A 57671-nucleotide genomic window follows, 5' to 3' on the forward strand; every position below is an offset into this window, starting at 1 on the left:
ATGTTTTTATTTATAAATATATTAATTTTATTATTTTTGAAACTTAGTTAAATCAACAAATCTATCGCATATTTTGTCTAATATTGATTTTTCGTGACTTATTACTACAAGTCCTATATTTTGCTTTCTAACAATATCAAGTACAACATTTAATATTTGAGCTTGAGTTATTGCATCAAGCATTGTTGTCATCTCATCAGCTATTAAAAACTTCGTCTGAGGTGATAATGCTCTTACAACACAAAATCTTTGTAACTCTCCACCAGATAATTCATTTGGCCATCTATTTAACCATTCATCTTCTATTCCTATAGAATTTAATAACTCTTTTGAAGGTGTATATGCTTCATTTAATATATCTTTCATTTTCCATTTAGGGTTTACTGCTTTTTCTGGATGTTGAAATATTAATTGAACTTGGTTATATCCATTATTTTTACCACCATCTAATACCACTTTACCTTTATTCGGATTTTGGTACCCTGCTAGTATTTTTGCAAGTGTAGTTTTACCATATCCACTAGGGGCAACTAATCCAACAATCTCACCTTCATTTACAGTAAAATCTACATCCTTTAATATAAAATCATCTTCATCATTATATTTAAAACTTACTTTTTCGGCTCTAAGTTGCATGTATACATCTCACCATCCCATCTCTTACGATTTTAGCTTTAGGTCTAACTTCAAAGCACTCATTAGTTGATTTCTCGCATCTATTATTAAATAAACATCCTTTAGGCAGTTCATTTGGAAGAGGTTGAGATCCTTTTATTGGCTTAAATTCATTTTGAGGAAGTGCATTCCATAAAGCTTTTGAATAAGGATGTCTTAAGTTTTCACCGTTTCCCTTAAAATCTTTTGCACTTGCTACTTCAAGTGTAGTTCCTGCATAAAATACTGCTATTTTATCTGCTACTTTTAAAGCTGCATTTATATCGTGAGTTATCATAAGCACTGCTGATCCACTATCTGCAATTTCTCTAAAATGAGAAAGTGCTTCATTTAATGATTTTTCATCAAGTCCTGGAGTTGGTTCATCAGCTATTATAACTTTACTATTTGAAACAAGAGCTGTTGATAGTAATACTTTTCTAGCCATACCACCTGACAGTTGAAACGGATATAGTTTATCAACTTTTTCATCTAGATTATACTTTTTAAATACATTTCTCTGTATTTTGTTTGCTTTTTCTTTTTCTTCTATTGAAATTTTTACTTGGTTAGATACTTTCATAAGAGGATCTAAATAGTTTACTGACTGAGGTATTAATACTATTTCTTTTCCTCTTAAATTCATCTTATCTTTTTTTTTAAAACTTTATCTTTATAAATTATTTTCCCTTGAGTACTGGAGTTATGAGGAAGTATTCCAAGTATAGCATGTGCTAGTAAGCTTTTACCCGAACCACTTGAGCCTACAACAGCAGTTATTTCACCTTCATAAAGTTCTAAATCAAGCCCTGTTATTACATTTAATTCACGTCTTCTAAGGCCTTTTGTATATTGAGAAAAAGAAACTCCTAAGTTTTTTACTTGTAATATTGGCTTTATACTTTCTTTCATGGAAATACTAACCTACTTTCATTTATATAAATTATTTAGGATTTATTATTAATTTAATTAGAATATGCTGGGTAGATATTATAGTTTTGATTTATCTTTATATCTAAAAATATTTAGAGTAAATACAATTATTACTCCAAAGGTCAACGCTAGAAATATAAATGTAAACCATGTTCCAATATTAATACCTTTTGCTGAACATATTGCAATATAAGTGAATGTACTTAACATTATTAGTTTAGTGTAACAGATAATACTTCTTGTACTTTGATATACCTTAATATAGTTATTTTCATTAACTTTAATAGGTATATTCCATGCATAAGGCATAAATGATAAAAGTGTAATTACTAAATATAAAAATCCACCAATCATAGGAAGGATTAACATAGATGCTTTACTACCCCATCCATCAGCTTCACCTAATGCATTATAGTGAGATGGTATTTCATCAGGTATTTCATTCCAGTTAAGAATTAAATATCCAAATAAAAATATCATAACTAGGATACACAAAACCTCTGAAAGTTTTTGTGGTTTAGTGAAATCTATTTTTTTATTAATTTTAAACGCCACCTTTAAAAAGTTCTATCCAACATATTCTATATAATTTTATTTTAATACATCTATTAACTTAATGGTGAATCTTTAGCAACGGATTTGATCGAAGCGATAGCGAGTATCACATCGTTGGCGCTATGAACGAAGTGAATCTTTAGCAACGGATTTTACCAAGTCGATAGCAAGTGCCACATCGTTGGCGCTATGAGCAGCGCGAATTTTTTATTTATAAGCTGTTTTAGGGTCTATAAGCTTTCTTAAGTTTTGACCTGTTGTATCTACCATCATAGATGCTATAAGCAGCACTAATCCTGGGAAAAATGCTAACCACCAATATCCAGTTGATAGATATTTCATAGATTCTGATAATATTATTCCTATTGCTGGTTCATGAGGTGATAATCCAAAACCTAAAAATGTTATAGATGCTTCATGAAGTACTGCATGAGGAAATATTAAAAGAGTTCCCACCAATAACTGAGGTAATATATGTGGTAATATATGTTTCTTTGCTATGTATATATTTGATTTTCCAAAGTTTTTTGATATCTTTACATACTCTGAAGATTTTATTTGCATTACTTCAGACCTTATTAGTCTTGCTAAAGATGGCCAGTGAGTAAGTGATACCCCTATTACTACTCCTTTAAGTCCCCCACCTACTGCAAAACATATTAATATTATTAATAATATATGAGGTACACTTAAAACTAAGTCTACAAACCAACTTATGATAGAGTCAACTACCTTACCACAAGTAGCAGACATAAGGCCAAGTATTAATGCCATTATTCCACTAAGCAAACTAGATAATAGTCCTATTTTTATACTTAAAGTTATTCCTTTTATAGTTCTTGCAAACATATCTCTTCCCATCCAATCAGTACCAAATAAATGGTTTATACTTGGCGCTAAGTTCTTTTGAGAAAAGTTTACTGCTAAATCCGTATCACTAATATTGCTACCCATTATAAGTGTTGTTAATATTACTAGAGCACAAAATGCTATTATAGATATAGTTCTTTCTCTAGCTCCAAATGTAATTTTTTTATTTTCTTGAATTATAGGAGGATTTTTAACTTTTGCTGCTTCTTCCATCATATTTTGTATCCCTCCTTAATCCTTGGATCTACTACTTTATATAATAAATCTGCTATTAAATTTCCGCTAAAAACAAATATTGCACTTATAATGACAATTCCCATAAGAAGTGGTAAATCTCCTTTTAACCCTGCGTCAACTGTAGCCTGACCAAGTCCTGGATATGAAAATACCTGTTCTGCAAATATAGTTCCAGCAAATAATTCACTAAAAGATAAAAATTGAAGAGTTATAGCTGGAAGCGCCACATTTCTTATAACATGATTGAATACTATTTTTTTAGTACTTTCTCCTCTTGCCTTTGCAAACAATATATATTCGCTTTGTAATATTTCGATAACTTTTTCTCTTGTATGTAGACAAATATTTGCGACACCTAGTATAGATAAAGTCATAGCTGGAAGTATCATATGTTTTATCATACTAAACATTGTAACTTCATCACTTAGAACTCCTATTGGAACGCCTAGACCTATAGGAAATAATTTTAAGTTTACTGCAAATACCATAAGTAAAAGCAATCCTAGCCAAAATGTTGGCGTTGATATTAATATATAACAATATCCTTTTATAAATTTATCTACGATTTTTCCTTCATTAACACCTGATATAATTCCTAAAATAAACCCTAATACCCCAGAAAGTATCCATGCTACAACCATTAGCCCAAGAGATGCAATAAATCTTTCTCCTATAACTTCTATAACAGGTCTTCTAAATATTAAAGAAGTACCAAAGTCTCCTTGAGCTAGTGAACTAAACCAATTAGTAAACCTTTCTAAAGGGGGGGCATTAAGCCCCCAATATTCTGCTATTTTTAATTTTTGCTCTGGAGTTACAGACAAGTCTGCTCCCACATACGCTCTTATAGGGTCAATTGGAGATGCCTCCATCAGGATAAATGTAAGAATGCATAGTGCAGTTAATAAAGTTATCAATCTAAATATTTTTTTGCCTGCAAATAAACCTATACTTTCTTTTTTAGCCATTTATTTTCCCCCTTAAATTTATTTCCATTTCCACTCTGTTATATTTTCAAGGATAGCCCCACCATGTGGTTGTGGTTTAGGAGTTCCTATATCTAAATCTTTATTCATTATAAATAAGTGGTTTACATTTGTTAACCACGCCCATGGTGCATCACCAGCTGGTGCTATACCAGTCTCACCATCCCATTGAGCTTTTTTCCAAAACTCTAAAGCTTCTTCTTCTGTTTTACTTGTCATTGCTTTATTTATATACTCATCAACTTTTTCATTTTTATAAAATCCTGTGTTATACCAATCTACACCTGAGTTTTTGCTGTGGAATAATTGGAATATTAAAGCTGGATCGTGTTCTCCCCAACCTAATATAACTGGTTGAGAGTGTAGTATTTCCATAGCGTTATCCCAAGTTCTAGCTTCTGGTATTGCATTTATTCCTATTTCTTTTAATTTTTCGCTAACTGCTAATGCCATTTCTTGTCTATGCTTTGTTTCCATTATATAACATAATTTGAATTCAGCTTTTAATCCATTCTTTTCAACTATTCCGTCATTATCACTATCTTTCCATCCACCATCAGCTAATATTTTCTTAGCTTTTTCTATATCACCATCTTTTATTTCAACCTCGCTGTTATACCAAGGCATAGATTCTAACCCTACATATGATGGTGTACCGTATCCTGATAATACCCCTTCAACTAATTCATTTCTGTCAATTCCATAGTTTATTGCTTGACGTATAGCTAAGTCACTAGTTACGTCATTTCCTATTGGATTTTTATCTTCAGTCTTTTTACCACTCTTTACAGTTGGGAAAGTAATACCTAAGTTTTCAATACTATCAACTTCTCTTAATACTTTTCCATCTATCTTTTGATCTGCAAAAGAAGCTGGTATTGAAGCCATATCTACTTCATCAGATTTTAAAGCTGCAAGTGCTGCATCACTATCTAAAAATAACATTGTAAGCTTTTTAATACTTGGCTTTTCTCCATAGTAATCTTCATTAGCTTCAACTATTATTTGTTGACCTTTATCCCATTGAACAAATTTGTATGGCCCTGAAGTTACAGGGTTTGTAGCATATTTATCATCATGTAAATCTTTTGGCACTATACCTATATTTATTAATTTATTAACAAATGTAGATTGTGGCTCTTTTAACTTAAACTCTACAGTATATTCATCAATTGCTTTTATACTTTCTACTGCTGTTAAATCTACAACAGATGCTGACTTACCTGCTGTTTCAAAAGTGTATACCACGTCTTCTGCTATTAATTTACTTCCATTTGTAAATTTTGCGTCATCTCTTATTTTTACAGTCCATGTTAATTTATCATCACTTACACTATATTCTGTTGCAAGGTCATTTTTTATTTTCATATCCTTGTCTCTAGTAAGTAAAGTACTAAAAAATACTCTAGTTACTGCATGGTGTCCCCCAGTTGTTGGATCTAACCCTTCAGGCTCTGAACCAACTGATACTACTAATTCATTATTTTCTTTTCTTGAATTTACCTTAGTGCTATTTTTCCCTTTACTTTCTTGTTTTGTACTAGAACATCCAACTAGTAAAGATGTCGTCATAACTACTGTCAAAGACATAGCTAAAAACTTTTTTAATTTCATCCCTTTATCCCCCTTGTTAATGTTGATTAAATTAAAAAATTATAATTTTTACACAAAAAAAGAAGATTTTAAGTCTAAAAATAAACCTAAAACCTTCATGGTTTCGCTGTTAAAAATTATTTTATTTGATTTCAAGTAAATTGTATTAGGTTAATGTGCATATGTCAACTAAATATTTGTTTTATTTACATTTTTCATATTATTTTAAAAATTTATTACTTAATACTCTATACTTAAATATTTTTGAAGAGCTTTACTCCTTTAGTTTTTATCAGATTATAAAGTATATAATCTAATACTAAAGTTATGATTGTTCCTATTAATAAATATATATTTAAATTATTTATATTTAAAATAAAATAAATTCCTACATATATACCTAAATAAATCATACCTCCAAATAGTACTATCATTATACCTATACTTCTTTTTACTACCGCTACTTCATTTTTCCAATCTAAATTTGGAAAATGTAAATTTGCAAATAGTCCTGATAATGAAACAAGTATAGACATAGCTATTATTGTAAGTGTCATTATGGCTATAAAACCTAAATCAAATTTTAACTTAAGTCCTAAAAGTAAAAAGCATATAACAGGTATTGGAATATTTAAAAGTAAATTCATATATATCTTTGCTTTAAATATATCAGTTTCTTTAATTGGAGATGATTTTAATATCCATAAATTCTTACCTTCAAATGATATAGAACAGTAAGTTGTACAAGACATAATTATTATAAATAAGATACCAACTATTATTTGAGGTTTTATCATATTCATATCTATATTAAGATTGAGTATCATATTTATTTTGTCAGCACCAAATACTAAAATACCAATTGTCATTAAAGTCAAAAGTATCATTCCAACAGATGTATTTAGTACATATATATAAGATGAAAAATATCTACTTATCTCTTTTTTCATAAGAGCCACTGTTGGTGAAGAGTGTTTAAGCTCTTTTACTTCATAAGCCTTATCTTTATAGCTTTCATTCATTTTAGCATTTATATCTTTAAATTTTTTAGAAAATATCTTAATAAATAATAAAAATGATACTAAAGATATTAATAAAAATATTACTAAAGATATTAAATTGCTATTTTTTAATGAATCTATAAAATAATAAGTAGGTGGATATATACTACTAATTCCATCTATTATTCCTTTGCTATTATTTAATATATTCATACCTATAGATTCTATTTGAGTGGCAACACCCATATATGCTATAAGTAATAATATACTTCCAATTATTAAAACTGCATTTTTATATTTAAACTTTGATGAAATACCACCTATAAAAAATGAAATAATAGAAGATATAACTATTGGTATTAAAGGCATCATTAACATTAATAATACTAAATATATAAAGTAAATTGCACTAATGTCAACCTTTATAAAATACACTATAGCTGGTATTAGCATAACTCCTAATGAGTATAAATAGTTTGTAAAAAGTAGCATAAGTACTTTACTACTTAATACAGTTGAGTCTTTTATAGGAAGGCTAGTTAACATATCAAAATCTTTCGCATTAAATAAATATGATGGTGCCTTATAAATTGATGTAAAAAGGGTAAATAATGTTGACCCTAAAAATCCAATTGCTAGTAATAGCTCCATTTGATTTATTTGTATTAAAATATCTGAAACTAAAAAACACATTTTAAATATATAATATGCAAGTATTCCTATTGAAAATAAAATCAACATTGTAGTCCCTAATATTTTATTCTTTTCTTTTTTATCAGCATTTTTTATATTATTTAATTTGAATTCATTGATTATATTTGTATTTAATAATAAAAGTAAATTACTCATGTTCAATCAACTCCATAAACATATTTTCAAGAGAATTATCTCCTTTTACCTCAGATGTAGTTCCAGATGATATTATTTTCCCACCTTTAATTATTGCTATTTTATCGCATATCTTTTCAGCTACTTCTAATACATGCGTTGAGAAGAATATACATCCTCCGTTTTTGCAAAAATCTTTCATTATTTCTTTTACTGTAAATGAAGCCTTAGGATCAAGTCCTACAAATGGTTCATCAAGTATTAATATTTTTGGACTGTGTATTAATGCTGATATTATTGCTAATTTTTGTTTCATACCATGTGAATATGATGATATTAAACTTCCTAAATCTTTTTCTATTTCAAATTCCCTAGAGTACTTTTGTATTAAGCTTTGTCTTTTAACTCTATCTACTTTAAATATATCTGCTATAAAATTAAGATATTGTATTCCTGTAAGAGATTCGTAAAGATCTGGGTTGTCTGGTATATATGCTATATCTTGTTTACATTCTATCGGATTTGTTTTTATAGAGTGTGAGTTTATTAATATATCCCCTTTTTCAAAGTCATGTATTCCAACTATTGCTTTAATTGTTGTTGTTTTACCTGCTCCATTGTGACCTATAAATCCAAATATTTCTCCTTTATTTATTTCTAGGGATATATTATCTATCGCTAACTTATTTTTGTACGACTTAGAAACATTTACTAACTTTAACATTTTATCTCCTCCAAAATATAGTTGTTATATATAATATATAACAACTATATATTTTGTGCAATAATTTTTATTATATTTGTTATACTTTTTGTATAACAAAATTCATGTCGCTCAAGTGGTTCGCCCACACGTGGCTCAAACGACCTACAAACCAGATAAAATATAATTTCCTTCAATATAAAAATCCCTCTAGTAATTTATTCACTAGAGGGATTTTTAAATTATTTAATAAATATTTTTAAACTACACTACTTACTAAATTTTTTACAAAGTCACTATTTGGATTTTTTATTATATCTTCTTCATTACCATATTGAACTATTTTTCCATTATCCATAATTACTACTTTGCTTCCTAATTTAAAAGCTTCTTTTATATCATGGGTAATAAAAAATATAGTTTTATTTAGCTTTGTTTGTATTTTTAGTAGTTCATCTTGTAGAGACTTTCTAGTTATCTCATCTACTGCACCAAAAGGTTCATCCATAAGTATTATTTCAGGGTCTGAAGCTAGTGCTCTTGCAATACCTACACGCTGTTTTTGACCACCACTTAGCTCACTTGGATATCTATATAGTAAATCTTTATCAAGTTCTACTATGTCTATTAGTTCATTAACTTTAGTTGATATTTTATTTTTATCATTTTTCTCTAAATCAAGTACATAAGATATATTTTTTTCTACTGTCATATGTGGAAATAGACCTATATCTTGTATTACATATCCTATATTCCTTCTTAACTTTATAATATCTGTAGTATTTATATTTTCACCTTTTACTATGATTTCACCTTTATCTGCCTTTAACAGTCCATTTATTAACTTTAGTGTAGTTGTTTTACCACTTCCTGAACTACCTATTACTGTTACAAACTCTCCCTTGTGTATGTCTAAGTTAAAATCTGATAATACTTCTTTTTCATCATATCTTTTACATACATTTTTAAAAGTTATTATTGGTTTATTAGTCATATTTTCACCTACTTTACTAATCCTTTATTTACTAAAAATTCTCTTGCTACTGTGTTATCATCCTTTTTATCTACTTCTACTTCATAATTCATTTTAACTATATCTTCTTCTTTTATATTATTATCTAGTAATTTTATTATCTCTTTAATTTCCGGATAATCTTTAAGTGTTTCCTCCCTTATAACAGTACCTGCTAAATAACTTGGGAAAAATCCTTTATCATCTATTAAAACTTTATATTGATCATCTTTAAGTTTTGCATCTGTTGTTGAAGCATTTATAACATCAACTTTCTTTGATTCTAGACCTTGATATTTTAATCCAATATCTAAGTCTAATTTATTTTTAAATTTAAACCCATATTCTTTAGCTAGTGCATTATATCCATCTTCTCTCTCAAAGAAATCATACTCTGCACCAAATACTAACTTATCACTTACTTTAGCTAAATCTGAATAAGTATTTATATTATATTTATCTGCTATATCTTTATTTATTACTATGGCATATGTGCTGTTATAGCCATATAGCCCTAACCAATTAAGGTCATAATTTTCTTTATATCCTTTTTTCACTTCTTCATAAAGTTTAATTGGGTCTTCTATTCTTGATTTTTTCTTAAGAATATACTCCCATGATGTTCCAGTATATTCAGGATACATGTCTATTTCCCCTTTTATCATAGCTGGATGAATATTCGCTGTTCCTCCACCAATACCTTTCTTTATCTCAACATTTATATCTGTTTTTTCTTCAATTAATTGAGCCAATATTTCAGTTAAAATATATTGTTCTGTCATTGGCTTTGATGCAATAACTATCTTTTTATCTTTTTTAAATATCTTTGGTACAAATATTGATACTAAAACTATAAGAATAACAATTATTACTATAACTATAGGCTTTATATATTTTTTTATTGTATTGTTTATTTTTAATATTTTTGTTCTTTTTCCTGTAACTCTATAGTTTATATATTTTTCAAACTTTCTTAATATAGTATCAGTTACTAATGCAATAAGTGCAATTAATAAACTTCCTGCCATTGTCATTGCAGAGTTGTTAGTTGTTATACCTCTCCATATGGCAACACCTAAGCCTCCTGCACCTATAAATGATGCAATACCACCTAAAGCTATAGTCATTATTACCATATTTCTAAATCCTGAAAAAATTACAGGAAGTGCAAGAGGTAATTTTATCTTATATAAAATTTGAAATTTTGTACTTCCCATTCCAACTGCTGATTCTATAGTTCTTTCGTCTATGTTTTTTATCCCGGTATGCGTACTTGTTACCATTGGAAGTAACGCATATATTATAAGAGTTATAATGGCAGTTGTATTCCCCACCCCAGAGATAGAAACTAAAAATCCTAATATCGCAATCGATGGTATTGTATATAAAAAGTTAGTAATACCTATTATTGGTGATGCTAATTTTTCATTTTCAGATATTATAATCCCTAAACTAATTCCTATTATTGATGCTATTAATACTGCTATTAATGAAATAGCAAGATGTTGACCTATTAACTCTATAAAAAAATCTGATTTATCTACGTATAAATTAAGTATTTCTTTTATTAATGTCATATTCGCCTCCTTGTACATACTTTTATATATTTTAATATAGTTAAAATATATATTTACCCATAAAATAATATGCTAAAATTAATATCTTTAAAAGTATGCACTTTTAAGTAACTGGTTACTAAAAAGTGCATACTTTTAAATTTATATAAAAATACCCCTTAAAATAGTATTTTAAGGGGTATTGTTTAGTGCTTTACTAAAAGGCACTTGATTTTGAAGTTATTGTATAAGTATCAAAATTATTTTCTATACAAAGTATTTCTATTTTTCTTTTTTCTTTAGGTGCAACGTCTGTTTCATTAGTGAATGAACTTTCAATAACTGTGCCATCTTTATCCATTAACTTATAATCAAACTGAACATAATCTATTGTTTCATCACTAGTATTTTCAAATGTTCCTACTATCTTAGTGCTAAATGAGTCTTTTTTAACTTCCCATTTTATATCCTTTGTCATTTCTTCTAATTTAGAATCCACTTTGGCAGTTTGCTTTTCAACATCGTTAATAGCATTATCTACACTAGATACACCAGCTCCTAAAAATGCTACACATCCTCCTATAATAACTACAAATCCTATAACTATTCCTAATATTATTTTTTTCATACTCAACCTCCATAAATGATTTCTTATTATGATTTTATTATATATTCCATCATATAAAGGTTGGTATGCTGGTAGCATACAAGTAAAAATTTATTCAAATAGAGTCATTAATCCTCCACATAAAAGAAATATTACTATTGTATATAACCAATACCCAAATATTTTTGTAATTTTTTTATTACTTCTTATTATAGGTAATTTTTCTTTGATGTTTAAGAAATTTGTATATATTAAATATATAGATAAAAGAGTAATAACCACTAGTATATTTGTAATAAGTTCAGCAGTATTTTTGTGGATAAATAGACCAATTAATAAAAATAAATACCAAGCACTTGCTAATATCATAAATATAATATTTCCTCTTCTAAATCCAGGAATATATTTTAGTATTTTTTCTTCTTTATATTCTTTTTTACTTTTAATTTCAATTTCTTTTTTATAAATTTTCGTTTCTAAATCTTTTCTTAATTCTTCTACAGTTTGGTACCTTTTATCTGCTGATATATTAGTACATTTTTTTATTATATTTTTTAAAATCCCATTATTCTCTTCTTCTTTTATATGCTTACCTGTAGTTAGTACATTCATCATTATACCTATTGCATATATATCACTTCTACAATCAGTTTGATCAAATCCAAATTGTTCAGGCGAAGCATACCCCTTAGTTCCTAAAAGTGTAGTATCTAAATTTTCACCATCTTTATAAGTTCTTGCAATATCAAAATCTATAAGTTTTAATATGTTGTCATTATTTATAATAATATTTGATGGCTTTATATCTCTATGAATTATAGGAGGATTTAGGTTATGTATTTTGCTTAATATATCACATAATGAAATAATATATTTTATAACAACTTGTTCATCTAATTTATTATTTTTTTCTAAAATAGTTTGTAAATTATCCCCATTTATAAACTCTTCAATTAGTATTAATTTTTCATCTAATTCAAATATTTCATAAACTCTAGGCATATTTATACTTTCTATATTTTTTAGCCCTTCATATACTTCTTTTGTATATTCTTTTAATTCTTTTTTTATATATATTTTGTCATCTTGTAAATTTTGCACTAAAAATATTTCTACTTTTTTACTCTTATATATTGATTTTAATTCTTCATATAAAGACAACTTATACTCTATATCTAAATTCAATTATTTTACACCTCTTACTTATTGATTTTATAACCTTAAAATTATATCATATTAATAGAAGAGGTGAAATACTAGTATGAATGATATTAAAACTGTTGAGCTTATGAGCTTATTAAAAAATATAGATAGTGAGTCAAATTTAGATGACTATATTTCAAATAAGTTAACAGGCTCAAATGATTTAAGTCTACATAAGTACTTTGAGAATTTATTTAAAGCTAAAAGTCTTAGCAAAAGTACTGTTATTAAAAACGCTGACATAGATAGAACTTATGGATATGAGATTTTAAGAGGTGATAAAAAACCTAGCCGTGATAAAATTTTACAACTTTGCATTGGAGCTAATTTCAACTTAGAAGAAAGTAATAAAGCTTTAAAACTTGGTAATGTTGGTGAACTTTATGCTAAAGTTCCAAGAGACAGTGTTATTATATTTTGTATAAATAAAAAACTTGGTATTATAGAAATTAATGAATTGCTTTTTGGATATGGATTTAATATTCTTGGAGAAGAATAAAAATAGGGATAATACTATTATCCCTATTTTTATTATATATTTACCTGTTCTATACTCTCTTTAATAAAATCATTTTTATTATAAGTGATTTTATTATTGTCATATATATTATTTAGCTTATTACTTTTCCATTTTAGTAATAAAGCTGAATGTATAATGACAACTACTGAACCTATATTATGAACTAATGCTCCTAATATAGGGTCTAATACTCCAAACATAGCAAGTATTATTGATAAAAAGTTTAATACCATAGATATAACTATGTTAATATTTACAGTATTCATTGTTTTTTTAGCTAACTCTAATAAATGAGGTATATACTTTATATCCTCTCCTACAAGAGCTATATCTGCAGCTTCAACTGCAATATCACTCCCTATTCCTCCCATTGCAATTCCAACATATGATTTCTTTAGTGCTGGTGCATCATTAACACCATCACCTACCATACAAACTTGTTCATTATTATTTTGCAATTTATCAATTATGTCTAATTTATCTTTTGGTAAACACTCTGGATATACATCATCTATTTTAGATATATTAGCTATATTTTCAGCAGTTTGCTTGTTATCTCCTGTAAGTAATATACTCGTTTTGCCTAATTTCTTAATACTTTCTATCATATCTTTTGCATTATCTCTAATTATATCTTCAAGTACTATAAATCCTTTTATATCATTATTTTTTGCAGCAAATATAATTGTACTTCCTTTTTCTATGTAAGCCTTAATTACTTTTTCTTGTTCATTAGATAAAGTTAAGTTATGTTCTTCTAATAATTTTTTATTACCAGCTAATATTTTCTCATTATCTATATTTGCATAAACACCTTTACCTATTGCCATTTTAAAGTTAGTTGCTTCATATAAGCTGTCCTCGAGTATTGACTTATAGTGAGATAATATAGCTTTTCCAAGTGGATGTTCAGAGTATCTTTCAACACTAGATACTAATCTTAATAGTTCATTTTCATCTATGTTTTTATCAAAAGAATGTACTCTTGTAACTTTAGGCTTTCCATAAGTTAATGTACCTGTTTTATCAAAAGTAATTTTTTTAACTTTAGATAATCTTTCTAAAGCATCTCCTTCTTTAATTAATATACCAAACTTTGTAGCATTTCCTATACCAGCCATTATAGCTGTTGGAGTTGCTAATACTAAAGAACAAGGACAAAATACAACTAGTATTGTTACAGAACGTATTAACTCACCCGTTACAAACCACGTTAATACTGCTGAAACTAAAGCAATAATTACTATCCAAGTAGCCCATTTATCAGCCATTCCTACTATCTTAGCTTTACTAGCATCAGCTGATTTTACTAAACGTATCATCTTTTGAAGTGAACTATTTTCACCTATTTTAGTTGCTTTCATATCAAATGCACCAAATAAATTTACTGTTCCACTAAATACTTCATCATTTACTCTTTTATCAACAGGCATTGATTCCCCTGTCATAACAGATTGGTCTATAGACGTTTCCCCATTTATCAATACACCATCTACTGGAATAGTTTCTCCCGGCAAAACTTTTATAATATCATTTACAACTACATCTTTAGAATCAATAACACTTTCAATTCCTTTTTTTATAACTCTAGCTGTAGTTGGTGTTAAATTTATTAATTTCTCAATTCCTTTTTTAGCCTTTGAAAGAGTATATTCTTCTAACATCTCTCCAAGTGCCATTATAAATGCTACTTCTCCAGCTGCAAATACTTCTCCAATAAATATAGATGCAATTAATGCTATAGATACAAGTACTCCTGCTTTTATATTAAAATCAGTTAAAATACCAGTAACTGCACCCTTAAATATTGGAAAGCCACATAATATAACTGCAACCCATGAAAAATCAATTGGTGATGGAATTAAATCTAAGAAGCTAATAACTAGTGATATAGCAGAAACTACTAGTATTAAAATCTCTTTATTGATTTCATTTTTTATTAATAATTTCATATTCTACCTCCTTTTATACCCATAGGGGTATAGGTACATGGTAGTATTATCCATACTATTTGTCAATAAAAATTAATTTAACTAGTTAAATTAATCACACTCTTTAAAATTTATAACTTATATAAAATGTAAACTTTTACAATAAAAAAAGCAGTCAAATTTGACTGCCTAAAAATTACTTAAGTCTTGAGAAATGCTCTATTGCTTTTGAAAATTCTTTAATTGTTTTTTCATGGTCACCATGTTCTAATCCATCTTTTACACAATGGCTTATATGCCCCTCTAATACTATTTGTCCAACTTTATGAACCGCACTTTTTACTGCATTTATTTGCATTAAAATATCTTCACAAGGTATATCCTCATCAACCATATTGTCTATAGCATTTAATTGACCTATTACTTTTTTAATTCTTCTGTGTATATTATCTGAATCCATGCACTGACGCATATTGCTTCCTCCATCTAGCTTTAATTTCGCTTAATATTATATACAAAGAATATCATTCATCAATATCAAAGTCAATTAATCAGTTTTGCTATTATTTATTTTATAAATATCTCACTAGTATGTTTTAATCTATTGATTCTAAAAATTCATTTATCACTTTCATAAGACCTGTAAAGTCATCACATTTTATATCATGACCTGCTTTTTCAAAACTCTCTATTCTAATACTCTTACTATTTATATGCCCTATGTAAGTTAGTATATCTTCTCTAGATAATAAGGTTTCTTCCTGTTCACCTTTTAATAATAAAAATGGGCAGTTAATTTTATTTAATTCTTCTTTAAAATAAATTTGCTTTGAATCTTTTTCTATACTTTTTAAATTTTCATATTTAATAGATATTGATTCACAATGCGTATTATAAAACTTAATCGACTCTTTTGCCCATCCATTAGGCATTTTTTTATGCTCTGCTGGATATTCTCCAATTATTAGACCTTTTAATAAATTAGAATTTAAAATAGAATATCCTAATGCATATGATACACCTCTTGAGTATCCCATAATACAAAAGTTACTTAATCCTAATTCATTTACTACTGAATTTATATCATCAACATGATCTTTTAAAGTATATCCTTTATCTGTTGAGTCGCTTTTTCCTCTTCCTCTAAATGATAGTGCTACACATCTTCTATCATTCATATTTTCTATAATATTTATATAATCATCACAAGACTCTGATAATCCTGGACAAATTAATAACGGCGTTTTATTAGTATCCTTTAATTCATTGTCAATATAATGTATTTTTAAGCCTTTATTATCTACCCAATTCTCCTTAATCTTCATTTATATTTTTCCCCCTATAATAAACTATCTATATTTATACTACATACTGCACTGTATTACCTTTAAGTGATATTGTAGTATTTTCTACATTAGATTTATTCTGAAAATAAAAAAGATGACCAAGTTCAATATATAGGTCATCTTTTTTATAAAGTAATATTTTTAATTACATATTTTTATAATCAGCTAAAAACTTTTCTATCCCTATATCAGTTAAAGGATGCTTAGCCATTTGCTTTAATACGCCAAATGGTATAGTAGCAATATCCGAACCTGCTAATGCACAACGTGATGCATGTATTGGATTTCTAATACTTGCTGATATTATTTCTGTATTTATGTTATGAGTTTTAAACATAACTGAAACTTCAGTTATTAAATCAGTTCCAACCATACCTATATCATCTAATCTTCCAACAAATGGACTTACATAAGTAGCTCCTGATTTTGCCGCAAGTAATGCTTGCTGAGATGAGAATATTAAAGTTACATTAGTTTTTATTCCCTTTTGAGATAGTATGCTAACTGCCTTTAATCCTTCTATGCACATTGGTATCTTAATTACTATATTTTTATGTAACTTTACTAATTCTAAAGCTTCTTCTACCATTTTATCACACTCTAAGCTTATTACTTCAGCACTTATTGGTCCATCTACTATAGAACATATTTCATTTATTACCTCTTTTAAATCTCTTCCTTCTTTAGCTATTAGTGAAGGATTAGTTGTAACACCATCTAATATACCCCATGTTGCTGCTTCTTTTATTTCATCTACATTTGCTGTATCTATAAATATTTTCATATGTTTGACTCCTTATTTTTATTAAGCCGTTTTTTCTTGATCTGTATTTTCAATTGTTTTTTTAGGAATTTTACTTATAACTACTAATATTACTACAATACCAATTAGTATACCTGTAAGCCCTACTTGACCTACAAACTCTTGAATTCTACCTAAGAATACTCCCATAACTCCAAAGTCTGCATCTGAGAATGTAGAGTTTGCTATTCCTAATCCTCCAAGTACTGGTAATAATACTACTGGTAACAGTGATACTACTATACCGTTTAAGAATGAACCAACTATAGCCCCTCTTCTACCTCCTGTAGAGTTACCAAATACTGCTGCTGTTGCTCCTGTGAAGAAATGAGGTACAACGCCTGGTATTATTATTGTAAGACCCATTGCTCCTAGTGCAAGCATTGACACCACTCCACCTAAGAATGAACTTAAAAAGCCTATTAATACGGCATTTGGTGCATATGGAAATACTATTGGACAGTCTAGTGCTGGTTTTGAATTTGGTACTACTTTTGCAGCGATACCTTTAAATGCTGGTACTATTTCATTTAAAACTAATCTAACACCATTTTGAATTAATATAAATCCTGCTGCAAATGTTAATGCTTGTATCATTGAGTAAACTATAAAGTTCTTTCCACCTGATAATGTAGTTTCAACGAACTCTGCTCCTGCAACTAATGCAACTATTAAATATAAAACTAACATTGTTATAGATATAGATACTGCAGAATCTCTTAAGAAGCTTAAAGATTTAGGAACCTTCATTTCCTCTGTAGACTTAGAACCTTTACCTACTGCTTTACCTACTAACGCAGCTAATGCATATCCTGTAGATGAGAAATGTCCCAATGCTACTGCATCATTTTTCGTTATTGCTTTCATAAAAGGTTGACATATTGCTGGAGAAAGCACCATTATTAACCCTAATGCTAAAGAACCTGTGAATATTAAATTAAATCCACTCATTCCACCTGAAACTAATATTACCGCTATCATACAAGCCATAAATAATGTATGATGACCTGTTAAAAATATATATTTAAACTTTGTAAATCTCGCTATTAACATATTAGCTATCATACCAAATGTCATTATTAGAGCTGTTGCTGTACCATACTTATCTAGAGCCATTGCAACTACTGCTTCATTATTTGGTATTACACCTTGAACATTAAAACCATATTCAAACATTTTACCAAACGGCTCAAGAGAGCCAACTATAACACCAGCAGCTGCTGATATTACAACAAAACCAACCATTGCCTTTAAAGAACCTTTTATTATATCTTCTATAGGTTTCTTTTGAAGTACTAACCCTAGTACAACCATAACACCTATTAAAACTGCTGGCTCAGATACGAAATCAATTAATACTTTTAAAAATCCGTTCATTTTTGACCCTCCAAACTATTTATTAGTCTCTATTAAAAATAATATTATTCCTTTAATACTGGTTAAATTATTTAATTTAACCAGTATTAATTTATTAGCATCCTAATTTTTCTTGTAATTTAGCTTTTAATTCATCTTTATCAAATAAAGCATCTAATACTATTAAGTTTGGTAAGTGAGAAGCACTTGGCTCTAAATCTCTAGCTGTTATAAATATATCTGCTTGATCTGCAGTTGCATCTGCTAAAGAATTATGTGATACTTCAAATCCACTTACACCTAATTCATTTAAGATTTCGTTTACATTCATTTCTACCATAAAGCTTGATCCTAATCCTGATCCACATACTGCCATTATTCTGTTCATTTTACACTACCTCCATTATCTCTTCTTCATTATTTGAATTTAATATTTTATTTAATTTGTTTTCATCCATACATATACTAGCTACTGTTTGCATTAATTCTAAATGGGAATTGCTATCCTTAGCACTTAAAGTTAAAAATAACTCTATATCTTTACCTAAAAAATCAACAGGTTTATTTAACTTTAGTAGGCATAAATCATTTTCTAATGCTCCATCTTCTGGTCTAGCATGAGGCATTGCCAATTTAGGTGCCATGCAAAAATATGGCCCAAACTCATCTATCTTATTTATTATTGCATCAAAGTAATTATCATTTATTGAGTTTCTTTCCTTTAAGATGTCACAAGATATTTTTATAGCTTCATCATAGCTATTTACTTCATCTAATACCTTTACTATCATGACATTTCCCTCCAATCCTTAAGAATATTGTTTTACTATTTCTAAAACTTCACTTTCACAAGATGCATTTAATATTTTTTCTAAATTACTTTTGTTAGACAACATCTTATTAATAGATACTAACGCATTTAAGTGTGATTCTTTGTCCTTCGGTGCCAAAACTATAAATACTCTCGCTTTATGTCTCTCATTACCCGAAAAACATATTTCTTCCTTAAATGTAGTTAAACTAATTCCTAACCTATTTGCACCATTTTCTGGTTTAGAGTGAGGAAGAGCAACATTTTCTAAAATTATTATGTATGGCCCTAAATTTTCAATATTTCTAATCCTTGCCTTTACATAAGACTTTTCAATAACACCTAGTTCTATTAAACTTCTTGAGCTAACTTTAATTGCATCTTTCCAATCTTTTGCTTCTTGATTTAAGCTGATTGTATTTTTATTTAAAAGGTCTGCTAATGTAACCTTATAAATTTCATTTTTTTCTTCAGTTGATGAAATTATGTTTTCAATTTCTTCTCTTAATTTATCTTTGTTTGTAACTGTAGAATATCTCTCTACACTATTCATTATTCTTTTTACAATCTGTTGACCTAAGTTAAATTTTGATTGAGTGCTAGATATTTGAGATATTAGATTTTGTTTATCTAAATTATTTAGTACTGGATTTACTTTTATGACATTTCCATTATCCTTTGAAATATCAACAGTTGTTATAGCAAAGTCATAACTTTTTTCATAATTATTAAACTCATCTAGTGATAAAATATCTTTTATTTCTATTAAATCAAAGATATCTTTTATCTGACTTTTTAATAATTGTGACGTTGCCATTCCAGAGTTACATACAATTACTATTTTAGGAATTTTTATTTCAACTCCCATTTTAACTGCATAACCACCAAAATACATTGATATGAATGCTAATTCATCATCATTAAAAAAACATCCCAGTACTTCTTCCACATTCTTTACTATCTGTTTAGTAAACTGAAATATTGATTTGTACTTATTTTTTACTTCTTCCTTAATATGATTAGGATAATATACACCATATCTTAATCTAAAAAGGGATGGTACTAAATGATTAAATATATTATTTGTAAGCTCTTTATAATCATCTATATAGATACAAGATATCTTTTCAAATTCTCTAACCATCATATTTATTTCATATATATATTTATCTTTTATTGATTGCTTACTGAAAAACTCTTTTATTTCACTATCTCTAATAATAAAAATTTGTATATAGTAGATTTCACTATCTGCTATATCTTTATTTAACACTTTTCTTAATTCTACTAGGATATCGTTTGCTAAATTCTTACAATTTAATGATTCTAAAAAGTTTATTTCATCCTCTGAGAAACTTAAACTTTCAAAATCTTTATAATAATGTTTATACATATTTGTTAAATACTTTAACGAATAATTAATGTATGTTTCTTTTGCTACATTTGGATTAATACTTTCTAAAGTTTCTTTTAATACATTATATTCTTCTAAAAACTCACATTCTTTAAATAGATAGCTGTAGTTATTGTATAAGTTAATAAATAAATATCTTCTATCTTTTAGGTCTCCTTTTATTTCATAACCGTTATAAGATTCAATTTTTAGTTTATATTTACTTATATAACTTCTAGCATCTTTTAAGTCATTCAAAACTGTATTTCTACTTACTTGTAGTAGATTACAAAGTTTTTCTATTGTAAGCTTATCATTATATGTAAGAATGTAAATTACTATTTTTAAGTACCTTTCTTTTGGAGAAAGTATATAATCTTCACTTGCATACTTTAACAATTTACTTATTTTTTCTTTATCTTTGCTGCTTAAATAATATCCTAAAGTTCTTTTGTTTTTAAGCTCAACTGAATTTATTCGTAAATAGTGTTCTAGTTTTTCTATGTCATAGTAGGTTGTCCTCTTTGATATATTGAGCTTTTTGGAAATTTCTTGTGTTGTTGCATAATCTTTTTTTATTAGTATTTTAAGAATTTCTTCTAATCTTTTGTTAATGTACATTTTGTTTGCCTTTCTTTAATATCAATATACTACATATCCATTTTGCACAAAAGATTAAAAACAGTCAACTTTTTTGTGCAAAATTTTGTACCCCCACTAAAATTATATATTTTTATACAAAATAAAAGCTAATACCACTGAAAATAGTTCTAATGGTATTAGCTTTTTGAGAATCATATTATAATTTTAAAGTTTTATCTTGTATATTTATAAAATCACTTAATTCATCCAAAGATGTAGTTATAAATTCATATACTAAATACTTTGGACTTATTATATCTATTACAGTCTTTATCTTTTTATTTGTAAATGGTTTATGCTCATCTATCTTTAATATATGAAAAACTATATCGTTAATTATTTCATTATAATCCATTTGTAAATTTTCATATTTTGGAATCTGACTTTTAACATATTTTGAAGAAATTGACTTACTTAAATGAATTCCTTTTATATATTTTTTTAACTCACCTAAATTATTTATAATGTCTAATAAATAATCGATTCCTTCTTCTTCTGTACTTATATTTAAATTTGTATTAAGTAAATGTCCTGTATCTAACATGAATCCTTTATTTTCGTATTCTATATTTTCAATAAAATATTTTGCTAATTCTTTATCTGTCATTCTAAGCCCTGGCCACCATAAGTTTTCAAAAAGTATTGTTAAATCTGTATCTAAATCTTTAAATATTTCATTTACTAACTCAATAGTTGCATCAATTACATCTTTATCTGTATATGTAAAGTTATAATTATAGCAATGTTTTAGCTTTACATTAGCTACATGAAATACTACATATTCAGCATTTAGACTTTCTGCTATTTTTATCTCCTCTTTATACTGATTTATTATTGATTTTTTATTATCTCCACCAAAATTGCTTATTATATTTTCTACATTATCAAAATCTTCTAATGTCCCTTTTTTATTTCCATTCCAAAAATCTAACCAAGTAGGAAAGTGCTTTAAATGTATTCCTTTTATTTTATTTTTAGGTATTAACTCTTCACTATATCCTAATGGTGCAAATAGTTCTATTGCATCTATATTATAATTTTTTAAGAATTTATTTATATTTTCATAGTTATTGTTGTATCTTTCCATATCGTAATTATATGTAGATAAATTGATCATTTTTAACATTTCATATCACCCCATAAGCTTAATAATTAAATTGTCCTTTTATTTTAATTGTATTACATATTTTACCATACTTAAACATATTGTATAATTTATATAAAAATAACCCCGAGTCTGTTTTTAAGACCCAGGGTATTTTATATGATTAAGCTTCTCTTTTTTGTTCTTCTCTTTGATTTTTTTTCAATCTAATATTTGGCTCACTTGGTAGACCAAATTTAGGAATAAATCTATCAAGCCCAGTTAATGTTAATATAAGTATAGACCCAACTGTAATAAATGCCATAACGTTGTATTTTATTATATCAACTGCTACAAATTGATGTAGTGGATACACTGCTGATAATATTCCTAGATAGAACCCTATATAAACATGCCATGGTATTAATTGAGAACCAAACACTCCTAGAGAACTAGAGAAAGTAGCATTTCTTAAACGTAGTTGGTATAAATCTTCTTCACTACCCTCTACATTCTTTTCTACTAATTCTTTAGTTACAGGCCCTACCGTAACAATTTGAGCCATTTCATCTGCAAGTGCAGCATTTCCTACTAAACATAATAAACCATTCATAAACATTAATTGTTTTACACTTCTAGCAAGGTACATAACTAAATCTGATAATGGTTCAAAAGCCCTCATCTTAGACATTATTCCACCGAATGCTCCTACCCACATCATCATTACTATAACCCAAGAACCTGCATCTGCAAATCCACTCATCATTAAATCTAAAAATCCTTGTAAAGAGTCTACAGTTCCCGCAAAAGACCCAAATATTAATGATGATACTATACCAACACCTAAACATACTAGTGTAGGTAATCCTTTAATAGCTACTGCTAAAACTAATATTAGTGGTATTGCCATATAATATGGTACGCCTGTTTTCACCTGATTTAAAAGCTCTACTGCTGATGGTCTTGCAACTTCTAAGTCAGCCATTACTTGAGCAGGTATTTGCTGTATCGCTAGTGCAGCGTTTGCTGTTTCTGATGGCAATTTCAGTGATATACCTAATACATATATGATTATTATTGATATTACTAGACATACTATAGACCATGGACCTTGAGATTTAATTCTATCTATTACCTCAACACCCTGTATACCAGAACTTACAACTGTTGTATCTGATATAAGTCCTATATTGTCTCCAAAGCAAGCTCCTCCAGCTATTGATGCAGTTGTTAATAATATATCTCCTCCAACCATATGGTTTAGCCATAAAAATATTGGAGCACATGCTGCAAAAGTTCCCCATGAAGTTCCCGTAGCTACTGAAAGTACACCAGTAACTATAAATGCAACTACTGCAATAGTTTTACCTGTTACACCTAGGGAAAGTGCTATATTAACTATAGAAGCTCCAACCCCTGTAGCCATAAATGCTTCTGCCATAGCATAAGCAAGCATTAGTATAAAGAAAACTAAATTTAACTCTTTTACATTATCAACTGCACTATCTACTAAATCATTAAACTTCAACTTATCTGTTATTGAAGCTACAATAAATGCATATATTGTAGCTATTGGTGCTGCCATTAAACAATCCATACCTGACATCATTAAACCTGCTAACATAAATACGGGTGAAAACTTAAACAATCCTACTATAATATTCACGACGGAATAGGCCCCCTTAATATAATCCTTTTTTATTATACTAAATCTCTATTAACTAACTCTTCTACAAAGAAACTTCCTACATCTTGAGCAAATTTACCTGGTCCAAATCCTGCATCATAACCTAATTCTTTTGCAAGTTCATGACTTATTCTTGGTCCACCACATAAAAGTACTACTTTATCACGTAATCCTTCAGCTTCTAATAATTCTACTAAATTAGTTAGGTTTTCTATATGAATATTCTTTTGCGTTACAGTTTGAGAAACTAATAATACATCTGCTTTAAGTTCTACTGCTTTTTTTATAAATTCTTCGTTTGGAACCTGGCTTCCTAAATTGTAAGCTTCTATTCCTTCGTATCTTTCTAATCCATAGTTTCCTGCATAACCCTTCATATTCATTATTGCATCTATTCCAACTGTATGTGCATCAGTTCCTGTACTTGCACCTACTACTACTACATCTCTTTTTATATTTTCTTTTATATAGCTTTCAATTTCATACTTATCCATAGTATCTTCTTGTGCTACTTCTACATGTATATCTTCGTAGTTTACACCTTTTTCTAAACTTCCATATGCAACATAGAAAGTAAATTCGCTATCAAGTGCTTTGTGATGTGCTACATTTATATCACCAAGCCCCATATTTTTAGCTGTAAGTTTTGCAGCTTCTATACCTTTTTCATCATCTTTTACAGGTAATGTAAAACTTACTTGTACTTTAGAATCATTTAATGTGTCTCCATAAGGCTTTACGTTTTTTAAATCAAGATTTTGATCGTATTCCTTAGCTTCCATAGAATATAGTCCGCTCATTAACAGTTCCCCCCTAACACTAACTCTTTTTCTAGCATTAACTCTACAAATGGGTTAAAATACATAGCTTCTTTTATAACAACTCCATCAAGACCTTTTCCACCATCTATTGGTCTTTTTATACCTGCAAACTTACCTTGTTCTAATGTTTTGAATAATCCATCTTTTTCTATTTGAGAAATTAAATCATATGCATTATTTAAAACTTCATCAACCCTTTTACACATTATTCCATCTTTTTTAAACTCTATTTCACTTCCTAAATCTTTCATAGTATTAAATATATACTGTGCATTATCTATTGAAACTGCTCTATCTGATATAAATGGAGTATGTATTGCTTCTGTAAGCATTCCTAATAAGTGTAACTTTTGGCCTGTCATTATAGTTACCATATTAAATAGTGCATCTTGTACTTGACCTTTAAATATATCACCTGTCATAAACTTAGTTGGTGGCATATACTTAAGAGGTGCCTTTGGGAATATTTCTCTAGCCATTTGAGCTTGAGCTAATTCATATAAGAATCCATTTTCAAAATCAGGACTTATTTCAAAAGCATGGCCAAGCCCCATTTGCTCTTCAGGTAGCCCTGCAACTAATGCAAATTGTTCATTTATAAATTGAGATGCAAGTACAGTATGCGCTTCTTCTACTGCATCTGCTGTTGTTAAGTAGTTATCTTCACCAGTGTTTATTATAACTCCAGCAAATCCATTTATTATTCTTGAGAAGTATTGATCTATCATTGTTCTTTTCATATTTATATCTCTAAATAATATTCCATATAAAGCGTCATTTAGCATAACATCTAATCTATTTTGTGCTCCAAGTGCTGCTATTTCTGGCATACATAATCCTGAACAGTAGTTGCAAAGTCTTATGTATCTTCCAAGTTCTTTACCAACTTTATCAAGTGCTTCTCTCATTAATCTAAAGTTTTCACCTGTTGCATATGTTCCACCAAATCCATCAGTAGTAGCTCCATATGGAACAAAATCAAGTAAACTTTGTCCAGTTGTTCTTATAACTGCTATTATATCTGCACCTTGTTTAGCTGCAGCTACTGCTTGAGTTATATCTTCATGTATATTTCCTGTTGCAACTATTAAATATAAATAAGGTCCTTTTTTATCACCATATTCATTTAAGAATTCTTCTCTTTTGTTTCTATTTTCTTTTATTTGTTTTGTGCTCTCAATAGCTATTTCATTTATCTTAAGTTTAACATCAAATATATCATGTTCTTTAAGTGAACATAAATCTAATTCTCCTTGTGATACTTTTTGTGCTATTTCTTGTGGTGTAAGACCTGTATTTATCATAGCATTACCTATATAATAAGCAACACCCATACCTAAAGAGCCGTTATTTGAATTTTTTATACTATCTACAACTACGTTTGGAAGTGGTACACCAAACTCATCTACACCATCAACACCAAATAATCTAAGTATAGTTCTCTCAACTGCTACTGTAGTGTGCTTATCTATAAATTCTTGTGTGTCTAATGCTATATTTTTTGCTGATTCACGAGCTTTTTCAACTATACTAAAATCTAGATTTAACTTGCTCATATTAATCCCCCCTTAACCCTATTTACTCAATTTGTCAACTATATTTACTATTTCATTATCTAATCCTAATAATTTACATATATTAATGGCATCTTTTGGAACTTTAGTTTCTTTATTTACTTTTTCTAATCTGTAGTCCATATACTCTTGAAGTATTTGTACACCATTTGAGTTTTTGCCTATTTTAATTTTTAAATCTATTTGACGTTTTAAACCATCAAAATCTACATTTTTAAGACCTATTACTTGGTAATAGCTAACATCATCTATATTTATATCATCTAGATGTGTGGATATTAAACTTATAGAATTGTACTTTTTAAAATATTCACATATTCCTTTTAAAAGTAACCTTCCCTCTATCGGGTTAGTCCCCCTTGCAAATTCATCTAATGCTACAAATCCATCTTTTAATTTCATAAGTTTTGTTATTTCTTTTAATTTTATAATCTCTGCCCCAAATGTACTTAAGCCTTTATTTATATCTTGCATATCATCACTTATTATGTATATAAAGTCTAATACACATAAATTAGCTTCTTTAGCAAATACATAAAATCCACATTGAAATAAATATAAATTAAGTGCTATAGTTTTCATACTTACACTTTTTCCACCCATATTTGCACCACTTATTATGGTTATCTTTTTATCTATGTCTATGGTTATTGGAATATATTTTTTATTTTGTGAAGCTAAAAGTGTTTGAAGATTTGGATTTATAAGATCTTTAAAGAAAATCTTATTTTCATTATTTATACTAGGCTTTACAGCATTATATTTAAGTGCTAATTTTACTTTTGCAATAAGTAAATCTAACTTGCCTATAGATTTTATATTTTCTTTTATATCATTTAAATAGCTATACAACTTCTCACTTAGAGCTTTTCTTATCTTAAGTTCTTCTTGTTCTTCATCTACAACAATTTCTAGTCTTTCTTGTTTTAATTTCTCTACAGTATCTTTATTAGATTCACTAAATATCATCTTTTCAATATTTAGCTTATTTTGCCTAATATGTAATAGTTTTTTACTATATGCACTGTATATTTGAAATGTTGTTAAATTTAATTCATCTGGATCTAGTAGCTTTACAACTTTATCTAAAGCTTTGAAGTTTATATAGTCTATATCAATATTTAACTTTAAATAGTTTTCTATTATTTTATTAGAATTTATAGCAAAGTTTTTTATTTCAAACAGTTCTATTTCATCTAATGTATTTTTTTCTCTAGCCTTTTTATAGTGTTTACTATATTTTTAGTTTTACAAAATTCATATTGTATATTGTCATACACCATATCATTTTCTTTTAAGCTCTTAATCATATTTTCTATATAATTAAGTTCTTTTATTAATTTATCAATATTTTCTTTTTTATATATTTTTATATTAGCTTTTTCTTCTTCTCCATATGGTGTAATCGTATTTACTTCATTTATTATAAATGACTTAATATAATCACCTTCTTGCTTATAAAAGCTTAATCTTTAAAGAGTCATAACATTAAATACTTTTATATTAATTTTTCTTTGTATACTATCTATAAAGTATTTATCATCAAAGCTATATCCTTCTATTGATGTTGGATTTATACTTAACCCAATTAAATTAACTTTATTTATAACCTTAATACTTCCTTTAAGCTTTATAAACTTATCAAATATTTCCTTATCTAAAAATATTTTTGTACTGTCACTAACTAATATAGTAATCTTTTTATAGCTGCTACCACTTTTTATAAGACTATTTATAAAATCATTAGTAACTATTCCATTTACAACTATATACTTAGTATCTTCATCTACATTATCTATAATTTCTTTAGAAGAATTTAGAGTTGTATTTATATTTAGGCATTTGTATGAGTAATCTTTATTTACTAAGCTAACCTTATATTCTTTCATATTTTCATAGATTTCGTAAAACTTTTCATCACTTACTTTATCAAGATTTAATATGTTAGCTTCATATATTATTTTTTCTATTGCCTTATTTACATCTTTATTTATTACAGCTCCACTACAAAATATTGTAGACTCAGTTATAGATGGTGATCCTAATGTTTTTCTAGATAAGGCTCCATCAACTATACTTAAATCTGCACCATAGTGATTTAATCTTTCACAAATGTATTTTATTTGAGTATTTATAGATGGACCTGCAAGTTCTATATATCCATCGCTTAAGGATCTAAATATAACTATATTTCCTAGTGGTGTTGTTATATTGGTAAGTTCTAGTATCTCTTTTGTTATATCACTATTTAATGCCAACCTATTAGCCGTAGCTATTATAGTATTTTTATTTACATATATTCTAGGTTTTTGCGTTTTAGTGACAACATCTATACCTTCTCCATCTACACCTATTGATGTAAGTCCTAGTACTATATTTTTATTTGCACACTCTTTTAATATATAATTTAGAGTAGTTGTTTTACCTACATTTTTATAGTTTCCTATAATAGACATACTCTTATATTTTAATATTTCATTTAATATATCCATAATTATATCCTTAAAAATTTAAAATAATTTTTCTAAGCGATGTAGGTCTTAATGCTTTTTCTAAGAGATATTATATAACCTATAATATCTCTTAGTATTAGTTTTTATTAACCTAAATGAGCGCTTAGCTCTCTTTTCTTTCTATCTAATTCAGTTGGTTCAAGTGTCATTCTTTCATTATTTAAAAGACCTGCTACTCCTACCTTATGAACTTCTTTTTCACCTTTACAAACCTCACATTCACATATATGACTGTAGTTTGTTGGCTCTGTATAAGTAGTTATAACACCTTCAAAGTTTCTAAGTATTACTTTATCGTAACTTTGAGATATTACATAGTTTGGCATAACTGGAGTCTTACCTCCACCACCTGGTGCATCTACAACAAATGTTGGTACACAGTATCCTGATGTATGTCCTCTTAAACCTTCTATTATTTCTATACCTTTAGATACTGGAGTTCTAAAGTGCTCTATACCAGTAGATAGGTCACATTGATAAATGTAGTATGGTCTAACTCTTATTTTTACTAAATCATTAACTAATTTCTTCATTACATGCATGCAATCGTTTACCCCACGTAGTAAAACACTTTGGTTTCCTAAAGGTATACCTGCATTTGCCATTTTATTACAAGCTTCTATAGATTCTTTAGTTATTTCATTTGGATGATTAAAGTGAGTGTTTAGCCAAACTGGATGATATTTCTTAAGCATATTTACTAAATCATCAGTTATTCTTTGTGGCATAACAACTGGAACTCTACTTCCTATTCTTATTATTTCAACGTGTGGTATTTCTCTTAACTTGCTTATGATGTATTCTAATTTTTCATCACTCATTAAAAGTGCATCTCCACCTGATAATAATACGTCTCTTATAACTGGAGTATTTCTTATATATTCTATAGCTCTATCTATTCTATCAACTGGCTGAGCTCCATCATTTTGTCCAGCAAATCTTCTTCTAGTACAGTGTCTACAATACATTGCACATTGATCTGTTATTAAAAGTAATGCTCTATCTGGATATCTATGAGTAAGTCCTGGTACTGGTGAATCTCCATCTTCGTGAAGTGGATCATCTAAATCAGCATCTGATACTTTAAGTTCACTTGAAACTGGTATAGCTTGCTTTCTTATTGGGTCATTTGCATTAGTTGGATCTATTAATGATAAGTAGTAAGGTGTTATACTCATTCTTAAAGTTTTAAGACATTCCTTAACTCCTTCTTCTTCGCTTTCTGTAAGTGGTATATATTTCTTTAACTCTTCAACTGTTGTTATTCTATTTTTTACTTGCCATTTCCAGTCATTCCATAATTCATTGCTAACGTCTGTAAATATTTTTCTTTCCATAATCCCCTACCCCCTATATTTTATACGTATAATTTTTTGAATATATTTCTTATTGTTTCACTCTCTCTTAAAGCTGCTATTGTAACATCTGCATGACCTTTTGTATATCCATTTCCTATTATCATATCTACATCTTTACCTACACCTTCAGCACCAAGTGCAGCTTTTGTAAATGCTGTTGCCATTGAGAAGAAGTATACTATTCCACCATCTCTAACAGGTAGTATTGTACTCATTTCTGTATTTTGAACATTTACGCAGTTTATAGCTAAATCTACTTCTTTTCCTTCATTTACTTCTAATACCTTATTTAAAACTGCATTAGGATTTTGTGCATCTACAGTTATAACTTCATCTACAAGATTATTTTCTTTTAAGAATTGTTCTTGTTTTTCATCTCTAACAAGCCCTATTACTCTTCCATTTTTACCAGCTTTTTTCTTAGCTTCATAACAACAAAGCATTCCAGATTTACCAGCAGCTCCAAGTATTAAAACACTGTTTCCTTCTTTAACTAACTTTTGTGTCTGAGCAGGAGCACCAGCAACATCTAACGCTGCTAATGCTAAATTTTCTTCCATATCTGTTGGTAATTTTGCATATATACCACTTTCAAATAATATAGCTTTTCCTTTTATTTCAACTCTATCTATATCTGCTTTTATATCTATTATTTCTTCTATTTTTAATGGAGTTAATGATAATGATACAAGTGTTGCTATCTTATCTCCTATTTTTAAATCTGTCTTATCTGCTAAATCAGAACCTATCTTTTCTATTGTTCCTATTAACATCCCTCCAGAACCAGTAACTGGATTTTGCATTTTTCCTTTTTCTTCTACTATACTTAATATTTTTGATTTTATTTTTTCTACATCATGATTACACTCTTCTTCTATTTGAGTGAAACTTGCTGAATCTATGTTTAAAGCTTGAACATCTATTAATATCTCATTATCATAAATATTCATATCATTATTTATTTTTTTAGCTGGTTGTGGAAGTACATTTTCCCCTATAACTCTGTGTGTTCCGTATTTACATCCTTTCATGACTAATCCCCCTTATTATACTGTTTGTGCATTTCTATATACTAAATCATCAGCTATTATTAAATCAGCCTCTGTCATAGCCCTTAATTCTTCAATAGTTACATCCTCACTTATTTCTTTTACAACTAAACCTTCTTTTGTTACTTCCATAACAGCAAATTCAGTTATTATCATATCAACTACACCTTTTGCAGTTAATGGAAGAGTACACTCTTTAAGTATCTTAGATTTTCCTTTTACAGTGTGTAACATAGCAACTATAACTTTCTTTGCTCCAACTACTAAATCCATAGCTCCACCCATCCCAGGAACCGTTTTCCCAGGCACTATCCAGTTAGCTAGGTTTCCATATTGGTCTACTTCTAAAGCTCCAAGTACTGTTACATCTACATGTCCTCCTCTTATAAGACCAAAAGACATTGATGAATCAAAGAAAGCCCCATCTTCATTCATTGTTACAAATTGACCACCTGCATTAGTTATATCTAGATTTACTTCATCTTCATTTGCAAGTTTTCCCATACCAACCATTCCATTTTCTGATTGGAAAGTTACATTTATACCTTCTTCTAGATAATTTGTCGTTAATGTTGGAAGTCCTATTCCTAAGTTTACTAATTGATTATTTTTAAATTCTTTAGCTACCCTTTTAGCTATAATCTCTTTAGGATTCATTTATTTTGCCTCCTTTATTATGTAATCTACGACTACACCTGGAGTCATTATCATCTCTTTTTCTAAGTCTTTAGAGTCTACTAATTCTTCAGCTTCAACTATTACTAAATCACTTGCCATAGCTATCATTGGATTGAAGTTTTTAGTAGTTCCTTTGTAAACTGTATTTCCAAATGAATCAACGACACTACCTTTTACAAGTGCTATATCTGCTCTTAGTGGTAATTCTAATAGATATTCTTTACCCTTTACTGTTATCTTTTCTTTATTTTCTTCAACTAAAGTTCCTACTCCTGTTGGAGTTAATATTCCGCCTAGGCCAAATCCGCCTGCTCTTACTCTTTCTATAAGTGTTCCTTGTGGAGATAGTTCAACTTCTAATTTACCTTCATTCATTAGTCTTCCCGTCTGGGCATTTGTTCCTATATGAGAGGCTATAACCTTTTTAACTTGGTTATTTACTATAAGTCTTCCTATTCCTTTATCCACAAAAGAAGTATCATTTCCTATTATAGTTAGATTTTTAGCACCAGATTCTATAAGTGAATCTATAAGGATTTCTCCTGTACCACAGCCTAAAAATCCACCTACCATGATAGTCATATCATCTTTAAAAAGATTCTTTAGTGTTTCTACAGATATAACTTTGCTCATTTTATCCCCCCTAGATGTTTAAGCTTCTTGTGTGCTTAATACATTAACTTCTAAACCTAGTATTTCACGAGCTTCTTTAGGTGTTGCTACTTCTCTACCAAGCTCTCTTACTATATTTGCAGCTTTTTTAACTAATTCTCCATTTGAAGATGCCGGTACTCCTTTTTTCATGTATACATTATCTTCAAATCCTACTCGGATATGACCTCCCAATAATACACTTAAAGCTACCATATCAAATTGAGCTCTTCCTATTCCACTTACTGTAAATGTAGCATTTTGAGGTATACTTTCTCTCATAAACATTAAATCTCTATATGTTGCACTTATACCTCCATTAACTCCCATTACAAAGTTAAAGTGCATGTTATCATTTATAAATCCTTTTTTGTTAAGTCTAATAGCCATATCTACCATACCCTTATCAAATACTTCTATTTCTGGCTTAACATTTAATTCTATCATTTTCTTTCCAAACTCTTTTATTGTATTTTCAGTATTTACAAATATTTCGTCTCCACCGAAGTTACAAGTTCCACAGTCTAGAGTTGCCATTTCAGGAGATAAATTTACTGGTTGGATTCTTTCTTCATTGCTCATTCCAACTGCTCCTCCAGTTGAAGGCTGAACAATTGCATCAGGACACTCAACCTTTATAGCCTCTATACATTCTTTAAATCTATTTATATCTTGAGTTGGAGTTCCATCATCTTTTCTTACATGAAGGTGTATTATACTTGCTCCAGCATCATAAGCAGACTTTGCTTCTCTTACTATTTCTTCAACAGTATATGGAACATTTGGATTATGTTCTTTTGTTACTTCTGCACCAGATATAGCTGCAGTTATTATAACCTTTTGCATATTAAAGCCCCCTTAAATAACTATAATCTTTGTTTATCTTTAGGTACTACACAAGTTCCACTAGCTTTACATACTACTATTGGGTTCTCTAAAACTTCTGCTGCTGATTCATTTATATCAGTTCTTGGCACTATAACTTTTCTAGCTTCAAATACCATCTTTCTTGAACTATTTCCTACATTAACTATTTCACCAACAGCTTCTATATAATCACCAGCATATACTGGTGCTAAAAACTCTACGCTATCATAAGCTTTAAATAATCCTTCATCACCATCATTTTGTATTAGTAATTCAGTAGCTACATCTCCAAATAATTGAAGCATTTTAGCACCGTCTACTAAATTTCCACCATAATGAGCATCATTACTTCCCATTCTCATTCTTATCATTGCTTTCATGTTAAGTTCCCCCTTTGTGATTGTTTATATATTTATCAACTGGTATAGGTCTTTAAGACCTACACCAATTAGTAAGCTTTATTATGCTAATTCTTGTATTAAGTTTTTGATAACTTTATTAACGTCTCCTACTATAGAAACATCCGCAGCTTCAAATATAGGTGCTTCGCTATTTTTATTTATAGCTACTATAAATTCAGATTCTTCCATACCAGCTAAATGTTGTATAGCCCCTGATATACCACAAGCAAGGTAAAGATCTGGTCTTACAGTTTTACCAGTTTGACCTACTTGACGAGATTTATCAACCCATCCTGCATCAACTACAGCACGAGAAGCACTTACTTCAGCTCCTAATATGTCTGCTAATTCATATAAAGCATCCATATTTTCTTTAGAACCTACTCCTCTTCCTGCTGATATAAGTATATTAGCATCTTCTATATTAACTTTCTTTACAGTTTCTTTTATGTATTCTAATACTTCTACGTTTTTACCATTTTCACTAAAATCTACTACAAAGTTTTCTATATTTCCAGTTCTTGTAGCATCTTTTTCTAACTTTTTCATAACCCCTGGTCTTACAGTACTCATTTGTGGTCTATGATTTGGGCATATTATAGTAGCCATTATATTTCCACCAAATGCAGGTCTAGTCATTAAAAGTCCATTATTTTCATCATCTATTTCAAGTGATGTACAGTCTGCTGTAAGACCTGTTTCAATAGTAGCACTAACTCTTGGTGCTAAATCTCTACCTATTGTAGTTGCTCCTACTAAAACGATTTCTGGATCTTTTTTATTTATAACTTCACAAAGTGCTTTAGCATATGTATTAGTTACATATACATCTAAATTTTCATCATCAACACAAACTACTTCATCTGCACCATATTGTATAAGTTCTTCACTTAAATTTTTAACATTATGACCAAGAAGTACTGCACTTACTTTACTATTTAATTTATCTGCTAACTCTTTACCTCTTCCTATTAATTCCAAAGAAACATTTTGGATTTCACCACTTCTTTGTTCAACAAAAACCATTACACTCATTATTTTTCCTCCTATAATCACTACTCTTTGAGAAATATTTCGCCAAATTGTTTAGTTTTTAAGCCTTAGCTTCAGTTATTATAAACTTTTCTTTAAGAGCATTTACTATTATTGATGCTCCTTCTTTTTCATCTACATTATAAAGTGTTCCTTTAGCTTTAACTCCTTTAGTAAATGACTTTTTAACTTTAGTTGGAGAACCTTTTAATCCTATCTCTTCTAAACAAACATCTATATCTTTTAAAGTCCAAGTTTCTATGTTATCTTCTCTCATACAATCATATATTCTAGAAACTCTCATGTATCTTGGAGTATTCATTTCTTTTAAAGTAGTTATAAGAAGTGGCATTTTTGCCTTTATAACTTGATGTCCATCTTCAAAAGCTCTATTTACTATTACATGGCCATCTTCTACTTCTAATTTTTCAACGTAAGTTATAGATGGTATATCAAGGTGATTTGCTATTTGAGGACCAACTTGTGCTGTATCTCCATCTATTGCTTGTCTTCCTGCTATTATTAAATCATAATCTAACTTCTTTATAGCTCCTGCTATAGTTTTTGAAGTAGCTAATGTATCAGCTCCTGCAAAAGCTCTATCTGTAAGAAGTATTGCTCTATCAGCACCCATTGCTATTGCTTCTTTTAGTGCATTTTTAGCTTGAGGTGGTCCCATTGTTAATACTGTAACTGTTGCACCCATTTTTTCTTTTAAGATTACTGCTTCTTCTATTCCTGCTTTATCATCAGGATTTATTATACTTGGTACCCCGTCTCTTATTAATGTACCAGTTTTAGGGTCTAATTTTACTTCTGTTGTATCTGGTACTTGTTTTACGCAAACTAATATATTCATATTTTTCCCTCCTGAAAATTCGCTTCATCTAATTTATCTAAGTAAATCTGCACCTATAACCATTCTTTGTACTTCACTTGTTCCTTCGTATATCTCAGTTATTTTTGCATCTCTCATCATTCTTTCTATATCATATTCACGAGTATATCCGTATCCTCCGTGAAGTTGAACTGCTTTAGTTGTAACTTCCATTGCTACTTCTGATGCATAAAGTTTTGCCATAGCTGCATCTACACTGTAAGGTTTTCCTGCATCTTTTTTGCTAGCAGCTTTGTATACTAAAAGTCTTGCAGCTTCTATTTTAGTTTTCATATCAGCAAGTTCAAATTGAGTATTTTGGAAAGCTGCTAAACTTCTACCAAATTGCTTTCTTTCTTTTACATAATCAACTGTAACATCTAACGCACCTTGAGCAATTCCTAAGGCTTGTGCAGCTATACCTATACGTCCACCGTCTAGTGTCTTCATAGCTATTTTAAACCCTTGCCCAACTTTACCTAGTAAGTTTTCTTTAGGTATTACACAGTTTTCAAATATAAGTTCACAAGTTGCAGAAGCTCTTATACCAAGTTTTTTCTCTTTTTTACCTATGCTAAATCCTTCTGTTCCCTTTTCTACTATGAAAGCTGATATTCCACGAGTTCCTTTAGATTTATCAGTCATAGCCATAACTACATATGTATCAGCAGGACCTGCATTAGTTATAAATATCTTAGTTCCATTTAATATATAGTTATCTCCATCTAAAACTGCAGTAGTTTGTTGAGCTGATGCATCTGTACCTGCATTAGGTTCAGTTAAACCAAAAGCAGCTAATTTATCACCTTTTGCAAGTGGCGCTAAGAATTTTTGCTTTTGTTCTTCTGTACCAAATTCATATATAGGATTAGCTCCTAATGAAGTATGAGCAGATACTATTACCCCTGTAGTTCCACAAGCTTTAGAAAGTTCTTCAACAGCTAATGTATATCCTAAGTAATCTCCCCCTTCTCCACCATATTCCTTTGGAAAAGGTATTCCTAGTATGCCGCATTCAGCCATTTTATCAACTGTTGCATACGGAAACTCTTCTGCCTCATCTATTTCATGAGCTATAGGAGCTACCTCATTTACCGTAAACTCTCTATACATCTGTTTTAATAATTCATATTTTTCCATAAATATCTCCCCTCTTTTGAATATACTCTATTAGCATTTTTTTATTATTAAACTAGTACCTTGTCCTCCACCTATACAAAGTGTAGCAAGTCCTAGATCAACATCTTCTCTTTTTTGCATTTCATGTATTAAAGAAACTAATATTCTACATCCACTAGCACCTACTGGATGACCAAGTGCTATTGCACCACCATTTACATTTACTTTTTCCATATCAAAGTTTAATCCTTTTGATACTGATAAAGCTTGAACTGCAAAAGCTTCATTTGCTTCTATTAAATCTATATCTTCTAAACTTAAGTTTGCTTTTTGAAGGGCTTTTTCTGTTGCTGGAACTGGTCCATATCCCATTATAGCTGGGTCAACACCTGCTGAAGCATATGAAACTATACTTGCTAATGGCTTTAATCCTAATTCATTACACTTTTCTCTACTCATAAGCATGACCATTGCACTACCATCATTTATCCCAGACGCATTACCTGCACTAACAGTTCCATCCTTTTTAAATGCTGGTCTTAATTTAGATAATTTTTCTATAGTAGTATTGTGTTTTGGATGTTCATCAGTATTAAATACTATAGGATCACCTTTTCTTTGAGGTATTAAAACTTCAACTATCTCATCTTTAAATCTATTATTTAATTGAGCTTTTTTTGCTTTTTCTTGGCTTAAAAGAGCAAACTTATCTTGTTCTTCTTTAGTTATCCCAAATTTTTCTGCTAAGTTTTCTGCAGTTATTCCCATATGATAGTTATTAAATGCATCTGTAAGACCATCATGTACTAAAGAGTCAACTATTTTGCTATCCCCTAATCCATATCCATATCTAGCCTTGTTTATTAAATATGGAGCATTACTCATACTTTCACAGCCACCAGCTAATACTACATCACAATCTCCAAGAGCTATAAATTGTGCTGCCATACTTACTGCTCTGAGACCAGAACCACAAACTTTATTTATAGCAAGTGCTGGAACTTGTGCTGGAATACCAGATTTTATAGCAACTTGTCTCGCTACATTTTGACCAAGACCTGCGCTTAATACATTCCCTACTAATACTTCATCTATTATTTCAGGGTCTATATTAGCTCTTTTAATTGCTTCTTTCGCTGCTATACTTCCTAACTCCACAGAACTTACATCTTTAAGTGCACCACCTAATGATCCTATTGGAGTTCTAACTGCTGATACTATAACAACTTCTCTCATTTTGTCCTCCCTAACAGGTTAATTTATATAATAAATTTTACAATTAACTAATTATAATCATAAAATCCTTTTTTAGCTTTTCTTCCTAAGATACCGCCTCTAACCATTTTTCTAAGAAGTGGATGAGGTCTGTATTTTGAATCTCCAAATTCACTATATAATACTTCCATTATATTTAGGCATACATCTAAACCTATAAGATCACCTAAAGCTAGTGGTCCTATTGGATGGTTTGCTCCTAATTTCATTGCATTATCTATATCTTCTACACTTGCAATACCTTCTGCAAATATGCCTACTGCTTCATTTATCATAGGTACTAGTATTCTATTAACTACAAATCCTGGTGCTTCTGCTACACTTACAGGAGTTTTATCTAATTGTTTACATAATTCAAATATCGTGTCATGAGTTTCTTTAGATGTCAGCATACCGTCTATTACTTCTACTAATTTCATAACTGGTGCTGGGTTGAAAAAGTGCATTCCTATTACCTTTTCGGCTCTAGTCGTGCTTACTGATAAGTCTGTTATCGACAATGATGATGTGTTTGTTGCAAATATTGTTTCTTCTTTACATATTTTGTCTAGTTCTTTGAATAATTCTTTTTTGATTTGCATATTTTCAACTATAGCTTCTATTACTAAATCGCAATCTTTAGCGTTTTCTAAGTCTATAGTTTTTGAAAGTCTATTTAAATTTTCATTCTTTTCCTCTTCTGTTATCTTTTCTTTTAATACTTTTCTTTCTAAGCTTTTTGTTATTGATTTTATTCCTTTTTCTAAGCTGTCATTGTTTAAATCCCTAAGTACTACTTGATGTCCATTAGCTATAAATACTTGTGCAATACCACTTCCCATAGTACCGCTTCCTATTACCATTATTTTCATAATTTTCCCCCTATAATGAACTATAATGACCTATAATGAACTACTTAATTTTTTTTCACAATGTATATTAAATTTTGGTTCTCTTTTTTCTAAGAAAGCACTCATACCTTCTTCTTGATCATAACTTGCAAAGCATAGCCCAAATAGATTGTTTTCTAAGTTTATAGCACTATCTATATCTATTTCATAACCTCTATTTATGGCATTTTTAGCATATCTTATAGCTAACTGTCCTTTAGATGAAATAAGTTTAGCCATATCTACACATTCTTTCATTAAATCTTCTTGTTCTACAACTTTGTTAACTAAATTTATATTTAGTGCTTCTTCTGATTTTATTATCTGTGCACTGTATACAAGTTCTTTCGCCTTACCTACCCCAACAATTCTAGGCAATCGTTGAGTTCCACCAAATCCTGGTAATATTCCAAGGTTAGCTTCTACTTGCCCAAATTTCGCTTTTGTACTTGCTATTCTAATATCACAACTCATAGCAAGTTCTAATCCACCACCTAAGCAAAATCCATTTATTCCTGCTATTATAGGTTTTTCACAGTTTTCTATTTTTCTGAATAAACGATTTCCCGTTTTCGAAAAAATTCTTGCTTCCTCAAAGTTCATATCCTTCATAGCTTCTATATCTGCTCCTGCTACAAAAGCCTTTCCTTCTCCTGTTATTATACCTACATAAATTTCTTCATCATTATTGATGATATCAATAGCCATATCTAATTCTTTTAATACATCTTCATTTAATGCATTTAGATATTTTTCTCTGGCTATTTTTATTGTGTATACGTTTTCCACTTTGGCACATATTAAATTTTCAAACATATATCCCCATCCCTTTAATAATAGTAATATGTATGTTTTTATATACTATAATTTTAATAATCTTAATAAAAAATTTTATGTATTTAATATAAAATCTCTTATATATATAATATTCTATATGTATTTACGTATTCCTTCTTTATTTTAAATTATTTTTTTATTTAAATTAATCATTTTATTTTATTTTAAATTAAAATTTTCTACACGTAATTACATACTAATTTATTTTTTTATATTTTATATTTATATTATACATTATACTACACCACTTTACAAGAAATTTCACATCCTAAACTATCTTTATTTTAAATTGATATAGATACAATAATTGAGATAATTTTCTAATAATTCACACATATCCCTTATGATTTTTAAATACATACTCTGACATCAATTCATCAGATAAATATTTATATGTCTCTTTGTATTATATATTATACATTATACATTTATTATAACATAAATAAATATCTAAGCCAAAACTTATAGTCAATCTACACTTATCTAGTGTTAACTATGTTTCTAAATAGCCTTATAATATTCATTAAAATCTTTCGATTTATTCTTAAAATAAAAAAGATGACCAAGTTAAGTATATAGATCATCTTTTTTATAAAATAATATTTTTGATTATATATATTATATAAATAAATTTAATCCTGAATCTTCTGCAGCTCCTAAATATGAAGCAACTCCACCTAGGTCAACACCATCTATGAATTCTTCTTTTTTTATACCCATTAAATCCATACTCATAGAACACGCTACTATTTTAACACCCATATCCATTGCATTTTTTATTAATGTATCTAAATCATCTACATTATGCTTTTTCATTATTTGATCTATCATTTTAGGTCCCATACCAGCCATATTCATCTTAGATAGTGGAAGTTTTCCTGTATGAGATGGCAGCATTACATCAAACATTTTTTCCATAACATCTTTTGATACTTTTGGTCTATCTTTTCTCTTAAGAATATTAAGTCCCCAGAATGTGAAAAACATAGTTACTTCTTTACCCATAGATGCAGCTCCTGTAGCTATTATAAATGATGCTATAGCTTTATCTAAATCTCCACTAAACACTACCATTGTTGCTCCATCTTTATCTTTTTGAGTTATTGAACAGCTAGGATTAGCTAATATGTTATTAGTTCCTTTTCTTATAGCTACAACAAATGCCTTTTGACTTTTATCAAACTCGGCTTTTACTAAAGTATTTCTTGTTTTTTCACACCAAGCACTAATATCTTTACTAAATCCTGGATCACTAGCTTTAACTACTAGTACTTGTCCCTCTTCCATCTTATTCATCTCTTCAAATACTCTTTTTATCGGACCTGGACATTGAAGACCACAAGCATCTAAAGTAACATGTGCATTTATTTCAGTTATATCTAAATCTTCTAATTTCATATTAGATTCCTCACTCTTGATATTTAAATTATTATTTTGATTAGCTATGCTTTCTTTCGCTCTTTTTACAAATTGATAAGTTTTTACTCCACCATCTATATTTGAGCATTTAAGTCCATTTTGTTCTAATAGCCTACATGCAACATATCCTCTTAATCCGACTTGACAAGTAGCGTATAATTTCTTATTTTTTGGTATTTCATTTAATCTATCTCTTAATTGTCCAAGAGGTATGTGTATAGCACCAGGAATTTGACCTGTAGCTAATTCAAATTCTTCTCTAACATCTATTATTACTCCACCTTTCTTTACAATATCATCAACTTCATACCATTGAACAGTATCTACCATATCTTCTATAATATTAGAAGCATAGTATCCTAGCATATTAACAGGGTCTTTAGCTGAATTATATGGTGGTGCATAACAAGGCTCTATATCTTGCAAATCAAATACTGTAAAGCCAGCCTTTATAGCTGTAGCCATAATATCTATACGTTTTTCAACTCCATCAATTCCTACGCCTTGAGCTCCAAATATTTTACCAGTATGTGGATCAAATGTCATCTTCATAGCTATTGGAAATGAACCTGGATAATATCCGGCATTAGATCCTGGATGTATGTGTACAACTTCATAATCTATACCAAGTCTTTTCAATGCTTTTTCATTATTTCCTGTTGTAGCTACTGTATAATCAAATACTTTTGCAACTGAAGAACCTAATGTTCCTTTGTATTTTTCTTTTTTCCCACATATATTATTAGCTACTATTCTACCTTGTCTGTTTGCTGGCCAAGCTAATGGTATCATTGTTGGCTTTTTATTAACAAAATCTATTATCTCAACAGCATCACCTAATGCGTATATGTTTTCATCTGAAGTTTTCATATACTCATCAACTATAATGCCACCTCTTTCGTTTAACTTAAGTCCTGCTTCTTTTGCAATAGTAGTTTCTGGTTTAACACCAATAGATAATATTATCATATCAGTATTGATTTCCTTACCACTAGATAGTATTACTTTTCTTCCATTGTTTGTAAATGAGCTTACACCATCTTTTAATACTAATTCAACACCTTTATCAATTAAGTGATTATGAACTATACTTACCATTTCTATATCAAGAGGTGCCATAACTTGGTCACTTGCTTCTACTAACGTAAGTTCTATTCCCCTATCATGAAGATTTTCTGCCATTTCAAGACCTATAAATCCTCCACCTATTACTACTGCATGTTTTGGTTTATTATTATCTACATATTCTTTAATCTTATCTGTATCTGGAATATTTCTTAATGTGAATAGATTATCACAATCATTTATACCTGGTATACCCGGCTTTAATGGGCTAGCTCCTGGAGATAATACTAACTTATCATAAGTTTCATCGTATGTTTCACCCGTTTTATGATTCTTTACAGTTACTTTTTTTCCTTCTTTATCTATTTTAATAACTTCACTTAAGTTTCTTATATCTAAATTAAATTTTGAACTCATAGCTTCAACAGTTTGAACTATTAATTTTTCTCTTTCACTTATCGTTTCTCCTATATAATAAGGAAGTCCACAGTTTGCAAAAGATATATATTCACCTTTTTCAAACATTATTATATTAGCATCTTCATCTAATCTTCTAAGTCTAGCTGCAGCTGATGCTCCACCTGCCACTCCACCTACAATAACTATTTTTTTAGACATAACTCTTCTCCTATTCTAAATACTAACTATATTTTTACAGATAACATTTTTCTATATTATTAATTGATATATTTCTAACAAATCAATTGTCATTTATTGATATAGTTTTATTATATACATTGGTAATAATCACTTCTGTGACTTTGTCACATAATAAAAAATTCGCTTCGCTTATATAGCTCAAACGATTCTGTTCACTGCTTAAAAGTCATTTTTATTTTTTATTTATAAATAGTTTATGCTCCTATATCTTTACTTATCTGGTGTGTTTTCTTGCTGATGCCTTACTGTAGAAAAACTAATAATTTAAATACAAAAATAACCCCTTAAAGTTGACAGATTTTATAGTTTAATCTATCAACCCTAAGGGGTTTATAACTTATTATTGTAAAGAATACACGATTTAAAGTAACTTAATCAGCTCTTCTAGCTCTTTAGATAAAGTTTTTGCAAGTTCAAAATCAGTATCTATTAAAGCTCTTGCTATCTTTGTTTCAACAGCCTTTTTCTTTAGTTCTATTTCTAAATAGTCTTTATCAAAATGGTTAGCATGAATCATTCTTCTAAACTTTTTCATACTCATTTTTCTAATAGTCTTATCTTCAATCATTAAAACATAATCCATACAATTATTTATAAATTGATAATCATGAGAAATCATTAAAATCGCACCATTATAGTTTTCTATAGCATTTTCAAGTGCCATTTGAGAATAAGTATCTAAATGACTTGTTGGTTCATCAAGAAGTAACATATTTGCTTTACTAGATGATACTTTAGCCAATTGTAAAATATTTTTTTCTCCACCAGATAAAGATCCTATCTTTTGTTTAATCATATCCGATCCAAAGCCATAGTTTGAAATATATCTTCTAATTTCTCCATAAGTTTCAAACCCTGCATCGTAAAACTCTTGAAGTATAGTATTAGACTCATCTAGTAATTCCCCTTGCATCTGTGATAAATAAGCCACTTCAATATCATCATTTATTTCAATTGAGTCATGATTATTTTTAAAGATTGATCTAAGTAAAGTAGTTTTTCCAACACCATTTGTACCAACAATAGCTACTTTATCATTAGACTTAATCTCAAAGTTAACATTTTCTAAAAGCATTTCATCAAAAGCAATACTAAAATCATTAACTTTTAAAGCAGTAGTTTCTTCTATTTCATTATTAGTGGCTAAATTGATATTAGGTTGTTTAATCTCTACAAACGGAGCTTTTATTCTACGTGCTTCTAATCTTTCTTGTATTTTAACTCTAGCTTTTAATGCTCTCCCATTAGAAGCTTCAGCATTATAAGTTGCTCTCTCTCTTAACTTTTCTATTCGTATCTCATTTTTTGCTATTTCTTCATCATCAGCAATAGATAATTCTTGTAACTCAATTTTAGTTTGAAGTAATGATAAATTATAATCAATATATCTTCCATCAAATTCTTGAAGTTCCGTATTTTCAAGGTGTATAATTTTGTTAAAACAATGATTAAGTAAATATCTGTTATGCGTGATAATTAACATTGTTTTTTTGTGAGAATTAATTAGATTTTTAAGAGCATTTAGATTTTCAAAATCTAAAAACACATCTGGTTCATCCATAATCATTAAGTCTTTATTATTAAGCATTTCCTTAATAACTTGAATAAGTTTGAATTCCCCACCACTAAGTTCAGATATCATTTTATCTTTATGCTTGCTTAGATTTGCAAGATTTAGTTTTCTATTAATATTACTTTCAAAATCATCACCATCAATTGCGTCAAATGCGTCTAAGGCTTCTTGATACTGTTCTAATAAAGTCTCAATGTCTGAAGATGTTTCCATTTGTGTACAAATAGATGCAATTTTTTCTTGTAGCTTAATAAATTCTTCGCCTATATATTCAAACACTGTAGTTTCTTTTGTTTTATCTCGTTGTGAAAACTGGCTTACATAACCAATTTTGCAGTTTGGGTCCATTTCTAAATTACCATCAAACATATATTTTTCTGGATCCATAATTATATCTATTAGTGTACTTTTTCCGCTACCACTTGCTCCTATAAAAGCACAGTGTTGACCATCTTCTATTGTAAATGAAATATTATTATATAGATCTTTTCGCGGGAATGAGTAGGACAAGTTGTCAATTTTTATCATATTATTACCTCTCTTTATCATTTAAAAAGAGCTTATAAAAATAAGCTCTTAAATATATAATCTTCAAAGTCTAAGTTTTGCAATTTATTATATATAGTAATGACATTCTTTTTTAATTTACTGTTGATAGAATAACATTTTTTTAGACTAATTTCAATATTTCATATTAAAACTTTTCATGACTTTCTATACTAAATAATGTTAGCTAGGAATACTAAACATTCTCTTTATTTCATCTGTAATATATACTTCACCTTTACTATGTAAAGTCATATGCCAATTATGACATACTGACATTAAATCAATTATAGTAAAGCTATTTTCATAAGGTTTCTATATTGACAGTTTTTCAATAAAGTTATAATATCAATAGGATTATAGTTTTTTATAGTACATAGAAAATTATGTTTATTTTAAAACTATTAATAAATATAATTTTTTATATTTGGATAATCGTAAAATTAAAAATTCGCTTCGCTCATGTCGCCAACGTCTGCTTGAGCCACGTGTGGGCGAACCACTTCGGCAAGCTCGCATCCCGTTGCTCAAGTTGAAGCGGTTAGGATTATATCTTATCCACAAACCAGATAAGTTATAATCCCTTAATATATTAAATAAAGGATGATAAAAAATGACAGAACAAAATTTAAGCTTGATTGATGAAGTTAAAAGAAGAAGAACTTTTGCAATCATTTCCCATCCCGATGCAGGAAAAACTACATTAACTGAAAAGTTTCTATTATATGGTGGTGCCATTCGTGAAGCAGGATCGGTTAAATCAAGAAGATCTCAAAAACATGCAGTATCTGACTGGATGGAAATTGAAAAACAAAGAGGTATATCTGTTGCATCAAGTGTTCTTCAATTTGAATATAATAACTTTTGCATAAATATTCTTGATACTCCAGGGCATCAAGATTTCAGTGAGGACACTTATAGAACTCTTATGGCTGCAGACTGTGCAGTAATGGTTATTGACTCTGCTAAAGGCGTTGAGGATCAGACAAAGAAATTATTCCAAGTTTGTAAAATGAGAGGAATTCCAATTTTCACTTTCATCAATAAAATGGACCGTCAAGGAAGAGATCCATTTGAGCTACTTGAAGATATTGAAAATGTTTTAGGAATTCGTTCTTGCCCAGTAAACTGGCCAGTTGGTTCTGGTAAAGAGTTTAAAGGTGTGTTTAATCGTCATAAAAATCAAGTTGAATTATTTGATGATGGTAACCATGGACAATCTATTGCTAAGTCTACAACTGGAAATATATCTGATGAAAAATTTAATACTTTATTAGGCGATGCTCTTCATGGAAAATTGCTAGAAGATATTGAACTTTTAGATATTGCTGGAGATAATTTTGATTTAGATAAAATATTAAATGGTGAATTAACGCCTGTGTTCTTCGGAAGTGCACTTACTAACTTTGGTGTAGAACCATTTTTAGAGTCATTCCTAGAAATAACACCACCACCAACTCCTCGTAGTAGTAATTTAGGTGAGATTGACCCTAGTTCTGATAACTTCTCAGGATTTATATTTAAAATTCAAGCTAATATGGATAAAAATCATAGAGATAGAATTGCATTCCTTAGAATTTGCTCTGGTAAATTTGAAAAAGGTATGGCAGTAACTCATGTACAAAGAAAGAAAAAGGTCAAACTTTCTCAACCTCAACAGTTTGTAGCACAAGACCGTGTTATAATAGATTCAGCATATCCTGGTGACATTATCGGTATACATGACCCAGGAATATTTAATATCGGTGATACATTAAGTGAAAAGCAATCAAATTTACAATACACTGGTATACCACAATTTGCGCCTGAACATTTTGCAAGAGTTTCTACAAAGAATGCTCTTAAAAGAAAACAGTTCGTAAAAGGTCTTACACAGTTAGCAGAAGAAGGCGCTATTCAGATATTCAAGCAACCTCATTCTGGTATGGAAGAGCTTATTATAGGGGTAGTTGGAGTTTTACAATTTGAAGTTTTAGAATATCGTCTAAAGCAAGAATATGGTGTTGATATGTTAATGCATACACTACCTTATCGTAATATACGTTGGATTGAACCTGGTACTTTTAAATCAGATAAACTTTCAATGCCAATGGATACAATACTAGTTGAAGATAAAAATAGCAATCCAGTAGTGTTACTTCAAAATGAATGGTCTATTAGACATTTAATTGAAAGAAACGAAAATATAGTTTTAAAAGAAACTTCTTTATAAAAATTCGCTTTGCTTAAAATAAATGTTAATCCCCCTACGTCTATTTTTAAATGTAGGGGGATTAACATTTTCATAACTACTTATCGGTTAACCATCATTGTCTATATAAGTAAAATACCTACTTAAAGTTGACAATATTTCTAACCTGAACCTCACTAATCCCAAACTTTCTAGAAATAGCCTTATAGTCCCCATCAAAATCTTCTCTAATCTTCTTATTCCTAAAAGACTTAATAAGACTACTCTCATTAGGAATATACAAACTACTCCCACCTAAAAGCTTTACCAAATCCTTAAACGCATCAATACCTATAGTATCAACAATGTCTAAAACTGACTCAGGTAGATCCTCTTTACTCAAATACTTAAGCATAAAATCCCTCCCATCTTAATTAAATTATATCACCTACATATCTTTTATAAAATTCTTTAACATACTTCTTAATAGTAAATTTAGTAACATTATCTTAAAAATAATAAGGGGATGAAACTATGAAATGGTATCTAGATTTTGGACAATGAAGCTATACCTAAAGGATTTAAAGACACCTATATAACAACAAACTAAGTCTGTAAATCTTAAATTTTTTATTTAAACTTTTTTCTAAAATACTTTAATATAACCTAAAAAACAAATCTCCTATACTAATATCAAGAAAGTAATCAAAAATTCGCTTCACTTAAGCCACTGCGTGGGCGCTACATTTCATGTCGCCAACGACTGCGTCCGTTGCTTGAGCAACGTGTTGGCGAAACCTTTCAAGTTTAGCTGTTACTTTTCTTAAATAAAATTTAAAAGGAGGTAAACATAATGGCTATTGTTGAAATAAAGAACCCTTCAAGCTTAAAAGTAAGATTAGATTTAGGCATGGTAGATGGCAAATCTAAAACTAGAACTAAATCTTATACTTCTTTAAAACATAATGCTTCTTTACAAGATGTATATGATGTTGCTGAAGCTATAATGGGACTGCAAGAACATGGTGTTTTAGACATAATCAAAGTTGATAATACAATACTTGGTGCCTAAACCATTGTATTAAGTTTTAATGAAAGGAGGAATTTGATATGGAACTTAATAAAAAGTTAATTATGACTTTTAAAAATAATGATGATAAAAAAATCTCTTTATCTGTAGAAGATCCTAGAGATGATATAACTGAAGAAGAAATAAAATCAGTTATGGAGTTGATACTTGCTAAAAATATATTCGCTCCAAATGGAATGGATTTAGTAGCAGTTGTTGAAGCTAAAGTTGTTGTTACAGATACTACTCCTTATGACTTAGTTATAGGGTAAAATTCGCTTTGCTCAAAATTATAAGCTATGCCTGGGGTTTATATCCCTTGCATAGCTTTTATACTATAAATTTATCGAAAGGTTGTGTATATGATGAATTCAGAAATTCAAACATTGATAGCTTCTGTAGGTTTCCCTATAGCTCTTAGCATGTATTTACTTGTTAGGATAGAAGGTAAGCTACAAACTCTATCTGATAGTATTAATGAATTATCTAAAAATATAATAAGTATGAAATAAGGGAGTCGTAAAATAAGACTCCTTTTTATTGATATTTGGCAAATCTATGATTTGATATTTCTCCATATTTATAAAACTTTACAAATAAATACATTTTTTCGCGATATTTTTTTACTCCAATATATTAAAAAGAATAGTATTTAGATAATACTTCGAAATAAGAAGAAATGTAATATATTTAGTATGAATTTGCAAATGTAAAATTGTTCATTTTCTAACTTTATTATGCTACTATTGAAATACAATTAGTTTGAAAATTCAATAAATAAGAGGGGGAAATTTAATGAAAAACAAAAAACTGTTATCTACTATAACAGCAGGGGCATTATCATTTTCTATGTTGGCTTCATTGTCTGCAAGGCCCTTAGAAGTAGAAGCACAAACTACACCACAGTGGAATGTGGAAAAATACGGAGATCGTATTGATGTAGACAGTAAACTAGAACAATTATCTAAAGATTCATCATTTCTAAGGCAAGCTGATAAGGATATCAAGGCAAACGCAGCACAAATTAATTTTAATGAAAACCAGTCATCAACAGATTCAACTAATAATAATTCCTTTACATACGACGGAGGAACAAAGTTATTTTTAAATAGAAAATTAAAGTTCAAAGAATTTACTCTTCGTAGCGTTGGAGAAAATGTTGAAATTTGGGTAGCAAATGATTTATCTTTCCCAGAAGGTGATCCTCGTCCAGCTCATGTAGTTACACAAGGACAGGTAGATAAACTTCGTGATGAGTTTGATAAAAACATTTATCCAAAGGATACTGAGTTTTTTGGAACTCCAGATGTACATGATGGTTCAAAGTCTACTATAGCTGGAAAGGTTGAAGGGATTCCTAAAGGTTACTATGAGGGTAGTGAAAAAGTTATAATGCTAGTAGATAATATTATAGATGATAACTACAATGATCCAAATTATCCATTCTTTGTAGCAGGTTTTTACTGGCAAACACTTGAAAATTATATTGATAGAAACATTATAACAATAGATACAAGAGATTGGGATACTCGTTTAGAATCTACATTCTTTGGAACAACTATGCATGAGCTTCAACATTTGATTCATGCAGATAATGATAGTGCAGAAGAAACATGGATTAATGAAGGTATGTCTACTTTTTCTGAATACCTTGGTGGATATGGACATAATGAAGGCTCTGTTAACTTCTATTTAGATCATCCAGAAAATTCACTTGTTAATTGGGATGAACATAAAGTGACATCAACAGGTCCTGAAACTATTGCTGATTATGGTCAGGTATATTTATTTACTTTATACATGAATGATAAATTTGGAAAAGACTTTATTAAAGACTTAGCATTAAATAAAAATCAAGGGATAAATAGTATTAATGAGGTATTAAAGGCTCATGGATCTAAACTTACTTTCACTCAGCTTTATCAAAACTTTATTACTGCATTATCTTTAGATAGTGATAGAGCTGGAAATGGAGTTTATAAATTTGACAGTATCAATCTTAGAGATATTGCTGTAGATAAACAAGGTACAAAACGTGGTATGACAGTAAACTATGAAAAAGCTTTGCAGTTTGAAAAAACAGGGGTTCCAGCTTGGGGTGGAGACTTTAAAATGTTAGATTTTAAAGATAAAATTAGAAGTATATCTTTTGATGGTGTAGATTTCTTATCAAGTCCATGGAAATCAGTAGCTGACCCTAAAGATCCAAACAATAAAGTATTGTGGGGTAATACAGGTGATGAAGCAGATAATAGTTTAATTTTTGAAGCAGATCTTACTAATAAAGATAAAGCAACTTTGAAATTTGATAACCTTGTTAATATAGAAGAGCAATGGGATTTTGGAGTTGTTCAAGTTTCAACAGATAACGGAAAGACTTGGGTAAGTTTAGCTAATGAAAATACACGTAGTGACGTTGTAGATAACGGATATCCAAAGATAAAAGAAAATCTTCCTGGATTTACAGGGACTTATGACGGATGGAAGAAGGAAACTTTTGATTTAAGTAAATATGCTGGTCAAAAAATATTAGTTTCTTTCCGTTATTTAACAGACTGGGGAAACAATGAAGCTGGCTGGTATATAGATAATATTGAAATTCCTGAAATTGGATATATTAAAGATGGAAGTTCTATAGATGATTTTAAATCTTTTAAAGAATTATCAGGCGAATATGTAAATTACACAGTAACATTTATTAATGAAAGAGAAGTTGGAAACAAAAAAGGAAAGAAAACAAATTATAAGGTTATTACAGTTAATCCATTTAATGTAACTCAAAAAGATGCATTGACATTAAGACAGTTATTCCATGATGGAAACAACTATATGATTACATCCTATGCAGCTCCTACAGATGATAAAAATCCAGTAGATTTTACGTATGAAATTAACTTTAAAACAAACAATTCAAATAAGAAATAACATATAAAATAAATGCTTAATACTTGAAAAAGTGTTAAGCATTTTTTATATGTAAATATTTTAGATACTTCCTTTCTATAAATTTATCACAAAGAAAGCTAACAAAGCCAATTTTTAAAACATAATGCAATATATAGTTTACTTTTTGTTAGGTTTATCATATCATATGTAATATAAGGAGGTTTATATGAAGAATAAAAGAATGAAAATAGCTCGTATCGAATGTGATATGAGACAAGATGATTTAGCCAAAGCAGTAGGAGTAACAAGGCAGACTATTGGATTAATAGAGTCTGGAAACTATAATCCTACTCTAAATCTTTGTATTGCAATATGTAAGGCTTTAGGGAAAAGCTTAGATGATTTATTTTGGGAGGAATAATAATGAAAAATGTTAAAAATCAAGATGAAAGAGTTTTAACTCAAAGAAGAAAAATTCAAAGTGATGGATTTCAATTATTAATTTACGCATTGCTTATATTAGTAGTAGTCCAACAGTTCTTTTTACAAGCTCCACCTAGCCAATATATGGCTGAATTTTTATGTTTAGTAGGTGCTGGATTTTATAATCTTATTCGTAATTTAAATATAGGTAATAATCTTTTTGGCGATGATAAAGGTTCAGGTAAGCGCCTTTTTAAAAATATCCTATTTTCTGGTGTAGGATCTGTTATTCTTTTTGCTTTGTTAACAGGTGAAAAAGATATAGGTGATCTTTTAAGTTACTTTTTAACCTTTATAGTAGCATTTAGTGGTATGAATTATCTTATTTACTATATTAGTAAAAAAAAGCAAGATAAAATTGAGAGAGAACTAGATATGGATGAAGATGATATTGAGTAATATTTATGCTAATAAAAGACAATAATTTTGGCTCCATCTTAGTAAATAGTAAAGTATTAGTGTAAATTTTTTCAATCTACTCTAATACTTTACTATTTACTCTATCCTTTTTTAGATTTCTTATTTTATATTTTAAATTAACACATTATTAAAAGATATCGCAGATAGTATCTAATAGTATTAATGAATTATCTAAAACTATAATAATTATGAAATAAGGGTGTTGTTAAGTACAACACCCTTATTATTTATATCAATACCTAGTAAATTAAATTTTATTCCACATAATCTATTTCTAAACAACTATCTACTATATTTTCTACTATAACCATATACTTCTCAATTAGCTCTATAAACTCTTTAATAGTAATATTTTCATCTATCGATATATTAATAGATGCTATTTGATTAGTACCATTATAAGCTTTTATATTGCTATCTCCAACCTCATAAATTTTATTATGTATTAAATTTTTTACGTATTCCCTTTTAATCATATATTCTTTATAATCTTCTTCGTTAGTCTTTTCTATCAGTCTTTTTTAGGTATATATGGTCTAGATTCATAATGTAGAGGTAGTATTATCTTTTTATTGAAAATATCAAAAGATGGCTCTAAATGTATGTCATAGCTATCTTTTGTTATTTTATACGTATTATTTATTAATTTTGCTTCATCTTTTCCTATCCAACTATCTTTGGATATTTTTGCATAATAACTTACTCTTCCAACACCACCTGCTTTGCCAATTTCTCTAACGCTTAGTCCACCGTTACAATTTATGCATTTAGCTATCTTTTTAAACTTTATAAATGCCCTATCTTTATCTTCTTCGTTACTTAAACTATCTATAAGTTTATCATCTTCATTAATATCTAAATCTTTATAGAAGTCCTTTAGTATAAATATAAAGTCATAATATATTCTTTCTAGTACTTTATCTTCAATCTCTACTTTTACATCTTCGATTATATCTTTATATGTAATATTTTTAAATTCATTACCTATAGGACTTTGCTCTGGCATCAATGTCAAGAATATAAACTCTATTTTTACATCTTTATTTTTTAGCCCTAGTAATTTATTATTTACTAAATCAGCTACACACTTTTCATCTGAGTATCTTAAAGTTTGATTAATTCCTTCATCAGCTTTTAATTTATTTTCTATTATTAATAGTCTTGAGCAGTTGTCATTTTCTAATGTTATAACTATATCTGGAACTCCAACCGATGTTGCAATTCTTGTATATGCTTTAATATCAAAATTTGATGGATTCTCTATATTGAAAATACTTCTAATAAATGAGTTTCTAAATGATTTAGATTCATTTATTAACCCAACTATTAAGTTACTTATTATGTCTTCTTTGTATGTTATTCCTAGCAATTTTACTATATTCATTTTATCTCCCTGTTTTATAGTTTACTTACATCAAAATTTAGTATAATTACATCCTCTAAGTTAAATAAATCTATACCCATATAACTTGATATTTTTTTGTAATGTTCAATCCATTGTTCTATAGAAGTTTCTATATATCCTGAATCTCCTGCTATATTTAAAAATACTAATTTCACTTTTTTACCTTGTTCTTTAAGTTTTACTAAAAAAGATAGTCTATTTGCAATCTGATAATATTTATTATGCCAAACATCAAACTTACTATCTAACCAATCTGTATCACATAATTTATTATTTGATAAGTTTTCATAAACTTCTTTTAATGTTTTATTTATTAATTCTTTACTACTCTTACTTGTAGCACTACATTTTGTATGTGTTTCATTTATATGTGCTTTTGCTTCAACTAATATAATTGTTTCATCTTCACATATTCCAATTGCATCCCACCAAGGACCATTTTTAGGCCAAAAGCTTAAATCTTCTTTTGTTATAATACTTTCATTTCCTTTTTTTATATTCCTAAGATCTTTTATTTCATTATAATTATCTTCTTTTATTGGAGATAACCAAGTAATATCATTAATCCTACTATCTATACACGTAATATGATTTGATAGAACTTTCCCCTTATTTAAATTTACAAGTTTTTGAATCCAAAGTTTACTTCCCTTATCTCCAATTCCTGCTAACGTATTGCTACTCATAACATATTCCCCCTTGTTTTATGTATATAATACTATTATTTTATCATATTTAGGCATAAAAAAGAAATTATCTACCTCATCTTTAGCTTCCCTAATTTCTTTTGTCGTCATTTCTAACTTTACAAAAACAAAACACCTATATTTATACAATATAAGTGTTTTATACTCAATCAATTTAAGTTAATATCCACTGATTTTTGACATAGTTGAATGTTTTTGTACTATTAATCTTCCTTAGATTCTAAACTTTTAGCATCTACAGTAGTACAGTTATTTTTATTTGCAACCAATGTAGAACCTAGTGCACCTGATATTAGTGCTTTAATATCTAAACCAACTGCACCTTCTAATCCCTTTATTACCTTATCTGTAGTAGTCATGATATCGCCTACCATCTTGGCACCATTACCTTCACCATACATTGTTATACTATCTACGTTTGCTAATGGAGATGCTGCATTTTTAACTATCTCAGGTAATTTTTCGACTACCATTTCTATTACTGCTGCCTGTTGCATCTTATTCATAGCATCTGCCTTTTTATCTAGACCTTCTGCCTCTGCTAATAGTTTAGCTTTTATAGCTTCCGCATCTGCTTTACCTACTGCACTTATACCTTCAGCCTTTTTTTGCTCTGCTACTAACTCTGCTTCTGCTTTGTCTTTTAATATTTCATATTCTTTTTTAGCTTTATATTGTTCTACATCGGCTTCTTTTTGCTTTTCATAAGCCTCTGCATCTGCCTCTTGCATTCTTTTATACTTATCTGCTTCTGCTTGTTTTTTGATTTCGGCTTCAAGTACTCTTTCTTTTACTAATGCTTCTTTTTCCCTTATAGCTATTGCCTTTTCTTGTTTTTCTATATCTGCATCAGCTCTAGTAGTCTCTAATCTCTTTCTTTGTACCTCTTCCGTTATCTTATATACAGCATCTGCTTCAGCTTTTTTCTCATCTTCTTTTATCTTTAATTCTGACTGTTTTAGAGCTAGTTCATTATTTTTTATTGCTATATCTTGTTCTGCAGTTACCCTGGCATCATTGGCTTCTTTATCTGCTTTTGACTTAGCCCTAGCTATTTCTTTTTCAGAATTTGCTTTAGCTATTTCAGCATTTTTTTGTATAGTCACTATGTTGTCTATACCTAAATTTTCTATTACTTTATTATCATCTATAAAGTTTTGAACATTAAAACTTATTAATTCTAACCCCATTGCATTTAAGTCTGGCTCTGCATTTTCTTTTACTGCCTCAGCAAACTTTTTTCTATCCTTTACCATATCCTCTAACTTCATTGTGCCTACTATCTCTCTAACATTTCCTTCTAGCACTTCCCTAGCTATACTAGCTATGTAGTTAGTATCTTTGCCTAAGAAGTTTTGAGATGATAATTTTATTAAATCATCGCTACTTCCTACCTTTACGTTGACATTTGAATCTACCCTTACATTGATATAATCTGCAGTTGGCACTGTACTAGCGGTTTTAACGTCTATTTGTATTAATTGTAGTGCTAGTTCATCTTTTCTTTCTAAGAATGGTACTTTTATAGTGGCTCTTCCTATCACTACTCTAGGCTGTTTTCTAAGTCCAGAGATTATAAAGGCTTTATCTGTTGGTGCTTTGACATAGCCTCTAGATACTAAAGCTAAAACTAAAACTAAAGCTACTGCACCTACTACCACTGGTATTAAAATGGAACTATCAAAAAACATCAAAATCCCCCCATTATTTTATTGTTTTAAGAGCTTACCCTTGTTTAAGTCTATGTATAATTAACATAATTTATTTTATATTTTATAATAAAGTGATCTGTTGACTTTGTATCTATTATTATCTTACATTATTTTCATAAATTTAGCTTTTTATGACTTAGAGCTAATAGTATAAATATATAGTCTATTACATTTATTTGAGCAAAATTAAAAGCATAGGATTCAACCTATGCTTAAATACTATTTTTTATATTTTTATTTCTTTAACCCTTCCAACAATGCCACTTTCAAGCATTACCTTAATTCCATGATGATGATTTGGTGAATTAGTAAGAATTCTTTTAACTATTCCTTCTGTTAACTTTCCGCTTCTTTGATCTTGCTTTTGTACTACAAAAACATTTGATCCTATTTTTATATCACTTCTTTTAGTTCCGTCCATAATTTATACCTCTTGCTTTCTTGTAAGATATTTCTACATTTTATTGTATTTATCTTCTAGTAATTAATAATTAGTATTTTATCTGACTCCGTAGAATTAATTTCTAAAGAAAAATTATCTTCATCAATAATCATCTCATTAAAATTAGGATCATACCTTTCAAAGAGCTGCTTGCTTCTATAATTTTTTATCCCAGCCTCTTGCCATACTATAGTTATAGATTGTCTGTCTTTATTAAATACAACACGTACCGGAACATGTTTATCAAATATAACTTTTTTATCTGACTTTGAAATAGCCTTTATTCCTACGTCAAACTCACTACACTCAAAATCATGAAATCTATGAAATGATTTTAACGAATTTAAACTATCTGATAATGTCTTTCCTTCTAATTTTGCCACGGTGATTCCTCCTAATATAGTTTATTCTCTTATTATATTTCCATCTTTTATAGGCATATACTTTTACCATTATAGTACACTTTGAATACATTTTATACACTATCTTTAAAGATAACAAATGCACAGGTATTTATCTAGTGCATTTGTTATAATTTATTAACTTATTTTCATTGCACATAATTATCTTGAATTAAGAATATTGCTTAGGTGAAGAATCCTCAGCTATAGCTATTTACTGTGCATTAAAGTATAGTGATAATTTTATGAATGGATTAGTAGCTTCAGTAAACCATGATGGTGATAGCGATAGTACTGGTGCAATTACTCGAAATATTTTAGGGGCTTATCTAGGAGTCGATAAAATTCCATCTGATTGGATTTGTAACATAGAGCTGAATGAGTTCTATCAAATGACTTATACAATGGATATGTAGTAATCTTTATATTTATTTTCCATAAATCCTATAATTCAACCTCTTCCCCCTAATCTCAACCCTATA

At 29.0% G+C, this 57671-nt stretch carries 56 protein-coding genes and 2 pseudogenes (1 of these 58 running past the window's edge); 9 read left to right on the top strand and 49 right to left on the bottom strand.

What is annotated here, in order from left to right:
- Window positions 1-30: 30 nt before the first annotated feature.
- From BN899_RS08615 to BN899_RS08670, 13 genes are all read right to left on the bottom strand, one after another.
- A complete protein-coding gene (locus tag BN899_RS08615; RefSeq protein WP_042274674.1) occupies window positions 31-636 on the bottom strand; it encodes an ABC transporter ATP-binding protein in 606 nt (201 codons plus the stop codon).
- Window positions 626-1300 (bottom strand): oligopeptide/dipeptide ABC transporter ATP-binding protein, encoded by a 675-nt coding sequence (locus BN899_RS08620; RefSeq protein WP_330362503.1) that lies wholly within the window; start codon window positions 1298-1300, stop codon window positions 626-628. Before BN899_RS08620 ends, BN899_RS08615 begins: the two co-directional genes overlap by 11 nt.
- Entirely contained in the window at window positions 1297-1566 is a 270-nt protein-coding gene (locus tag BN899_RS20480; protein WP_330362504.1) for an ATP-binding cassette domain-containing protein, read from the bottom strand. The genes BN899_RS08620 and BN899_RS20480 overlap by 4 nt, the downstream gene beginning before the upstream one ends.
- A 78-nt stretch (window positions 1567-1644) precedes the next feature.
- On the bottom strand, window positions 1645-2067 hold the full coding sequence (locus BN899_RS08625; protein ID WP_052356759.1) for a DUF1648 domain-containing protein: 423 nt from the start codon (window positions 2065-2067) through the stop codon (window positions 1645-1647).
- Window positions 2068-2349: 282 nt separating this feature from the next.
- Window positions 2350-3228: an ABC transporter permease gene (locus BN899_RS08630; protein WP_242824129.1), complete on the bottom strand. Its 879-nt coding sequence runs from the start codon at window positions 3226-3228 to the stop codon at window positions 2350-2352.
- The gene (locus BN899_RS08635; protein ID WP_042274676.1) at window positions 3225-4217 is read right to left on the bottom strand and encodes an ABC transporter permease; all 993 of its coding nucleotides are present in this window, start codon (window positions 4215-4217) and stop codon (window positions 3225-3227) included. The genes BN899_RS08630 and BN899_RS08635 overlap by 4 nt, the downstream gene beginning before the upstream one ends.
- Before the next feature lie 18 nt (window positions 4218-4235).
- Window positions 4236-5849: an ABC transporter substrate-binding protein gene (locus BN899_RS08640; RefSeq protein WP_042274678.1), complete on the bottom strand. Its 1614-nt coding sequence runs from the start codon at window positions 5847-5849 to the stop codon at window positions 4236-4238.
- A 233-nt stretch (window positions 5850-6082) separates the two neighbouring features.
- A complete protein-coding gene (locus tag BN899_RS08645) occupies window positions 6083-7678 on the bottom strand; it encodes a hypothetical protein (protein ID WP_042274680.1) in 1596 nt (531 codons plus the stop codon).
- Complete coding sequence (locus BN899_RS08650; RefSeq protein WP_042274681.1) at window positions 7671-8381, bottom strand: ABC transporter ATP-binding protein; 711 nt, start codon at window positions 8379-8381, stop codon at window positions 7671-7673. Before BN899_RS08650 ends, BN899_RS08645 begins: the two co-directional genes overlap by 8 nt.
- Before the next feature lie 238 nt (window positions 8382-8619).
- Entirely contained in the window at window positions 8620-9354 is a 735-nt protein-coding gene (locus BN899_RS08655) for an ABC transporter ATP-binding protein (RefSeq protein WP_042274682.1), read from the bottom strand.
- An 8-nt stretch (window positions 9355-9362) separates the two neighbouring features.
- Entirely contained in the window at window positions 9363-10949 is a 1587-nt protein-coding gene (locus BN899_RS08660) for an ABC transporter permease/substrate-binding protein (RefSeq protein WP_042274683.1), read from the bottom strand.
- A gap of 196 nt (window positions 10950-11145) precedes the next feature.
- Window positions 11146-11556, bottom strand: a complete 411-nt coding sequence (locus BN899_RS08665) for an FxLYD domain-containing protein (RefSeq protein ID WP_042274684.1) — start codon at window positions 11554-11556, stop codon at window positions 11146-11148.
- Between the two features lie 90 nt (window positions 11557-11646).
- Window positions 11647-12720, bottom strand: coding sequence for a protein kinase domain-containing protein (locus BN899_RS08670; protein ID WP_042274686.1), 1074 nt, complete (start codon window positions 12718-12720; stop codon window positions 11647-11649).
- Window positions 12721-12796: 76 nt separating this feature from the next.
- Here BN899_RS08670 and BN899_RS08675 point away from each other — a divergent pair, with 76 nt between their 5' ends.
- Window positions 12797-13237, top strand: a complete 441-nt coding sequence (locus BN899_RS08675) for a hypothetical protein (protein ID WP_042274689.1) — start codon at window positions 12797-12799, stop codon at window positions 13235-13237.
- Between the two features lie 32 nt (window positions 13238-13269).
- Here BN899_RS08675 and BN899_RS08680 read toward each other — a convergent pair whose 3' ends face one another.
- The 28 genes and pseudogenes from BN899_RS08680 to BN899_RS08815 all read right to left on the bottom strand — a co-directional run bounded on the left by BN899_RS08680 (window position 13270) and on the right by BN899_RS08815 (window position 45476).
- Entirely contained in the window at window positions 13270-15210 is a 1941-nt protein-coding gene (locus tag BN899_RS08680) for a heavy metal translocating P-type ATPase (protein WP_042274690.1), read from the bottom strand.
- Window positions 15211-15385: 175 nt separating this feature from the next.
- A complete protein-coding gene (locus tag BN899_RS08685; RefSeq protein WP_042274691.1) occupies window positions 15386-15661 on the bottom strand; it encodes a metal-sensing transcriptional repressor in 276 nt (91 codons plus the stop codon).
- Window positions 15662-15785: 124 nt separating this feature from the next.
- Window positions 15786-16514 carry an alpha/beta fold hydrolase gene (locus BN899_RS08690; protein ID WP_042274692.1) on the bottom strand — a complete coding sequence of 243 codons (729 nt, stop codon included), beginning with the start codon at window positions 16512-16514 and terminating at the stop codon, window positions 15786-15788.
- A gap of 166 nt (window positions 16515-16680) precedes the next feature.
- A complete protein-coding gene (fsa, locus tag BN899_RS08695; protein WP_042274693.1) occupies window positions 16681-17319 on the bottom strand; it encodes a fructose-6-phosphate aldolase in 639 nt (212 codons plus the stop codon).
- 21 nt (window positions 17320-17340) lie between these two features.
- Window positions 17341-18714 carry a PTS ascorbate transporter subunit IIC gene (locus tag BN899_RS08700; RefSeq protein ID WP_042274695.1) on the bottom strand — a complete coding sequence of 458 codons (1374 nt, stop codon included), beginning with the start codon at window positions 18712-18714 and terminating at the stop codon, window positions 17341-17343.
- A 94-nt stretch (window positions 18715-18808) separates the two neighbouring features.
- Window positions 18809-19081 carry a PTS sugar transporter subunit IIB gene (locus BN899_RS08705; RefSeq protein ID WP_042274696.1) on the bottom strand — a complete coding sequence of 91 codons (273 nt, stop codon included), beginning with the start codon at window positions 19079-19081 and terminating at the stop codon, window positions 18809-18811.
- Window position 19082: 1 nt separating this feature from the next.
- Window positions 19083-19484 (bottom strand): PTS sugar transporter subunit IIA, encoded by a 402-nt coding sequence (locus tag BN899_RS08710; protein WP_042274697.1) that lies wholly within the window; start codon window positions 19482-19484, stop codon window positions 19083-19085.
- Window positions 19485-19502: 18 nt separating this feature from the next.
- Window positions 19503-21518 (bottom strand): BglG family transcription antiterminator, encoded by a 2016-nt coding sequence (locus tag BN899_RS08715; RefSeq protein WP_042274698.1) that lies wholly within the window; start codon window positions 21516-21518, stop codon window positions 19503-19505.
- A 178-nt stretch (window positions 21519-21696) separates the two neighbouring features.
- Window positions 21697-22665, bottom strand: a complete 969-nt coding sequence (locus BN899_RS08720; RefSeq protein ID WP_042274699.1) for a TIM barrel protein — start codon at window positions 22663-22665, stop codon at window positions 21697-21699.
- Window positions 22666-22807: 142 nt separating this feature from the next.
- Entirely contained in the window at window positions 22808-24289 is a 1482-nt protein-coding gene (locus BN899_RS08725) for a Na+/H+ antiporter NhaC family protein (protein WP_242824130.1), read from the bottom strand.
- A 35-nt stretch (window positions 24290-24324) separates the two neighbouring features.
- Entirely contained in the window at window positions 24325-25110 is a 786-nt protein-coding gene (gene kamE, locus BN899_RS08730) for a lysine 5,6-aminomutase subunit beta (RefSeq protein WP_042274701.1), read from the bottom strand.
- On the bottom strand, window positions 25110-26687 hold the full coding sequence (kamD, locus tag BN899_RS08735; protein WP_042274703.1) for a lysine 5,6-aminomutase subunit alpha: 1578 nt from the start codon (window positions 26685-26687) through the stop codon (window positions 25110-25112). Before kamD ends, kamE begins: the two co-directional genes overlap by 1 nt.
- A gap of 18 nt (window positions 26688-26705) precedes the next feature.
- Window positions 26706-27923, bottom strand: a pseudogene (gene kamC / locus BN899_RS08740) (lysine 5,6-aminomutase reactivase ATPase KamC); the annotation flags it as partial.
- Between the two features lie 254 nt (window positions 27924-28177).
- The gene (kamB, locus tag BN899_RS08745) at window positions 28178-29197 is read right to left on the bottom strand and encodes a lysine 5,6-aminomutase reactivase subunit KamB (RefSeq protein WP_052356763.1); all 1020 of its coding nucleotides are present in this window, start codon (window positions 29195-29197) and stop codon (window positions 28178-28180) included.
- Between the two features lie 107 nt (window positions 29198-29304).
- Window positions 29305-30555, bottom strand: coding sequence for a lysine 2,3-aminomutase (kamA, locus tag BN899_RS08750; RefSeq protein WP_042274705.1), 1251 nt, complete (start codon window positions 30553-30555; stop codon window positions 29305-29307).
- 20 nt (window positions 30556-30575) lie between these two features.
- The gene (gene kdd / locus BN899_RS08755; RefSeq protein WP_042274706.1) at window positions 30576-31607 is read right to left on the bottom strand and encodes an L-erythro-3,5-diaminohexanoate dehydrogenase; all 1032 of its coding nucleotides are present in this window, start codon (window positions 31605-31607) and stop codon (window positions 30576-30578) included.
- A 15-nt stretch (window positions 31608-31622) separates the two neighbouring features.
- Window positions 31623-32282, bottom strand: a complete 660-nt coding sequence (locus BN899_RS19205; protein ID WP_042274708.1) for a 3-oxoacid CoA-transferase subunit B — start codon at window positions 32280-32282, stop codon at window positions 31623-31625.
- Entirely contained in the window at window positions 32283-32936 is a 654-nt protein-coding gene (locus BN899_RS19210; RefSeq protein WP_042274709.1) for a 3-oxoacid CoA-transferase subunit A, read from the bottom strand.
- Between the two features lie 18 nt (window positions 32937-32954).
- Window positions 32955-33800 (bottom strand): 3-keto-5-aminohexanoate cleavage enzyme, encoded by an 846-nt coding sequence (kce, locus tag BN899_RS08770; RefSeq protein ID WP_042274710.1) that lies wholly within the window; start codon window positions 33798-33800, stop codon window positions 32955-32957.
- A gap of 20 nt (window positions 33801-33820) precedes the next feature.
- Window positions 33821-34201 carry a 3-aminobutyryl-CoA ammonia lyase gene (kal, locus tag BN899_RS08775; protein WP_042274711.1) on the bottom strand — a complete coding sequence of 127 codons (381 nt, stop codon included), beginning with the start codon at window positions 34199-34201 and terminating at the stop codon, window positions 33821-33823.
- Between the two features lie 81 nt (window positions 34202-34282).
- Window positions 34283-35257 (bottom strand): electron transfer flavoprotein subunit alpha/FixB family protein, encoded by a 975-nt coding sequence (locus BN899_RS08780; protein ID WP_042274713.1) that lies wholly within the window; start codon window positions 35255-35257, stop codon window positions 34283-34285.
- A gap of 58 nt (window positions 35258-35315) precedes the next feature.
- On the bottom strand, window positions 35316-36113 hold the full coding sequence (locus tag BN899_RS08785; protein ID WP_042274715.1) for an electron transfer flavoprotein subunit beta/FixA family protein: 798 nt from the start codon (window positions 36111-36113) through the stop codon (window positions 35316-35318).
- A gap of 33 nt (window positions 36114-36146) precedes the next feature.
- Window positions 36147-37271 carry an acyl-CoA dehydrogenase gene (locus BN899_RS08790; protein ID WP_042274718.1) on the bottom strand — a complete coding sequence of 375 codons (1125 nt, stop codon included), beginning with the start codon at window positions 37269-37271 and terminating at the stop codon, window positions 36147-36149.
- 30 nt (window positions 37272-37301) lie between these two features.
- Entirely contained in the window at window positions 37302-38486 is a 1185-nt protein-coding gene (locus BN899_RS08795) for an acetyl-CoA C-acetyltransferase (protein WP_042274720.1), read from the bottom strand.
- A 47-nt stretch (window positions 38487-38533) separates the two neighbouring features.
- The gene (locus tag BN899_RS08800) at window positions 38534-39376 is read right to left on the bottom strand and encodes a 3-hydroxybutyryl-CoA dehydrogenase (RefSeq protein WP_042274722.1); all 843 of its coding nucleotides are present in this window, start codon (window positions 39374-39376) and stop codon (window positions 38534-38536) included.
- A 30-nt stretch (window positions 39377-39406) separates the two neighbouring features.
- Window positions 39407-40210, bottom strand: coding sequence for an enoyl-CoA hydratase-related protein (locus tag BN899_RS08805; RefSeq protein ID WP_042274723.1), 804 nt, complete (start codon window positions 40208-40210; stop codon window positions 39407-39409).
- Window positions 40211-40849: 639 nt separating this feature from the next.
- Window positions 40850-43333 carry a CoA-disulfide reductase gene (gene cdr / locus BN899_RS08810; RefSeq protein ID WP_042274724.1) on the bottom strand — a complete coding sequence of 828 codons (2484 nt, stop codon included), beginning with the start codon at window positions 43331-43333 and terminating at the stop codon, window positions 40850-40852.
- A gap of 403 nt (window positions 43334-43736) precedes the next feature.
- The gene (locus BN899_RS08815; protein WP_042274725.1) at window positions 43737-45476 is read right to left on the bottom strand and encodes an ABC-F family ATP-binding cassette domain-containing protein; all 1740 of its coding nucleotides are present in this window, start codon (window positions 45474-45476) and stop codon (window positions 43737-43739) included.
- 631 nt (window positions 45477-46107) lie between these two features.
- Between BN899_RS08815 and BN899_RS08820 the strand changes: the two genes are divergently transcribed.
- The gene (locus BN899_RS08820; protein WP_042274726.1) at window positions 46108-47706 is read left to right on the top strand and encodes a peptide chain release factor 3; all 1599 of its coding nucleotides are present in this window, start codon (window positions 46108-46110) and stop codon (window positions 47704-47706) included.
- Window positions 47707-47824: 118 nt separating this feature from the next.
- On the opposite strand, the gene BN899_RS08825 is transcribed toward BN899_RS08820, so the two are convergent.
- Window positions 47825-48079, bottom strand: coding sequence for a Mor transcription activator family protein (locus BN899_RS08825; RefSeq protein WP_042274727.1), 255 nt, complete (start codon window positions 48077-48079; stop codon window positions 47825-47827).
- Window positions 48080-48517: 438 nt separating this feature from the next.
- On the opposite strand from BN899_RS08825, the gene BN899_RS08830 reads away from it, so the two are divergent.
- The 6 genes from BN899_RS08830 to BN899_RS08855 all read left to right on the top strand — a co-directional run bounded on the left by BN899_RS08830 (window position 48518) and on the right by BN899_RS08855 (window position 52501).
- Window positions 48518-48736, top strand: coding sequence for a DUF1659 domain-containing protein (locus BN899_RS08830; RefSeq protein ID WP_042274728.1), 219 nt, complete (start codon window positions 48518-48520; stop codon window positions 48734-48736).
- Between the two features lie 38 nt (window positions 48737-48774).
- Window positions 48775-49005, top strand: coding sequence for a DUF2922 domain-containing protein (locus tag BN899_RS08835; protein WP_042274729.1), 231 nt, complete (start codon window positions 48775-48777; stop codon window positions 49003-49005).
- 93 nt (window positions 49006-49098) lie between these two features.
- A complete protein-coding gene (locus BN899_RS08840) occupies window positions 49099-49245 on the top strand; it encodes a YvrJ family protein (protein WP_071162445.1) in 147 nt (48 codons plus the stop codon).
- Between the two features lie 283 nt (window positions 49246-49528).
- Window positions 49529-51658: a choice-of-anchor J domain-containing protein gene (locus tag BN899_RS08845; RefSeq protein ID WP_042274730.1), complete on the top strand. Its 2130-nt coding sequence runs from the start codon at window positions 49529-49531 to the stop codon at window positions 51656-51658.
- 187 nt (window positions 51659-51845) lie between these two features.
- Window positions 51846-52040: a helix-turn-helix transcriptional regulator gene (locus BN899_RS08850; protein WP_042274733.1), complete on the top strand. Its 195-nt coding sequence runs from the start codon at window positions 51846-51848 to the stop codon at window positions 52038-52040.
- A 2-nt stretch (window positions 52041-52042) separates the two neighbouring features.
- On the top strand, window positions 52043-52501 hold the full coding sequence (locus BN899_RS08855; protein ID WP_052356765.1) for a DUF6773 family protein: 459 nt from the start codon (window positions 52043-52045) through the stop codon (window positions 52499-52501).
- A gap of 275 nt (window positions 52502-52776) precedes the next feature.
- Here the strand turns inward: BN899_RS08855 and BN899_RS08860 are convergent, their stop codons facing one another.
- The 6 genes from BN899_RS08860 to BN899_RS08885 all read right to left on the bottom strand — a co-directional run bounded on the left by BN899_RS08860 (window position 52777) and on the right by BN899_RS08885 (window position 57171).
- Window positions 52777-52998 carry a hypothetical protein gene (locus tag BN899_RS08860; RefSeq protein WP_042274734.1) on the bottom strand — a complete coding sequence of 74 codons (222 nt, stop codon included), beginning with the start codon at window positions 52996-52998 and terminating at the stop codon, window positions 52777-52779.
- 35 nt (window positions 52999-53033) lie between these two features.
- On the bottom strand, window positions 53034-53906 hold the full coding sequence (locus BN899_RS08865; RefSeq protein ID WP_042274736.1) for a PD-(D/E)XK nuclease family protein: 873 nt from the start codon (window positions 53904-53906) through the stop codon (window positions 53034-53036).
- Between the two features lie 14 nt (window positions 53907-53920).
- On the bottom strand, window positions 53921-54613 hold the full coding sequence (locus tag BN899_RS08870; RefSeq protein WP_042274737.1) for a hypothetical protein: 693 nt from the start codon (window positions 54611-54613) through the stop codon (window positions 53921-53923).
- A 224-nt stretch (window positions 54614-54837) separates the two neighbouring features.
- Window positions 54838-56325 carry a flotillin family protein gene (locus BN899_RS08875; protein WP_042274739.1) on the bottom strand — a complete coding sequence of 496 codons (1488 nt, stop codon included), beginning with the start codon at window positions 56323-56325 and terminating at the stop codon, window positions 54838-54840.
- Between the two features lie 247 nt (window positions 56326-56572).
- Window positions 56573-56767: a YwbE family protein gene (locus BN899_RS08880; RefSeq protein WP_042274740.1), complete on the bottom strand. Its 195-nt coding sequence runs from the start codon at window positions 56765-56767 to the stop codon at window positions 56573-56575.
- 56 nt (window positions 56768-56823) lie between these two features.
- Window positions 56824-57171 (bottom strand): hypothetical protein, encoded by a 348-nt coding sequence (locus BN899_RS08885; protein ID WP_042274741.1) that lies wholly within the window; start codon window positions 57169-57171, stop codon window positions 56824-56826.
- 212 nt (window positions 57172-57383) lie between these two features.
- Here BN899_RS08885 and BN899_RS20980 point away from each other — a divergent pair.
- Window positions 57384-57605: pseudogene (locus BN899_RS20980) on the top strand (ADP-ribosylglycohydrolase family protein); the annotation flags it as partial.
- 12 nt (window positions 57606-57617) lie between these two features.
- Here the strand turns inward: BN899_RS20980 and BN899_RS08890 are convergent.
- On the bottom strand, window positions 57618-57671 hold the 3' end of the coding sequence (locus BN899_RS08890; protein ID WP_042274742.1) for a hypothetical protein. Its footprint extends 147 nt past the window's final position; the window shows 54 of its 201 coding nt (coding positions 148-201); its start codon lies off the right edge, out of view; it ends in the stop codon at window positions 57618-57620.

This window comes from Faecalimicrobium dakarense (genome assembly GCF_000499525.1).
Lineage (GTDB): Bacteria > Bacillota > Clostridia > Peptostreptococcales > Peptostreptococcaceae > Faecalimicrobium > Faecalimicrobium dakarense.

What these genes read in the sequence shown, in the direction of transcription:
- BN899_RS08780 (WP_042274713.1), bottom strand. Translation starts at nt 35,257, where the DNA reads ATGAGTGTAATGGTTTTTGTTGAACAAAGAAGTGGTGAAATCCAAAAT.
- BN899_RS08790 (WP_042274718.1), bottom strand. Translation starts at nt 37,271, where the DNA reads ATGGAAAAATATGAATTATTAAAACAGATGTATAGAGAGTTTACGGTA.
- BN899_RS08635 (WP_042274676.1), bottom strand. Translation starts at nt 4,217, where the DNA reads ATGGCTAAAAAAGAAAGTATAGGTTTATTTGCAGGCAAAAAAATATTT.
- BN899_RS08655 (WP_042274682.1), bottom strand. Translation starts at nt 9,354, where the DNA reads ATGACTAATAAACCAATAATAACTTTTAAAAATGTATGTAAAAGATAT.
- kamB (WP_052356763.1), bottom strand. Translation starts at nt 29,197, where the DNA reads ATGGATATATTAAATGAAATATTAAAATATAAGAGTATGTCTATTATA.
- kamD (WP_042274703.1), bottom strand. Translation starts at nt 26,687, where the DNA reads ATGAGCAAGTTAAATCTAGATTTTAGTATAGTTGAAAAAGCTCGTGAA.
- BN899_RS08700 (WP_042274695.1), bottom strand. Translation starts at nt 18,714, where the DNA reads ATGAACGGATTTTTAAAAGTATTAATTGATTTCGTATCTGAGCCAGCA.
- BN899_RS08860 (WP_042274734.1), bottom strand. Translation starts at nt 52,998, where the DNA reads ATGATTAAAAGGGAATACGTAAAAAATTTAATACATAATAAAATTTAT.
- BN899_RS08720 (WP_042274699.1), bottom strand. Translation starts at nt 22,665, where the DNA reads ATGTTAAAAATGATCAATTTATCTACATATAATTACGATATGGAAAGA.
- BN899_RS08690 (WP_042274692.1), bottom strand. Translation starts at nt 16,514, where the DNA reads ATGAAGATTAAGGAGAATTGGGTAGATAATAAAGGCTTAAAAATACAT.
- BN899_RS08805 (WP_042274723.1), bottom strand. Translation starts at nt 40,210, where the DNA reads ATGTTTGAAAATTTAATATGTGCCAAAGTGGAAAACGTATACACAATA.
- BN899_RS19205 (WP_042274708.1), bottom strand. Translation starts at nt 32,282, where the DNA reads ATGAATCCTAAAGAGATTATAGCTAAAAGGGTAGCTAAAGAATTTAAA.
- BN899_RS08650 (WP_042274681.1), bottom strand. Translation starts at nt 8,381, where the DNA reads ATGTTAAAGTTAGTAAATGTTTCTAAGTCGTACAAAAATAAGTTAGCG.
- BN899_RS08630 (WP_242824129.1), bottom strand. Translation starts at nt 3,228, where the DNA reads ATGATGGAAGAAGCAGCAAAAGTTAAAAATCCTCCTATAATTCAAGAA.
- kamE (WP_042274701.1), bottom strand. Translation starts at nt 25,110, where the DNA reads ATGAGCGGACTATATTCTATGGAAGCTAAGGAATACGATCAAAATCTT.
- BN899_RS08870 (WP_042274737.1), bottom strand. Translation starts at nt 54,613, where the DNA reads ATGAGTAGCAATACGTTAGCAGGAATTGGAGATAAGGGAAGTAAACTT.
- BN899_RS08825 (WP_042274727.1), bottom strand. Translation starts at nt 48,079, where the DNA reads ATGCTTAAGTATTTGAGTAAAGAGGATCTACCTGAGTCAGTTTTAGAC.
- BN899_RS08715 (WP_042274698.1), bottom strand. Translation starts at nt 21,518, where the DNA reads ATGTACATTAACAAAAGATTAGAAGAAATTCTTAAAATACTAATAAAA.
- BN899_RS08835 (WP_042274729.1), top strand. Translation starts at nt 48,775, where the DNA reads ATGGAACTTAATAAAAAGTTAATTATGACTTTTAAAAATAATGATGAT.
- BN899_RS08620 (WP_330362503.1), bottom strand. Translation starts at nt 1,300, where the DNA reads ATGAATTTAAGAGGAAAAGAAATAGTATTAATACCTCAGTCAGTAAAC.
- BN899_RS20480 (WP_330362504.1), bottom strand. Translation starts at nt 1,566, where the DNA reads ATGAAAGAAAGTATAAAGCCAATATTACAAGTAAAAAACTTAGGAGTT.
- BN899_RS08710 (WP_042274697.1), bottom strand. Translation starts at nt 19,484, where the DNA reads ATGATAGTAAAGGTATTAGATGAAGTAAATAGCTATGATGAAGCTATA.
- BN899_RS08705 (WP_042274696.1), bottom strand. Translation starts at nt 19,081, where the DNA reads ATGAACAGAATAATGGCAGTATGTGGATCAGGATTAGGATCAAGCTTT.
- BN899_RS08660 (WP_042274683.1), bottom strand. Translation starts at nt 10,949, where the DNA reads ATGACATTAATAAAAGAAATACTTAATTTATACGTAGATAAATCAGAT.
- BN899_RS08685 (WP_042274691.1), bottom strand. Translation starts at nt 15,661, where the DNA reads ATGCGTCAGTGCATGGATTCAGATAATATACACAGAAGAATTAAAAAA.
- BN899_RS08785 (WP_042274715.1), bottom strand. Translation starts at nt 36,113, where the DNA reads ATGAATATATTAGTTTGCGTAAAACAAGTACCAGATACAACAGAAGTA.
- BN899_RS08615 (WP_042274674.1), bottom strand. Translation starts at nt 636, where the DNA reads ATGCAACTTAGAGCCGAAAAAGTAAGTTTTAAATATAATGATGAAGAT.
- kdd (WP_042274706.1), bottom strand. Translation starts at nt 31,607, where the DNA reads ATGAAAGGATGTAAATACGGAACACACAGAGTTATAGGGGAAAATGTA.
- BN899_RS08795 (WP_042274720.1), bottom strand. Translation starts at nt 38,486, where the DNA reads ATGAGAGAAGTTGTTATAGTATCAGCAGTTAGAACTCCAATAGGATCA.
- BN899_RS08640 (WP_042274678.1), bottom strand. Translation starts at nt 5,849, where the DNA reads ATGAAATTAAAAAAGTTTTTAGCTATGTCTTTGACAGTAGTTATGACG.
- BN899_RS08855 (WP_052356765.1), top strand. Translation starts at nt 52,043, where the DNA reads ATGAAAAATGTTAAAAATCAAGATGAAAGAGTTTTAACTCAAAGAAGA.
- BN899_RS08820 (WP_042274726.1), top strand. Translation starts at nt 46,108, where the DNA reads ATGACAGAACAAAATTTAAGCTTGATTGATGAAGTTAAAAGAAGAAGA.
- cdr (WP_042274724.1), bottom strand. Translation starts at nt 43,333, where the DNA reads ATGTCTAAAAAAATAGTTATTGTAGGTGGAGTGGCAGGTGGAGCATCA.
- BN899_RS08850 (WP_042274733.1), top strand. Translation starts at nt 51,846, where the DNA reads ATGAAGAATAAAAGAATGAAAATAGCTCGTATCGAATGTGATATGAGA.
- BN899_RS08675 (WP_042274689.1), top strand. Translation starts at nt 12,797, where the DNA reads ATGAATGATATTAAAACTGTTGAGCTTATGAGCTTATTAAAAAATATA.
- fsa (WP_042274693.1), bottom strand. Translation starts at nt 17,319, where the DNA reads ATGAAAATATTTATAGATACAGCAAATGTAGATGAAATAAAAGAAGCA.
- BN899_RS08665 (WP_042274684.1), bottom strand. Translation starts at nt 11,556, where the DNA reads ATGAAAAAAATAATATTAGGAATAGTTATAGGATTTGTAGTTATTATA.
- kce (WP_042274710.1), bottom strand. Translation starts at nt 33,800, where the DNA reads ATGCAAAAGGTTATAATAACTGCAGCTATATCTGGTGCAGAAGTAACA.
- BN899_RS08840 (WP_071162445.1), top strand. Translation starts at nt 49,099, where the DNA reads ATGAATTCAGAAATTCAAACATTGATAGCTTCTGTAGGTTTCCCTATA.
- BN899_RS19210 (WP_042274709.1), bottom strand. Translation starts at nt 32,936, where the DNA reads ATGAGCAAAGTTATATCTGTAGAAACACTAAAGAATCTTTTTAAAGAT.
- BN899_RS08800 (WP_042274722.1), bottom strand. Translation starts at nt 39,376, where the DNA reads ATGAAAATAATGGTAATAGGAAGCGGTACTATGGGAAGTGGTATTGCA.
- BN899_RS08875 (WP_042274739.1), bottom strand. Translation starts at nt 56,325, where the DNA reads ATGTTTTTTGATAGTTCCATTTTAATACCAGTGGTAGTAGGTGCAGTA.
- BN899_RS08645 (WP_042274680.1), bottom strand. Translation starts at nt 7,678, where the DNA reads ATGAGTAATTTACTTTTATTATTAAATACAAATATAATCAATGAATTC.
- kal (WP_042274711.1), bottom strand. Translation starts at nt 34,201, where the DNA reads ATGAAAGCAATGATAAGAATGAGAATGGGAAGTAATGATGCTCATTAT.
- BN899_RS08880 (WP_042274740.1), bottom strand. Translation starts at nt 56,767, where the DNA reads ATGGACGGAACTAAAAGAAGTGATATAAAAATAGGATCAAATGTTTTT.
- BN899_RS08845 (WP_042274730.1), top strand. Translation starts at nt 49,529, where the DNA reads ATGAAAAACAAAAAACTGTTATCTACTATAACAGCAGGGGCATTATCA.
- BN899_RS08815 (WP_042274725.1), bottom strand. Translation starts at nt 45,476, where the DNA reads ATGATAAAAATTGACAACTTGTCCTACTCATTCCCGCGAAAAGATCTA.
- BN899_RS08830 (WP_042274728.1), top strand. Translation starts at nt 48,518, where the DNA reads ATGGCTATTGTTGAAATAAAGAACCCTTCAAGCTTAAAAGTAAGATTA.
- BN899_RS08865 (WP_042274736.1), bottom strand. Translation starts at nt 53,906, where the DNA reads ATGAATATAGTAAAATTGCTAGGAATAACATACAAAGAAGACATAATA.
- kamA (WP_042274705.1), bottom strand. Translation starts at nt 30,555, where the DNA reads ATGGAAAGAAAAATATTTACAGACGTTAGCAATGAATTATGGAATGAC.
- BN899_RS08625 (WP_052356759.1), bottom strand. Translation starts at nt 2,067, where the DNA reads ATGATATTTTTATTTGGATATTTAATTCTTAACTGGAATGAAATACCT.
- BN899_RS08680 (WP_042274690.1), bottom strand. Translation starts at nt 15,210, where the DNA reads ATGAAATTATTAATAAAAAATGAAATCAATAAAGAGATTTTAATACTA.